The 46,324-nt window shown below is 56.0% G+C and carries 42 protein-coding genes, 2 tRNA genes and 2 pseudogenes (1 of these 46 running past the window's edge); 18 read left to right on the plus strand and 28 right to left on the minus strand.

Features of this window, described 5'->3' with window-relative positions:
* Positions 1–539, minus strand: partial view of an L-serine ammonia-lyase, iron-sulfur-dependent, subunit alpha gene (locus J3348_RS12235; protein WP_207699074.1) — the 5' portion only. 742 nt of this gene lie to the left of the window's left edge; only the first 539 of its 1,281 coding nucleotides appear in the window; its start codon is at positions 537–539; its stop codon lies beyond the left edge, outside the window.
* 175 nt (positions 540–714) lie between these two features.
* Here J3348_RS12235 and J3348_RS12240 point away from each other — a divergent pair, with 175 nt between their 5' ends.
* The 3 genes from J3348_RS12240 (at position 715) to J3348_RS12250 (ending at position 4,190) form a co-directional block, all read left to right on the plus strand.
* On the plus strand, positions 715–2,031 hold the full coding sequence (locus tag J3348_RS12240; protein ID WP_207699075.1) for a M18 family aminopeptidase: 1,317 nt from the start codon (positions 715–717) through the stop codon (positions 2,029–2,031).
* Positions 2,032–2,212: 181 nt separating this feature from the next.
* Positions 2,213–3,346 (plus strand): redox-regulated ATPase YchF, encoded by a 1,134-nt coding sequence (ychF, locus tag J3348_RS12245; protein WP_097774170.1) that lies wholly within the window; start codon positions 2,213–2,215, stop codon positions 3,344–3,346.
* Between the two features lie 160 nt (positions 3,347–3,506).
* Entirely contained in the window at positions 3,507–4,190 is a 684-nt protein-coding gene (locus J3348_RS12250; protein ID WP_005938270.1) for a 5'-methylthioadenosine/adenosylhomocysteine nucleosidase, read from the plus strand.
* A 92-nt stretch (positions 4,191–4,282) separates the two neighbouring features.
* Here J3348_RS12250 and J3348_RS12255 read toward each other — a convergent pair whose 3' ends face one another.
* The 3 genes from J3348_RS12255 to malQ all read right to left on the minus strand — a co-directional run bounded on the left by J3348_RS12255 (position 4,283) and on the right by malQ (position 7,392).
* Positions 4,283–4,723 (minus strand): hypothetical protein, encoded by a 441-nt coding sequence (locus J3348_RS12255; protein ID WP_044953312.1) that lies wholly within the window; start codon positions 4,721–4,723, stop codon positions 4,283–4,285.
* 59 nt (positions 4,724–4,782) lie between these two features.
* On the minus strand, positions 4,783–5,571 hold the full coding sequence (locus J3348_RS12260; protein ID WP_207699076.1) for a diguanylate cyclase: 789 nt from the start codon (positions 5,569–5,571) through the stop codon (positions 4,783–4,785).
* Positions 5,572–5,850: 279 nt separating this feature from the next.
* Positions 5,851–7,392: a 4-alpha-glucanotransferase gene (gene malQ / locus J3348_RS12265; protein ID WP_207699077.1), complete on the minus strand. Its 1,542-nt coding sequence runs from the start codon at positions 7,390–7,392 to the stop codon at positions 5,851–5,853.
* A gap of 531 nt (positions 7,393–7,923) precedes the next feature.
* Between malQ and J3348_RS12270 the strand changes: the two genes are divergently transcribed.
* The 5 genes from J3348_RS12270 (at position 7,924) to J3348_RS12290 (ending at position 13,886) form a co-directional block, all read left to right on the plus strand.
* Positions 7,924–9,111 (plus strand): alanyl-tRNA editing protein, encoded by a 1,188-nt coding sequence (locus tag J3348_RS12270; protein WP_207699078.1) that lies wholly within the window; start codon positions 7,924–7,926, stop codon positions 9,109–9,111.
* Positions 9,112–9,281: 170 nt separating this feature from the next.
* Entirely contained in the window at positions 9,282–10,058 is a 777-nt protein-coding gene (gene trmB / locus J3348_RS12275; RefSeq protein WP_097774175.1) for a tRNA (guanosine(46)-N7)-methyltransferase TrmB, read from the plus strand.
* Complete coding sequence (locus tag J3348_RS12280) at positions 10,051–10,230, plus strand: DUF6472 family protein (RefSeq protein ID WP_097777082.1); 180 nt, start codon at positions 10,051–10,053, stop codon at positions 10,228–10,230. Before trmB ends, J3348_RS12280 begins: the two co-directional genes overlap by 8 nt.
* Before the next feature lie 36 nt (positions 10,231–10,266).
* Positions 10,267–11,370 (plus strand): putative ABC transporter permease, encoded by a 1,104-nt coding sequence (locus J3348_RS12285; protein WP_207699079.1) that lies wholly within the window; start codon positions 10,267–10,269, stop codon positions 11,368–11,370.
* A 200-nt stretch (positions 11,371–11,570) separates the two neighbouring features.
* A complete protein-coding gene (locus tag J3348_RS12290; protein ID WP_207699080.1) occupies positions 11,571–13,886 on the plus strand; it encodes a GGDEF domain-containing protein in 2,316 nt (771 codons plus the stop codon).
* Between the two features lie 109 nt (positions 13,887–13,995).
* Here J3348_RS12290 and J3348_RS12295 read toward each other — a convergent pair whose 3' ends face one another.
* Positions 13,996–14,916 (minus strand): sugar phosphate nucleotidyltransferase, encoded by a 921-nt coding sequence (locus J3348_RS12295; RefSeq protein ID WP_005938365.1) that lies wholly within the window; start codon positions 14,914–14,916, stop codon positions 13,996–13,998.
* A gap of 560 nt (positions 14,917–15,476) precedes the next feature.
* Between J3348_RS12295 and J3348_RS12300 the strand changes: the two genes are divergently transcribed.
* Positions 15,477–15,998 (plus strand): hypothetical protein, encoded by a 522-nt coding sequence (locus J3348_RS12300; RefSeq protein ID WP_118528542.1) that lies wholly within the window; start codon positions 15,477–15,479, stop codon positions 15,996–15,998.
* Positions 15,999–16,505: 507 nt separating this feature from the next.
* On the opposite strand, the gene thrS is transcribed toward J3348_RS12300, so the two are convergent.
* The 12 genes from thrS to J3348_RS12360 all read right to left on the minus strand — a co-directional run bounded on the left by thrS (position 16,506) and on the right by J3348_RS12360 (position 28,078).
* Complete coding sequence (gene thrS, locus J3348_RS12305; protein ID WP_005938348.1) at positions 16,506–18,290, minus strand: threonine--tRNA ligase; 1,785 nt, start codon at positions 18,288–18,290, stop codon at positions 16,506–16,508.
* Positions 18,291–18,657: 367 nt separating this feature from the next.
* Positions 18,658–19,926 carry a chloride channel protein gene (locus J3348_RS12310; protein WP_207699081.1) on the minus strand — a complete coding sequence of 423 codons (1,269 nt, stop codon included), beginning with the start codon at positions 19,924–19,926 and terminating at the stop codon, positions 18,658–18,660.
* A gap of 207 nt (positions 19,927–20,133) precedes the next feature.
* On the minus strand, positions 20,134–21,879 hold the full coding sequence (locus tag J3348_RS12315) for an ammonium transporter (RefSeq protein WP_097774182.1): 1,746 nt from the start codon (positions 21,877–21,879) through the stop codon (positions 20,134–20,136).
* A 321-nt stretch (positions 21,880–22,200) separates the two neighbouring features.
* Entirely contained in the window at positions 22,201–22,608 is a 408-nt protein-coding gene (locus tag J3348_RS12320) for a DUF1622 domain-containing protein (protein ID WP_005938341.1), read from the minus strand.
* A 12-nt stretch (positions 22,609–22,620) separates the two neighbouring features.
* Positions 22,621–23,256, minus strand: a complete 636-nt coding sequence (locus J3348_RS12325) for an RpiB/LacA/LacB family sugar-phosphate isomerase (RefSeq protein ID WP_207699082.1) — start codon at positions 23,254–23,256, stop codon at positions 22,621–22,623.
* A 45-nt stretch (positions 23,257–23,301) separates the two neighbouring features.
* Positions 23,302–23,646: a cupin domain-containing protein gene (locus tag J3348_RS12330; protein ID WP_005938337.1), complete on the minus strand. Its 345-nt coding sequence runs from the start codon at positions 23,644–23,646 to the stop codon at positions 23,302–23,304.
* 103 nt (positions 23,647–23,749) lie between these two features.
* Positions 23,750–24,559, minus strand: coding sequence for a gluconate 5-dehydrogenase (locus tag J3348_RS12335; RefSeq protein ID WP_005938335.1), 810 nt, complete (start codon positions 24,557–24,559; stop codon positions 23,750–23,752).
* Between the two features lie 319 nt (positions 24,560–24,878).
* The gene (locus J3348_RS12340; RefSeq protein WP_207699083.1) at positions 24,879–25,640 is read right to left on the minus strand and encodes an SDR family oxidoreductase; all 762 of its coding nucleotides are present in this window, start codon (positions 25,638–25,640) and stop codon (positions 24,879–24,881) included.
* A 156-nt stretch (positions 25,641–25,796) separates the two neighbouring features.
* Positions 25,797–26,858 (minus strand): tryptophan--tRNA ligase, encoded by a 1,062-nt coding sequence (gene trpS / locus J3348_RS12345; RefSeq protein ID WP_120121009.1) that lies wholly within the window; start codon positions 26,856–26,858, stop codon positions 25,797–25,799.
* Between the two features lie 306 nt (positions 26,859–27,164).
* Positions 27,165–27,241: transfer RNA gene (locus tag J3348_RS12350), tRNA-Asn, on the minus strand.
* Between the two features lie 41 nt (positions 27,242–27,282).
* A tRNA-Glu gene (locus J3348_RS12355) sits at positions 27,283–27,357 on the minus strand.
* An 88-nt stretch (positions 27,358–27,445) separates the two neighbouring features.
* The gene (locus J3348_RS12360; protein ID WP_207699084.1) at positions 27,446–28,078 is read right to left on the minus strand and encodes a hypothetical protein; all 633 of its coding nucleotides are present in this window, start codon (positions 28,076–28,078) and stop codon (positions 27,446–27,448) included.
* Between J3348_RS12360 and J3348_RS12365 the strand changes: the two genes are divergently transcribed.
* From J3348_RS12365 to J3348_RS12375, 3 genes are all read left to right on the plus strand, one after another.
* Positions 28,068–28,373, plus strand: coding sequence for a hypothetical protein (locus tag J3348_RS12365; RefSeq protein WP_154256470.1), 306 nt, complete (start codon positions 28,068–28,070; stop codon positions 28,371–28,373). The genes J3348_RS12360 and J3348_RS12365 overlap by 11 nt on opposite strands.
* 216 nt (positions 28,374–28,589) lie before the next feature.
* The gene (pckA, locus tag J3348_RS12370) at positions 28,590–30,194 is read left to right on the plus strand and encodes a phosphoenolpyruvate carboxykinase (ATP) (RefSeq protein ID WP_097774186.1); all 1,605 of its coding nucleotides are present in this window, start codon (positions 28,590–28,592) and stop codon (positions 30,192–30,194) included.
* A 150-nt stretch (positions 30,195–30,344) separates the two neighbouring features.
* Positions 30,345–31,007, plus strand: a complete 663-nt coding sequence (locus J3348_RS12375; protein WP_154256472.1) for a helix-turn-helix transcriptional regulator — start codon at positions 30,345–30,347, stop codon at positions 31,005–31,007.
* Between the two features lie 135 nt (positions 31,008–31,142).
* On the opposite strand, the gene J3348_RS12380 is transcribed toward J3348_RS12375, so the two are convergent.
* A complete protein-coding gene (locus J3348_RS12380) occupies positions 31,143–32,660 on the minus strand; it encodes a sodium/proline symporter (RefSeq protein WP_207699085.1) in 1,518 nt (505 codons plus the stop codon).
* 280 nt (positions 32,661–32,940) lie between these two features.
* Positions 32,941–33,672 (minus strand): GntR family transcriptional regulator, encoded by a 732-nt coding sequence (locus J3348_RS12385; RefSeq protein ID WP_165852626.1) that lies wholly within the window; start codon positions 33,670–33,672, stop codon positions 32,941–32,943.
* A 141-nt stretch (positions 33,673–33,813) separates the two neighbouring features.
* Between J3348_RS12385 and J3348_RS14275 the strand changes: the two genes are divergently transcribed.
* Positions 33,814–34,065, plus strand: a complete 252-nt coding sequence (locus J3348_RS14275; protein ID WP_242702986.1) for a hypothetical protein — start codon at positions 33,814–33,816, stop codon at positions 34,063–34,065.
* Between the two features lie 62 nt (positions 34,066–34,127).
* On the opposite strand, the gene J3348_RS12395 is transcribed toward J3348_RS14275, so the two are convergent.
* Positions 34,128–34,679: a 4-alpha-glucanotransferase gene (locus J3348_RS12395; protein ID WP_343252081.1), complete on the minus strand. Its 552-nt coding sequence runs from the start codon at positions 34,677–34,679 to the stop codon at positions 34,128–34,130.
* A 148-nt stretch (positions 34,680–34,827) separates the two neighbouring features.
* Positions 34,828–35,685, minus strand: a complete 858-nt coding sequence (locus J3348_RS12400; RefSeq protein ID WP_118528562.1) for an AraC family transcriptional regulator — start codon at positions 35,683–35,685, stop codon at positions 34,828–34,830.
* A gap of 258 nt (positions 35,686–35,943) precedes the next feature.
* On the opposite strand from J3348_RS12400, the gene J3348_RS12405 reads away from it, so the two are divergent.
* From J3348_RS12405 to J3348_RS12415, 3 genes and pseudogenes are all read left to right on the plus strand, one after another.
* Complete coding sequence (locus J3348_RS12405; RefSeq protein WP_207699086.1) at positions 35,944–38,205, plus strand: glycogen/starch/alpha-glucan phosphorylase; 2,262 nt, start codon at positions 35,944–35,946, stop codon at positions 38,203–38,205.
* A gap of 430 nt (positions 38,206–38,635) precedes the next feature.
* Positions 38,636–38,959 (plus strand): annotated as a pseudogene (gene tnpA, locus J3348_RS12410) (IS200/IS605 family transposase); the annotation flags it as partial.
* A gap of 477 nt (positions 38,960–39,436) precedes the next feature.
* A complete protein-coding gene (locus tag J3348_RS12415) occupies positions 39,437–39,685 on the plus strand; it encodes a DUF6061 family protein (protein ID WP_097783241.1) in 249 nt (82 codons plus the stop codon).
* A gap of 79 nt (positions 39,686–39,764) precedes the next feature.
* Here J3348_RS12415 and J3348_RS12420 read toward each other — a convergent pair whose 3' ends face one another.
* The 7 genes and pseudogenes from J3348_RS12420 to J3348_RS12445 form a co-directional block, all read right to left on the minus strand.
* Entirely contained in the window at positions 39,765–40,304 is a 540-nt protein-coding gene (locus tag J3348_RS12420) for a hypothetical protein (RefSeq protein WP_097783240.1), read from the minus strand.
* A 65-nt stretch (positions 40,305–40,369) separates the two neighbouring features.
* Positions 40,370–40,708, minus strand: coding sequence for a hypothetical protein (locus J3348_RS12425; RefSeq protein ID WP_097783239.1), 339 nt, complete (start codon positions 40,706–40,708; stop codon positions 40,370–40,372).
* Positions 40,709–41,196: 488 nt separating this feature from the next.
* Positions 41,197–41,472: pseudogene (locus J3348_RS14280) on the minus strand (DUF4367 domain-containing protein); the annotation flags it as partial.
* 18 nt (positions 41,473–41,490) lie between these two features.
* Entirely contained in the window at positions 41,491–41,886 is a 396-nt protein-coding gene (locus tag J3348_RS14285; RefSeq protein ID WP_242702983.1) for a hypothetical protein, read from the minus strand.
* Positions 41,879–42,409: a sigma-70 family RNA polymerase sigma factor gene (locus J3348_RS12435; RefSeq protein WP_097783237.1), complete on the minus strand. Its 531-nt coding sequence runs from the start codon at positions 42,407–42,409 to the stop codon at positions 41,879–41,881. Before J3348_RS12435 ends, J3348_RS14285 begins: the two co-directional genes overlap by 8 nt.
* A gap of 64 nt (positions 42,410–42,473) precedes the next feature.
* Positions 42,474–43,139 carry a sigma-70 family RNA polymerase sigma factor gene (locus tag J3348_RS12440; RefSeq protein WP_097783236.1) on the minus strand — a complete coding sequence of 222 codons (666 nt, stop codon included), beginning with the start codon at positions 43,137–43,139 and terminating at the stop codon, positions 42,474–42,476.
* Positions 43,123–43,953, minus strand: coding sequence for a helix-turn-helix transcriptional regulator (locus tag J3348_RS12445; protein ID WP_097783235.1), 831 nt, complete (start codon positions 43,951–43,953; stop codon positions 43,123–43,125). The genes J3348_RS12440 and J3348_RS12445 overlap by 17 nt, the downstream gene beginning before the upstream one ends.
* 684 nt (positions 43,954–44,637) lie before the next feature.
* Here J3348_RS12445 and J3348_RS12450 point away from each other — a divergent pair.
* Positions 44,638–45,903, plus strand: coding sequence for a plasmid recombination protein (locus tag J3348_RS12450; protein WP_207699087.1), 1,266 nt, complete (start codon positions 44,638–44,640; stop codon positions 45,901–45,903).
* Between the two features lie 42 nt (positions 45,904–45,945).
* Positions 45,946–46,260, plus strand: coding sequence for a helix-turn-helix domain-containing protein (locus J3348_RS12455; protein WP_097783233.1), 315 nt, complete (start codon positions 45,946–45,948; stop codon positions 46,258–46,260).
* The last annotated feature ends 64 nt before the right edge of the window (positions 46,261–46,324 follow it).

The following is a 46,324-nucleotide window of genomic DNA, read 5'->3' on the forward strand; positions in this document are numbered from 1 at the left end:
AGGCTGCGGTCGGCCCGGCTGTCCCGCCGGGCCTCCTCGTTCAGCAGCGGCTTTTCGTAGAGCACCCGGCCATTCTTTTCGATCAGGCAGATGTTGGTGTGAAAATCCGCAATGCGCACCTTTGCGTAGGAATCCCCGCTGCGCTCGGTAACGATGATATCGAACACATGCCCCTGCTCGATGTGCTGGATGGAAATGGGCACCGTCTGCAGATAATCCCGGATGGCAGCCTTCTTGTCCTCGCTGACCTCGGAGATGACTTCCAGCTCTCTGTCTGCCGAACCGGCAATGATGCCCGCTGCCACAGCGGCTTCCATGCCTTTCAGGTGGCCGGTGTTGGGCACGATGACGCTCTTCACATTCTTAATAATGCTGCCGCTCACCTGCAGCTGCACGCTCTCGGGCAGTGCGCCCAGCACCTCGCGTGCCCGGGCCGCAGCATAAGCCAGTGCAATGGGCTCTGTGCAGCCCATTGCCGGGATGAGCTCCTCTTTTAATATTTCCACATACGCCTGATAGCGCGGATCGCTGCGTTCCATGACGGTTTCCTGCCTTTCCTGTCGATTCGATATTTACCAACAGGAATAGTATACTATAGAACCCGCGCAATGTAAAACAAATTCTTCCCCGCCCGCAGGGCCGGCTATTGCAAAGCGCAAACCGCAGAAGTAGAATAGGAGCATCCAAACCGATAAATCCATGGAGGGTCTTCCAATGATCGAAAAAGAAGTACAGGAGCTGCTGTCCTTCATTGACGGCAATCCTACCGCATACCACACCACTGCATCCGTCCGGAACATCCTGCTGAAGGAGGGCTTTTCCGAGCTGCTGGAGAGCCGCCGGTGGCAGCTGGAACCCGGCGGGAGCTATTTTGTCTGCCGCAACGGCTCCAGCATCCTTGCATTCCGCATGGGAGAACAGCTGGAAAACTACAGCTTCAACGTGGCTGCTGCCCACACGGATTCCCCCTGTTTCCGCATCAAGGAAAACGCCGAGATCCACATGGGCCGGAAGTACACCAAGCTGAACACCGAGGGCTACGGCGGCATGATCTGCTCCACATGGATGGACAGGCCGCTGTCGGTGGCAGGCCGCGTGCTGATAAAGGAGAACGATGCCATCACCTCCCGCCTGCTCACGCTGGACCGCGACCTGCTGATGATCCCCAGCGTGGCCATCCACATGAACCGCGAGGTCAACGACAAGGCTTCCTACAACAAGCAGGTGGATATGCTTCCCCTGCTGGGCGGTGCCGCCGAGGAAGGCGTGCTGAAAAAGCTGATCGCCGCCGAGCTGCAGGTCGCAGAAGACCAGATCCTTGGCAGCGACCTGTTCCTCTGCATCCGCGAAAAGGCCGCCGTCTGGGGCTGCAATGAGGAGTTCATCTCCTCCGGCCGTCTGGATGACCAGCAGTGTGTGTTCGGCATCCTGAAGGGTTTCCTGAAAGCACACAGCGCCCAGTCCATCAATGTTGCCGCCTTCTTCGACAACGAAGAAGTGGGTTCCGGCACCAAGCAGGGCGCAGCTTCCACCTTCCTGTACGATGTACTGCACCGCATCGCGCAGAACGTCTGCCCCGGCGATGAGGACTTCCACCGTGCGGTGGCTTCCAGCTTCATGTTCAGCGCCGACAACGCCCACGCCGTGCACCCCAACCACCCGGAATATACCGATGTGAACAACTGCACCTACATGAACGAGGGCGTTGTGGTCAAGGTCCACGCCGGCCAGAAGTATACCAGCGACGGCATGAGCATGGCCGTTGCCAAAGAGCTTGCCGCCCGCGCCGGTGTCCCGCTGCAGTATTTTGCCAACCGTTCCGATAAAGTCGGCGGCAGCACGCTGGGCAACCTTGCCATGGCACAGGTATCCATGAACTGCGTGGACATCGGCCTGCCCCAGCTGGCCATGCACTCCTGCTACGAGACCGCCGGTGCCCGGGACATCGTTTCTCTCATCCGGCTGATGGAGGAATTCTACGCCAGTCATTTTGAGGAGACCGCGTCCGGCACCCTTGCCATCTGCAAGTAAGACCCGTACAACCTGAATCATAAGGACTGCCTGTGGAAAAGCAGCACTGCTTTTCCACGGGCGGCTTTTCGTTTCCACTTAAGTGAGTATTGAGAAAAAACGTCCATTGTGCTACAATTATCCTGTTATAATATCGCTTTTTACCGCAGCGTAAAATCTTTTTCGCAAGGAGTATAATAAAATGAAATTAGGTATCGTCGGCCTGCCGAACGTCGGTAAGTCCACTCTGTTCAATGCCATCACCTCCACCAAGAACGCAGAAGCCGCAAACTATCCCTTCTGCACCATCGAGCCGAACAGCGGCATCGTAGCCGTGCCGGACAAGCGTCTGGACAAGCTGGCCGAGATCTGGCAGACCAATAAAAAGACCCCTGCCATCGTGGAGTTCGTGGATATCGCGGGCCTTGTGAAGGGTGCCAGCCAGGGTGCAGGCCTTGGCAACAAGTTCCTGGGCCACATCCGCGAGTGCGACGCCATTGTGCATGTAGTGCGCTGCTTTGACGATGACAACATCATCCATGTGGTGGAGGATGTTTCCAAGGCTGAGGCCGTGGACCCCATTGCCGACATCGATGCCATCGACTACGAGCTGATCCTGTCCGACCTCGAGGTGGTGCAGAACCGCGCAGGCCGCATGGCAAAGGCTGCCAAGAGCGGCAACAACAAGGGTGCTGCCGCCGAAGCCGCATGGCTGCAGCAGCTGGCCGACCACCTGAGCGCCGGCAAGCCTGCCCGCAGCTTCGATTTTGACGAGGGCGATGCCGAGCAGCAAGCTGTTCTGCATGAAATGGGCCTGCTCAGCGCTAAGCCGGTGCTGTACGCCTGCAACGTGGGTGAGGACGACCTGATGGAGGGCATCGAAAACAACAAGTATGTCCCGCTGGTGGCCGCACGCGCCAAGGAAGAGGGCGCACGCTACATTCCCATCTGCGCCAAGACCGAGGAGGATATCGCCGACTACTCCCCCGAGGAAAAGAAGGCTTTTCTGGCTGAAATGGGCATTGAAGCCAGTGGTCTGGACAACCTCATCACTGCCAGCTATGATCTGCTGGGCCTGATTTCCTTCCTGACCGACGGCAAGAAGGAGTGCCGCGCATGGACCATCCGCAAGGGCACCAAAGCACCGCAGGCTGCCGGCAAGATCCACAGCGATTTCGAGCGTGGCTTCATCCGTGCCAGCGTCATTGGCTACAGCGATCTGGAAGCCAACAACTTCGATTACGCCGCCGTCAAGGCCAAGGGTCTGCAGCGCACCGAGGGCAAGGAATACGTTGTCAACGATGGCGATGTGATCGAGTTCCTGTTCAACGTCTGATTTTCGGCAAAGATGTCACTTCCGGTTTCGCCCCTTCCCGTGAAAAAGTAAGTTCCAAAAGCCCGCAGGCTTTTGGAACTTACAAAATTAAAAATAAATTTCCGCTATATATGGCCAGAGCGCACGCGTCGGCCATTTAAAATCGTAAAAGAGGTTTCCTATGATTTTCGGTATTATGGGCGCAATGCCCGATGAAGTCGATCAGCTGTGTGCAAAGCTGGAAAACGTCACCGTGGAGCCCTACGGCGGCGTGGATTACCACAAGGGCACGCTGGCCGGCAGACAGGTGGTGGTGTGCTGTGCCGGCATGGGCAAGGCCAATGCCGCCGCCACCACGCAGGTGCTCATCACAAAATTCGGCGCGGAGAAGATCATCTTTTCCGGCATCGCAGGCAATATGACCTCGAAGATCGGCATTGGCGATGTGGTCATCGGCAAGACCGTGCTGTACCACGACGCACAGCTGGACATGATCTGCCAGAACCCGCCGTTCCTCAAGGAATACACCGGCGACCCGGAGCTGATCGCTGCCGCCGAAAAAGCCTGCGCCGAAGCGGGTGTGAAGGCTCTGGTGGGCAAGATCGCCACCGGCGACCTGTTTGTGGGCGACAGCGAGACCAAGGCTGCCATTGAAGCCAAATGCGCCCCCGACTGCGTGGAGATGGAAGGTGCCGCTGTGAGCCAGATTGCCGCCAAGAACGGTGTGCCCTGCGTCATCCTGCGCGCCATGAGCGACAACGCTGACGAGGACGGCCACGAGGTGCTGGTGGTGAAAAAGTTCAGCATTGCGGAATATGTAGCCACCGCCACCAAGATCGTGGCAGCAATGGTGGAAGCACTGTAAAAGGATGTGCCGCTTTTGCGGCAATGACCCCGCCCGTCAGGCAGCTGTACCTGACGGACGGGGTCGCTTTTTTCATGCGCCGCAGCGCAGCCTTATAAGAACTGTTCCAGCTTTACCCGGCTGTCCTCCTGAAACTCCTGCAGCCTTTGGGCAAGGCGCTTTGCGCCGGGCGCGGCATTGGGGTAATCCTTCTGGGCCTTTACGCAGTCCACCACCCCCATGCCGCTGCCCTGTGTGAGCATCTCGGCCAGATTGCGGGTGGACTTGTCCGTGAGGGTCTTCATACTGATGCCCATTTTCGTGTTCAGCTTTGCCATGGCGCTCTGCCCCTGCGCGGTGCCGCCGCAGGCCTCGATAGCGGTGTGTGCTTCCTGATTGAGCTGGTGGTACACATTGCGCTGGCGCAGCAGCTCGGCCTTGAACTGCACATCGTCGGTCATCGGCACGATCTGTTCCAAGGTGTTCTTGCCCATCTCGGTATTCTGCACCACGGCTTCCAGCAGGTTCAGGTTGTCGTTTTTCTGGTTTTCCATACAAAAAATCCCCCTTCTGGCCTTAGTCTGCGCCAAAAGGGGGATTTTATACGCTGGTTTTATTCTGCACGCATCTGATCGCCGCCGGCGTTCTGTGCCTCCCGCAGGCGTGCGTCGCACAGCTCATACAATGCCTGCCAGTTCTTTGCAGGGACATCCTCAAGGCTCGCCACGCCGCAGCTCAGGGTAAAGGGCACCCGGCGCATCATGCCGGTGGTGGTGATGCATTCCCGGGGCATCTGCTGATACAGGTTCTGCATTTCCTCTGCCAGCTGCTTGCCGTCGGCATCCAGACAGCCCACCGCAAAGATGCTGCCGGTCAGGCGGCAGACCACGCGGGCCGCAGGGGTATCAAAGCTCTTTTTCCACTGGTTGCCCACAAAGCAGTGCAGCTGGTCCATCACAGGCTGGCCGTAGGTATCCCGCAGCTTCTGGCCGTTGTCGATGCTCACCAGCGCCACAGCCGCCTTGCGGCCCTGCGCTGCACACTGTTCCAGCTTTTGGGCAAACACCGTTTCCAGATAGCGGCGGTTGTACACGCCGGTAAGGAAATCGTGGCTCATATCCTCGCGGCACAGCTCCCGCTCCCGGGGTGTCATGCGCTCTTCCGGCAGCACATTGCCTGCCAGCGGTGCGCACATTTCCAGCTCCCAGCATTTGCCGTCCGCTTCCACTCTGCGGTGCAGCACACAGTCCACACGGCCATTGCGCAGCTCGTAGTCCACCCGCAGGCCATCGTCCTGCCAGCCGTCACAAAGCGGTGCTTCGGTCAGGGTCACTGCCTCAAATACGGCCTGCGCTGAGCGCGCAAGTTCCCGTAGATCCTGCTCGGTACATTCTTTCTTCATGTAATTTTCCCCATCATCTGCGCACGCGGCGCTCCCGTATCCCGCGTGCAGTCACCTGTTCCCCATACGTTCAGGAACCATCTGCCGCATTATGCATCCCGCGCCCGCCCTGTTTCCGGAAATGCCGGGAACGCATCAGGCAAAGAAAAATGGCATAATGCTGCTTTAGCAACATTATACCATTCAGCTTCCGATTTTACCAGCAAAACGCACAATTTTCTGCCGGAGTTTTTATATTTTCGTCAAATTGCTAAGCTCCCGCCGCTCTGTGCCTTCTGTTTATACGCGGCAGTACACACTGCACTCGTCGTGGATGGTCTTGGCCAGTGCCTTGGCGGCAAAACCGTCAGCGGCGCGCCATGCCCAGTTTCCGCCCAGCTTGCCGGGGGTATTCAGGTGTGCTTCCGCGCCCAGACCCAGCCAGTCGTACATGGGGATGATGGCCCGGTCAGCCACCGACCCCAGCGCTGCGCGCAGCAGAGCGATGCGGACATCATCGGTCCGGATGGCCGCCAGCTCCTTTGCGGTGGGCTTTACGCCGGTCAGGTGCAGGTAAGCGGCAGCGGCAGCCTTTTCCTTTTCGGAAGCGCCGTTCTCCCACCAGTCGGTCAGGGTGGTGTTATCGTGGGTGCCGGGATACACCACGCTGTTCTTGACGTGGTTGTGGGGCAGATACTCGCTGTCCCCGCCGCTGAAGGCGAACTGCAGCACCTTCATGCCCGGGAAGGTGCTGTCGGCCAGCAGCTTTCGCACGCTGGGGAACAGTTCACCCAGATCCTCGGCAATGATGGGCAGCTTGCCAAGGGCAGCTTCCAGCGCATCGAACAGCTCCATGCCGGGGCCATTCTCCCACTTGCCGGTGCGGGCGGTGGTGCTGTCCGCCGGGATGGCCCAATAGGTATCGAAGCCGCGGAAGTGGTCGATGCGCAGCAGGTCGTAGATGCCCAGTGCGTGGCGCACCCGGCGCACCCACCACGCGTAGCCGGTCTTTTTGTGGTAGGCCCAGTTGTACAGCGGGTTGCCCCACAGCTGACCGTCGGCAGAGAAGTAATCCGGCGGGCAGCCCGCCACACGGGCAAAGCCGCCGTCGGCATCCAGCTCAAACAGCGCGCCGCCCACCCATGCATCCACCGAGTCGGCAGAGACATAGATGGGGATGTCGCCCAAAATCTGCACGTCCTTTTTGTTGGCGTAGGCCTTCACCGCCTGCCACTGGGCCGCAAACTTGTACTGCACGAACTTCCAGAAGCCGATCTCTTCCTCGTTTTCGGCGGCAAAGGCAGCAAGGGCCTTCTTGTCGCGCAGGCGGTAGGGCTTGTCCCACTCCACCCAGTTCTTCATGCTGTTGGCCACTTTCAGGGCCATGTACAGGGCGTAGTCGTCCAGCCATTCCTCATTGGCGAGGGTAAAGGCATAATAATCATCCGGGAAGTAATAGCTGCAGCCGTGCAGCCCGGCGCACTGCTTGCGCCATGCGGCGTAGGCGGTGCGCAGGACTTTAAAGCGGCTCACATACAAAGTGCCGTAGTCCACCTCTTTGGGGTCTGTGCCCCATTTTTCGGCCTTGAGCTGGGCGGCGGTGAGCAGGCCTTCTTCCTTCAAAGCGTCGAGGTCGATAAAATAGGGGTTGCCCGCAAAGGCCGAGCAGCTCTGATAGGGGCTGTCACCGTAGCCGGTGGGACTGAGCGGCAGGATCTGCCAGATCTTCTGGCCCGCTTGTGCCAGAAAATCCACAAACTTGAATGCTTCCTTGCCAAAGCAGCCAATACCGTAAGGGCCGGGCAGGCTGGACACCGGCATCAGGATTCCACTTTCACGCATGCTATTACCTTCCTCATTTTTAACATTTTATGGGAATATCGTTGTTTCTTATCATAACATATCCGCAGACTATTTTCCACAGGCAAAAAACGTGGTATACTTATTTTTAAACTGGGTGTGTATCCCTTTTTCGATTTTAAATAGCCTCCGCTTTCGCTCTGGCTATGTTCAGCGGAATCCAGATTTTTTATTTCGCGTTTGTCGCGGCCTGCGGAACTTGTCGGGGCAAGGCCCCTCCATCTGCTGACGCAGACCGCTCGCCGCTTAAAAGCCCCACCGGGGCTTTCATTGCTGCGCAAACGCGGGCCGCTCCAAACGCATTTTCACCAGAAGGGCCGAAACCGGCAGATGCAGTAAAATCTCTTTTGTTGTTGGCCTTTACGGCCCCTTGCGTGAAAAAGCAGAATTGGAACGACCGCAGTCGTTCCAATTCTGCAAAAATAAAAATAAATTTTCCGCTGAATATGGCCAGAGCCTGCGGCGGCCATTTTAAATCGTCAAACTGCACCCTGAACAGGAGGTACCCGCGCCATGCAGCGCACAGAAAAATACTTTGAACAGGACGCTTTCCGCACCCAGTGCGAGAGCACCATCCTTGCCGCAGAGCCGGACGAAAAGACCGGCGGCGGGCGCATTGCGCTGGACGGCACGGTGTTCTACCCGGAGGGCGGCGGTCAGCCTGCCGACCGGGGCACCCTGACCCTGCCGGACGGTGCCACGCTGAATGTGACCGATGTGCACGAGCATGACGGCATCCTCTGGCACAGCGTGGACGCTCTGCCGGAAAGCGCTGTTCCCGGCACTGCCGTTTCCGGCTGCATCGACTGGGAATGGCGGTTTGACAAAATGCAGCAGCACACCGGTGAGCACATTCTTTCCGGCATCCTGCACCAGATGTTCGGGGCCGAGAACGTGGGCTTCCACATCGGTTCCGAGGCTGTGCGCATGGACACCAGCGTGCCCATTTCTGCCGAGGGCCTGCAGGCAGCCGAGCTTGCCGCCAACCGCATCGTGTGGCAGGATGTGCCGGTGCTGGTCAGCTACCCCACCCGGGAGGAGCTTGCCGCCCTTGTCTACCGCTCCAAAAAGGAGATCGAAGGGCAGGTGCGCATCGTGACCATTCCCGGTGCGGATGTCTGCGCCTGCTGCGGCACCCACACCCGCACCACCGGACAGGTGGGACAGATCAAAATTCTGGCCAGCGAGAACTACAAGGGCGGCGTGCGGCTGAGCGTGGTGTGCGGCCAGCGGGCATTGCTTGCTGCACAGGCTATGCGCCAGCGGCAGGCAGAGATCGGGGCGCTGCTCTCGGCCAAGGCCGACCAGACCGCTGTGGCGGTGCATCGCATTTACGATGAGTATACTGCGCTCAAGTTTACACACTTTGGTGTATGTTCTCAGCTGTTCGATGCACTTGCCCAGCTGGCAAACCCCGGTGAGAATGCCATCCGCACAGTGCCCGGCCTTGACCCGGACGGCCTGCACCGGCTGGCGGTGCGCCTGACCGAAGCCACCACCGGTCTCTGCGCCGCCCTGACCCCCACCGAAAAGGGCACCGGCTACTGCATCGCGCAGGCAGACGGCGATGTGCGCGCCCTGACCAAAGCCCTGAACGCCGCCCTGAACGGACGCGGCGGCGGCAAGCCCGGCATCTGTCAGGGCAGCTGCGCCGCTGCACCGGAACAGGTGGAGGAATTTTTGCGGGAGCAAAACCGGTAAGCATCCTCGCCCTCTCCGTCTTTGCTTCGCAAAGCCACCTCTCCCAAAGGGAGAGGCTTTGGCAGTACGGAAAACCTTCCGGCTTTGCCAAGGGCTCCCCCCTTTGGGGGAGCTGGCGCGTCAGCGCCTGAGAGGGCGAGCCACGTTAATTTTAAGGAGAACAACAAACTATGAGAATGCGTTTCAAACCCTATGCCCACGACGAGCTGATGGCAGCCGACTTCCATGTGCACGAGCCGCTGATCTGGGGCGGCAGGTGGCACGCCCAGTACGCCCGCCCGGAGCAGCCCTTTGTGCTGGAACTGGGCTGCGGCAAGGGCGGCTTCATCTCCCAGCTGGCCTGCGCCCACCCGGAAAACAACTATCTGGGCATCGATATCACCGATAAGGTGCTCATCCTCGCCAAGCGCAAGATCGAAGCCGCCTATCAGGCTGCAGGCCGCCCCATCGACAACGTGAAGATCATGAGCACCGACATCGAGCGCATCAAGGGGGTCATTACCGCCGAGGATACGGTCAGCCGCATCTACATCAACTTCTGCAATCCGTGGAGCAAGAACGGCTCTTCCCACAAGCACCGCCTCACCTACCCGCGCCAGCTCATCAACTACCGTGAGTTCCTCAAGGACGGCGGCGAGATCTACTTCAAGACCGACGACGATGATCTGTTCCGCGACAGTCTGGAATACTTCCCCGCTTCCGGCTACGACATCGAGTGGATGACCTTTGACCTCCATGAGAACGAGCCGGAGTGGAACATCCGCACCGAACACGAGGGCATGTTCACCGAAATGGGCATCAAGATCAAGGCCCTGATCGCCCGCAAGGACCCGGACCCTGCCAGCGTGACCTGGATCGAGCCGAAGATCCTCAAGCGTCAGGCCCGCGAAGCGGCCGAGGCCGAGGCTGCTGCCAAGGCTGCACAGGAAGGCGAAGGCAATGAATGACCCCTGCGAGATCTGCCTGAACAATGTGCAGGACGAGTACGGCAGCTGGTACTGTGCTCAGGGCGGCTGTCTGGACGAGGACGAGATGGCCCGCTATCTTTCCCGCAGCACGGCCGCCTGCCCGTTCTTTGAGCCGGGCGATGAATACAAGATCGTACAAAAACAGAACTGACCTGCACAGCAGCATGATTCTCACAGGAGGTGTTTTATGCTCAACTTTCTCACGACCACCACAGTATGCGGCTTTTCGCTGTACCATGTGCTGGCCTTCTTCCTCATTTATTCCTGCACCGGCTGGTGTCTGGAGGTCATCTTTGCCGCCGCCACCACCGGTCAGCTGGTGAACCGCGGCTTTCTCAACGGCCCGGTGTGCCCCATTTACGGCTTCGGCATGATCATTGTGCTGTTCACCCTGACCCCTTTGCAGGACAGCGTCCTGCTGCTGTACATCGGCGGTGTCATCCTGCCCAGTGCGCTGGAACTGGTAGGCGGCTGGGCACTGTATAAGCTCTATCACACCCGCTGGTGGGACTACAGCGACTTTCCCTTCAACATTGGCGGCTACATCTGTCTGGAATTCAGCCTGCTGTGGGGCGTGGGCACGCTGGTGGTCATGCGCATCGTCCACCCGGTCGTCGCCGGTCTTGTGGATATGGTCCCGCCCTTTGTGGGCTTTGTCGTTATGTGTGTGCTCTATGCGGTCTACGCGGCAGACGTAGTCGTTACGGCCTTTGCCGCCTCCGGTCTGGCCAAGACGCTGGATGCCATGGAGCAGCTGGCTGACAGTATCCATGCCGTCAGCGATGCCATGACCCAGCTGCTGGGCACCACCACCCTGAACGCCGACCAGAAGCTGGACGAGCAGCGCCTGCAGCTCAAGCTTGCTGCCGCCGAGGCCCGCGAAGCCGCACCGAAAAAGCGCGCCCTGCGTGAAACGCTGGCCGCCGTCCGTGCCAAGACCGAAGAGGCCCGCGAGGCCGCAAAGCGTGCTTCCGAGATTGCCAAGCTCAACACGGCCGAAGCCGCCAAGGCTGCACAGCTGGCCGCCAAGGGCACGATGGAGCGCGCTGCCGAGCTGCTGCGTCTGGAACAGCTGGCCGAGGAGCTGCAGGCCCGCAGCGATGAAATGCAGGCCCAGCTGCTGCGCACCCCCCGCATCGTTGGCCCGCGCCGCATGCTGCGCGCCTTCCCCGGCCTGAAGCATGGCGTAAAAAAGACCACCCTCAAGGCCCTGCGCCTTGGTCTTGCCCGCCGGGAAAGCCCCGAAGAAGAACCGAAGAAAAACGGCTCCGACACCCGCAAGGATGCCTGAGACCGCTGCCCAAAAGACCGCTGCACAGGAATGCAGCGGTCTTTTTATGCCCCGCCTTCCGGACCCGTCCGGCGTTCCGTTCTTTTTTGCCGCAATGTCGCAATGTTTTAAATATCTATTTTCAAAGGTTTAAAATCGTGCTATACTGTTTTCTAAAATGCCATATTTTGTCGAAAACATCCAACAGCGAGGGATTTATCATGTCCGAAGAACTGAAGTCGAATGAAAATGTCGGCGCACTGCAACCCGATGCACTTGCACAGATCGCATCGGTAGACCCCAGCCCGGCCGTAGGCGGTATGCACCCCTTTACTCCGGCCATGCTCAGCCGTCTCAAGAAGCAGCGTCAGCTGCTGAGCGAGCTGGAGCACGCCCTGAAAAATCACGAGTTCTGCTTCTTTCTGCAGCCCAAGTGCAACAGCATGACCCGCGCCATCGTGGGCATGGAAGCACTGGTGCGCTGGAACCACCCCACCCGCGGCTGCGTGCCCCCGTCTGAGTTCATGCCCCTGCTGGAAAGCACCGGCCTTGTGACCCAGCTGGATCAGTATATCTGGGAGTCTGTCTGCAAGACCCTGCACAAGTGGCAGGAGAGCGGCAGCAATCTTGTGCCTGTATCTGTGAACGTTTCTGTGGTGGATATCGTCAATCTGGACGTGCCGCAGATCTTCTCCAACCTTGTGGAAAAGTATCAGCTGGAGCCCAAGCTCCTGCTGGCCGAGATCACCGAGACCATGCTGGCCGAAAACGCTTCTCTGGTGGAAAACACCATCCAGGGCCTGCACCGCAAAGGTTTCTCTGTGATGATGGACGACTTTGGCAGCGGCTATTCTTCGCTGAATATGCTCAAGGACACCAACGTGGATGCCATCAAGCTGGACATGAAGCTCATCGACATGAACCAGCAAAACCGCAGCAAGGGCGTGCAGATCGTGGAATCGGTGGTGGATATGGCCCACCGCCTGAATCTGCCCATCATCGCCGAAGGCGTGGAAACGCCGGAGCAGGTCTCCATGCTGCAGGCCGCCGACTGCCTGTATACGCAGGGCTATTATTTCTACAAGCCCATGCCGGTGGAGAACGCCGAGGCCCTGCTGGCCCAGCCCAACAGCGAGGATTACTGGGATATGCGCCGCGACCTGATGCGCCGCGACCTGATGCGCCATGACCGCCGGGTCCCCGTCTCCGACAGTGAGCAGACCGCACTGGCACTGCAGGCCTACCAGATCTTTGCGGATAATGTGCTGGAGCTTTCTCTGCTGAACCTTTCCACCGGCGAATACCGGGTCATCAAGCGGGATCCACGCCTGCCCGGTGCCGGTTCGGACACCGAGGAGGACTTTGCCGCTTACTGTGAGCGCATGGTGACGAACAAGGTGATTCACCCGGACGACGCGGAGATGTTCACCGACCAGACCGATCTGGAGACCCTGCGCTCCGCTGTATTCAGCACCCAGCAGCCGGAGGCCTACCGCTTCCGCAAAAACGTGTCCGGCCAGTTCGTGTGGATCACCATGGAATTTCTGCCCTGCCGCAACTGCTGCGCCCAGAACCCATGGGCCACCGTGGTGGTGCGTGAGGATGCACAGGCCGACCATCTCAGCGAGGAGCTGGACTTCTCCTACAGCCACGACACCCTGACTGGCCTGCTGAACCGCAGCCTCTTCGAGACCGATCTGCGGACGCTGCAGTCCAGCGAATACGACTCCATGGTGTGCACCTACATCGATGTGGTGGGCCTGCACGAGATCAACAACCATCTGGGCCACCGCAGCGGCGATGCCATGCTCTGCTTCATTGCCAATGCGGCCCGCAAGTTCTTTGTTTCCAGCCGCATCTACCGCATCGGCGGTGACGAATTCGTGATCTTCACCCCGAACCAGCCGCCCTACAGCGTGTGGGTGGCTGTGGACAAGATGCGTGCTTTCCTGCGCGCGAAGGAATATGAGATCTCGGTGGGCATCCAGAGCACCAACGACCTGCACCGGCTGGACGATGCCATGAATCAGGCCGAAGCTGCCATGCGGCAGGACAAGCAGGCCTATTATGCCCGCAACGGCCAGGAGCGCCAGCTGCGGGGCCTGAACGAGAAGCTGGAGCGGACCCTGACCGAAAAGCGGGATGCCGAGCACTTCCTGCGGGTCCTTGCCCCCAAGTTCAAGAGCGTGTTCGTTGTGGATCTGAAGACCGACCGTATGCGCGGCGTGATCGTCCCGGACTATTTCCAGAAAATTCTGGACACCTCCGGCGGCTCTTTCCTCGCCGTTCTGCAGCAGTACCGTGATACGCAGGTGCAGCCCGCCTACCGCGAGAGTCTGGCGGACCTGCTGGACTACAACTATATCCGCAGCAAGGTCCTGACCGGCGACATCGTGGAGCACACCTATAAAAAGACCGACGACACCGCCTTCCGCGTCAAGGTGACACCCTACTCCAGGAGTGGCTCTCATATCGATGAAACGCTCTGGATCTTCTCGGATGAAGGGGCATCCCTTACCCCTCCCCAGACAAAATAAGTGATTAAACGTTAAAAAAATCGGAAACGACTGTGGTCGTTTCCGATTTTTGTTTTTACAGAAAAGTTGTGCCGGGTGCCCAGAGCCAAGCGGAGGGCATTTTAAATGGTCAGGCCCACAGATTTTCCGGGTACTGGCCCTCTGCCGTTTTGCGGGCGATGGCTTCCACCACCAGCGGCTTATCCTCACGGTAGGTAACGCCGTACCATTTATCCGTGCTGCGCAGCACCTGAATTTTTGCCTTGCCCTCTTCGATCAGTTCCGTGACCACCAGCGGCAGGAAATACTCACACTTGAGCGGGTTTTTAGGCAGATTTTCGGTCAGCCAGCCCGCAAAGCGCTGCTCGGCTTCGTCCAGAAAGCTTTTGCCAAAGCCCCACAGGTTCATGCTCACCGGGGTATCGCCAGGCAGGTCGGTCCAGCTTGCGCCGCCGTCCTCGGTGAAGTGTACGCCGTTTTCGTACGTTTCAATGCGGGTGCGTTCGGTCACACTGTGCAGGGTGCCGTCGGGGTCGGTTACGCACACGCCGCGGGCCACGCTGCCGTTCTCGGAGACAGTGTTCCGGAGCAGATAGCTTACCATGCAGTAGTCGTAATAGCTGCCGTCCTCGTGGGTGGACAGGTAATCATACATCACCCGGAAGGCCTCCGGGCCGTAATAATCATCGGCATTGATGACCGCAAACGGGCCGTCGATGAGGTCCTTTGCCGCCAGAACGGCGTGGCAGGTGCCCCAGGGCTTGACACGGCCCTCCGGAACGGCAAAGCCTGCGGGCAGCTCATCCAGCTGCTGGAAGGCGTATTTCACGTTCATGGCCTTGGATACACGCTCGCCGATGGCTGCCTTGAAAGCATCCTCGATCTCATGCTTGATAACAAAGATCACCGTCTCAAAGCCTGCGCGGCGGGCATCGTAAAGGGAATAATCCACGATCACCTGACCGTTCGGCCCCACCGGGTCGATCTGCTTCATGCCGCCGTAACGGCTGCCCATGCCAGCCGCCATGACCACCAGTACCGGTTTGTTCATATAAGGTTCCTCCCGTATCTGAGCCGCAGCCGCGGCAGAATATTTATTGTCTCATTATACTCCATTTTGGACAGAAAAACAATTTGAAATGGCTCCGCCTCAGGGAAATCAATTTTTGCAGCTTGATCCGGATTAAAAGCGCCGTGCCAGCTCTCGGGTGACTGACCCTCTCAGTCATCTCGCTTTGCTCAATGCCAGCTCCCCCTTTCGGGGGAGCTGGCAAAACCGTCAGGTTTTGCCTGAGAGGGTTCCGCCAATCGCGGCTATCCGTTTGGGCCTCTGTGTGAAAATGAGTTTGTCGCGGCCCGCAGGCCGCGACAAACTCAAAAATATAAAATTCATTCCGCTGATAATGGCAGAGCGAAGCGGAGCCATTTTTCAATCGTCCCTTCGTTCCGCAAGTTAAAATTTCCAAAATATGCAATTTATTCTTGCAAAAGTATTGTTTTTGTCATGTAAATATTGTATAATGGCGGCATCAATGCAGGTTTTACCTGTCAAAAAGCGTCCTTTAGTGAAAGCAAAGCTTTCCAATACGATCAAGAAAGAGGTATTTTATCATGAATGAAGCCGTTACCAAGCGCTTTCTGCTGTATTTCCGCCTGATGCTGCTGGTGTGGATCCTGATCGCCAATGCCATCATCCATGTGACCGGCCTGGAGTACAGCTGGCTGATCTTTCTGAGCAATATCATGATGTTCACGCTGGAAGGCGATGTGAAGGATCGCTTCGTCACCGTTGAGCTGGGTGGTCTTGTGGGCCTGATCCTCACTGTGATCGCTCTGCTTTCCATCACGGCCCTGACCCCGGTGCTGGGCGGCTTCTTCGGCTTCCTCATCCCGCTGGCCGTGGTGCTGTTCATCCTCATCATCCTGCACCCCTACGCACCCAAGGTGCTGAACAACGTGGGCTTTGCCTACCTGACTGTGGCCTGCATCGACACCACCGCTCTGGCCACCCACCTGCCCCAGTTCTTCATCACCTTCATCGTGGGTTCGATCCTCTTCAACGGCGTGTGCGTGCTGCTGATGAAGCCCGCCAAGGCTCTGGCCGTCAAGAGCGTCCAGAAGGAAAACGCGTAACTCTCTTTACGGAGTATATAACATAAGCGAAGGCCCCGTTCCGATCGGAACAGGGCCTTCCCGTTTATGTGTTGTTATTTGCCGAAAATTGCACACTGTCGATTTTTGTGCTATACTGGTCGCGCTGCCCTTCCCATTCTGGCATCAGAAGGGGGTGAGGACCGATGAACTCAATTTTAGTCAACTTTCTCGTGGCTGTCGCAGCGCAGGTAACGGCAAACTATCTGTGCAAGTGGCTTGATAGTCACCGCAAGGGCAAGTAAGCACAAGAACCCCCTTGGAGCGGCAACTCCGAGGGGGTTCACTTTTGTGTGAGACCGATGCAATACTCAATCTCTATCAACTTTCTCTACCCTTATTATATGCATCCTTGCAAAAAAGTCAAGGCGGCGGTATTTTTTTCAGTTTGCGGCATCCATACGGATCCTTACATTCGTTGTTGCCATGCAAAAAAAGCGCCGCTCTCCCCTGCCGGGAAAGCGGCGCTTTGTGTTTTGCAGTGTCTGCTTACAGGCTGCGGTTGCGGATCTCGGCAGTCACCTTTGCGATGAATGCATCCAGCTCCATCGTGGTGGTCTCGCCCTTGCGGTCACGCACCGAGATGTTGCCTGCTTCGGCTTCCTTGGCACCCAGAACCAGCATATAAGGCACACGGTCCACCTGCTGTGCCTCGCGGATCTTGTAGCCGATCTTCTGGTTGTCGTCGTCCAGCACAACACGGACACCGGCTTCCACCAGCTTTTCGGTCACGCCCTCGGCGTAGTCCAGCGTCTTTTCGGAAACGGGCAGCACCTTGACCTGCGTGGGAGCCAGCCAGGTGGGGAACTTGCCCTTGGTCTCTTCGATCAGGTAAGCCATGAAGCGGTCCAGAGAGCCCAGGATGGCGCGGTGCAGCACCACGGGGGTCTTTTCGGTGCCGTCCTTGTCCACGTAGGTCAGGTGGAACTTTGCGGGCAGGCAGAAGTCCAGCTGGCAGGTGGACAGGGTGTACTCGGCACCCACGGCGGGCTTGACGTTCACGTCCAGCTTGGGGCCGTAGAAGGCAGCCTCGCCGATCTCCTCGGTGAAGTGGATGCCCAGCTCGGTCAGCACTTCGCGCAGGGCCTGCTCTGCATGGTTCCACATGGCATCATCGTCGTGGTACTTCTTCTTATCGGCAGGATCACGCAGGCTCAGCACGCAGCGGTAATCGGTAATGTTGAAGTCCTTGTACACCTCAAAGATCAGGTCGCACACGTTTGCGACCTCGCTCTTGATCTGCTCCGGGGTGCAGAACAGGTGAGCATCGTTCTGGCAGAAGTGACGGCCGCGCTCGATGCCCTTCAGGGTGCCGGAGGACTCGTAACGGAAATCGTGGGCGATCTCACCGATGCGCATGGGCAGGTCACGGTAAGAATGGGGACGATTTGCGTAGATCATCATGTGGTGGGGGCAGTTCATCGGGCGCAGAACATAGCTCTCGCCCTCCATCTCCATGGCGGGGAACATGTTCTCACGGTAGTGATCCCAGTGACCGGAGGTCTTATACAGGTTCACAGTGCCGATGCAGGGAGTCATAACGTGCAGGTAGCCGCGTGCACGCTCCTTCTCCTTGATATAGTTCTCCAGCTCCTGCCAGACGGTGTAGCCTGCGGGCAGGAACATGGGCAGGCCGCGGCCAACCAGATCGTCGGTCATGAACAGGCCCATTTCCTTGCCGATCTTGCGGTGATCGCGCTCACGGGCCTCCTGCTGCTCCTTCTCCCATGCATCCAGCTCTTCCTGATTGCGGAAGGCCACGCCATTGATGCGGGTGAGCATCTTGTTTTCCTTGTCGTTCTTCCAGTATGCGCCGGACTGCTGGGTGATCTTGAAGGCCTTCAGCGCCTTGGTGTAGGTCAGGTGGGGTCCGATGCACATATCCACGTACTCGCCCTGCTGGAAGAAGCTGAACTCGGTCTCATCGGCCAGATCAGCCATGTGCTCGATCTTGTAGTTCTCCTTGCGCTCTTCCATCAGCTTCACGGCCTCGGCGCGGGGCAGGATGAAGGGCTTGATGGGCAAATTCTCCTTGACGATCTTGCGCATCTCTTTTTCGATGTTTGCCAGATCCTCGTCGCTAAGCTTCTGGTCGCCCAGATCGACATCGTAGTAGAAGCCGTTCTCGGTAGCGGGGCCGAAGGCGAAGTCAGCCTGCGGATACAGGCGCTTGATGGCCTGCGCCATGATGTGGGCTGCGGTGTGGCGGATAACGTGCAGTTCCTGATCCTGCGGGCACTCGTCCACATGACCGTCCTTATAGATGATCTTCATAATGTTTGCTCCTTTGACTGATAAAGTAAAACAAAAAAGCGCTTCATCCCGCACACTTACTCACGGGATGAAGCGCCTGAAAAAATCAGAAACGTTCCACGGTTCCACCCGAATTGCGTGCTTTTCTGCACGCCACTCGCTGTGCTGTAACGGGCGCACCCGGCAGAGGTTCTCCTCTGCGCTCTGCGGTGGTAGAGCTCCGGCACATGACAGGCTGCTTGCAGCGCCCTTGCGGGGCAGCCCTCTCTGGGTCATGGAGAAACAGGAACTCAGTTTGTCCGCATCATCGCTTTTACAGGATGAAACTACGCTGATTGTAGCACGTCCCGCCGAAAAAATCAAGAGACGCAGCCATGAAATTTTTTCTTCATTTTTCTTCCTTCGGCTGCAGGAATTCCGAAAAAAGCTTGCTGGTGCGGAACCCCTGACTGGAATACAGGCTGTGATAGCCGGAGAACATATAACTCAGGCCGCAGGCCAGAGCCATCAGCTCAAACCCGGCCCCGCTGAACAGCTCAGCCGCCAGTACAATGGAAGCCACCAGCGTATTGGTCGCCCCGCAGAACACGCACACCAGACCCACTGCAGCAGAAAAGCCCGCCGGGAGCCCCAGCAGCGGCCCCACCACGCAGCCAAACGTTGCGCCGATGTAAAAACTCGGCACCACTTCGCCGCCCTTGAAGCCCACGCTCAGGGTCAGCACTGTAAGCACCATTTTGCACACAAAGTCCCACGGCAGAGCCTGCTCCAGCTCAACGGCATCCATAATGACATCCATGCCGGCACCGTTATAGCGGCCCACCCCCATCAGGTAGGACAGCGCCACCACAGCCGCACCGCCTGCAGCAGCCCGCACCCACGGATTCGGCAGCAGTTTGGGGATCTTATGCTCAAAAAAGTGCAGCATCTGGCAGAAAATCACCGCCACCACCGCGCAGCACATGGCCAGCACGGCGGTGCGCACCACCGTCCGGGCATCCAGCGGCGGCGCTTCCATCACAAACCGTGTGGGCGCAATGCCGGCCTTCAGCGAGATGCTGTATGCAATGAGCGCCGCCAGAAAGCCCGGCACGAAGGCCACGGTCAGCATCAGGCCCACATCCACCACCATCATCGCAAACAGGGTCGCGGTCAGCGGTGTACCGAACAGCGCCGAAAAAAATGCCGCCATGCCGCACACGGTAGCCGTGCGGCAGTCATGATTGTTGAAGTGCAGCACCCGGCCGATATTCCAGCCGATGCTGCCGCCCATCTGCAGCGCTGCGCCCTCGCGGCCGGCCGAGCCGCCGCACAGATGGGTGAGCACAGTGCCCAGAAAGATGGCCGGGACCAGCCACGGCGTCACCGAGCTGCCGTCCTGCACGGCCCGCAGCACATCGTTGGTGCCCTTGCCGACACAGCCTGTCGCCTTATACAGAGCCGTAATGGCAATGCCTGCCGCAGGCAGAAGCCATAGCAGCCAGACCTGCTCTGCGCGCTGCTCGGTCACCCATTCCACTGCCAGATGGAACAGCGTTCCGATACCGCCGCACAGCACGCCGGTGCACACAGCCAGAAGCGTCCACCGGAACAGTGCCAGAAGCGAGACCCGGATCGCTTCCTTATAATGCAGGAACCATTCCTTTATTTTCCACATGTTTCTTCCCCGCACCTCTCTTATTTTCGATCTGATTTTGTCTATATGCGCCAAAACATAACATGTTTTTCTATCAATGTCAACCAAAGAACGGCAAAGGATATTATACAACTTTTACATACCCGGTAAAACAAATGCCAAAAGCCCCGCTTCTTTGTGCGCAGAAGCGGGGCTTTTGATTTGGTTGCCATTAGAGATTTTGGAGTTTTACTCCACATCCTGCAGGGCGGCAAAGTCCTCTTCGCCGGTGCGGATCTTGACCACGCGGGTCACGTTGTACACAAAGATCTTGCCGTCGCCGATGTGTCCGGTGTACAGTGCCTTCTTGGCAGCCTCCACCACAGCGTCCACGCTGATCTTGGAGACGATCACCTCCACCTTGATCTTGGGCAGCAGGGTGGTATCCACAGGCACGCCGCGGTACTTTTCGGAAGTGCCCTTCTGGATGCCGCAGCCCATCACCTGCGTGACGGTCATGCCGGTAACGCCCAGATCGTTGAGGGCAGTCTTGAGCTGATCGAACTTGGAAAGCTTTGCAATGATGGACACCTTGTGCATACCGGTGTCGTACACGCCATCGTGAATCACGGGCGAAGGCTCGCGCACCACAGGAACGGCAGCGCTGATCTGCTTGTCGGTGGCCTTGGTCACATCGTCCTCGCCGAGGTCGGTGTTCTCGTTGGGCACCATGGCAGCAGAGTTTGCATCGGAGATGGAGAAACCAGCGTAAGCGGATGCCAGACCATGCTCGTGGATATCCAGACCGTCGATCTCCACCTCTGCGGGAACGCGCAGGCCGATGAACTTATCGATGAGCTTGAAGATAATGAACATCACAACGACAACGTAGATGTCAACGGTAACGAGGCCCAGCAGCTGGGTGCCCAGCTGTGCCAGACCGCCGCCGTAGAAGAGACCTGCGTGCTCGGTGTTGGCACCGGTGGAGAACAGGCCCACCGCAATGGTGCCCCACACGCCGTTTGCAAAGTGGACGGAAACTGCACCAACAGGGTCATCCACCTTGGCGATGTTATCGAAGAACTCAACGCTCAGAACAACGAGCAAGCCGGCCACAAAGCCGATGAAGAATGCGCCGAAGGGAGAAACGGTATCGCAGCCTGCAGTGATCGCCACCAGACCGGCCAGAGAACCGTTCAGGGTCATGGAGACATCGGGCTTTCCGTAGCGCAGCCAGGTGAAGATCATAGTCACACAGGTGGCAACGGCTGCGGCAAGGTTGGTGTTGAAGCAGACCAGACCGGTCATGGTCATGGCCTCGTCGGTGGCAAGGCTCAGAGAGGAGCCGCCGTTGAAGCCGAACCAGCAGAACCACAGGATGAACACGCCCAGAGCACCGGCGGTCAGGTTGTGGCCGGGAATGGCGTGAGGCTTGCCGTTCTTGTCGTACTTGCCGATGCGGGGACCCAGCATCCATGCGCCCAGCAGAGCGATGACACCGCCCACATTGTGGACTGCTGCAGAGCCTGCAAAATCATGGAAGCCCATGCTCTGCAGCCAGCCGCCGCCCCACATCCAGTGGCCGCAGATGGGGTAGACCACCAGCGAGATCGCAGCAGAATAAACGCAGTAAGCCTTGAAGTTGGTGCGCTCGGCCATGGAGCCGGAAACGATGGTGGCGGCCGTTGCGCAGAACACGGTCTGGAACACGATGTAGACCCACAGCGGGATATCCAGACCCAGATGGCTGTAATCGCCCTGAATGAACGGGTCGAAGCCGCCGATCAGTGCGCCGGTGCCGCCGAACATCAGGCCAAAGCCGATGATCCAGTAGCACGGGGTGCCGATGCAGAAGTCCATCATATTCTTCATCAGAATATTACCGGTGTTCTTGGCACGGGTGAAACCGGCTTCGCACAAGGCGAAGCCCGCCTGCATGAAGTAGACGAGGAACGCTCCCACGAGCGTCCAACAGGTGTTGACGGAGCTGAACATAACTTTCCATACCTCCCACGAATGTGATGCCGCAAGGCCACCAGAACCTTTTGGCGTGTGCGGTGTTCCCCGTGCCGATCGCACGCAGGAACGCTTCATTTGCACTCAGGAGACCCTCTATCCTCCCCCGAGCGGCAATATCCCCGAAAACACAAAAGGCGCTGGCGGAATCTCTTCCGTCAGCGCCTTTGCTTTCGATGGCAAGAGTATAGTCCCTTTGTGCAAAAGTGTCAAGGGCTCATGTCAAGGTTTTACGTTTTTCACAACGCAAAGAAAGTTATCACGGCAAAAGTTTGGCAAAACTCTGTTTTCAGCTGCGCACTAGTCATTCTTTTCCGTTTCTGTGTCGTTTTCTGCTTTTTTGCGGCCGGAGCGATGTCCGCCCTGCATTTCCCAGTGCAGCATCAGGCTCATCATGGCGCGCAGCGCAAAGGTGGCAGCCAGCGGCACCACCGACTCCAGATTCTGCAAAAGGAAGGTCTTTGCGATCTCCGCCGACATCAGGAATTCCAGCGCCGTGGTCAGGCCGCTGCTCATCTCGTGGTGGAAATCATGGTGGTCATGGAAGAAGGTCGCCCGCACATAGTGGTAGGTGGCCTTGATAAGACTGGTGACGATGATGAACAGACCGATCACTTCGGCAAGGCCCGCGATCATGGGCACTGCGGTCTCCAGAAAGCCTTCCAGTCCATGGGTAATGCCTGCGTTCAGATGATAAAGCCAGCCCATAGCAGCATCCTCTTACAGCAGCGTCTTGACGTATGCTGCCAGCTCCTCGTCCTTGCAGGAGGCGAAGAACAGCTCGCTGAACTTTGCACCGGCCACAGCGCCCTTCAGCAGGTCCTGATCGATGCTCTTCAGGCACTCGATCAGCGGCTTGAAGGTAGCGGCACGCACGCCGTCCAGGATCTTCTTGTTGCGCTGCTCAGGCTCCACGCGCTCCTTGGGGTAGCCCTGACCGTGGCCGAAGCCGAACAGTTTCTCGAAGCAGTACTCAAGGTTCAGCTCACCGCCCCAGCCGAAGCCCTTGGCAAACGGCATGGCAACGGCGTTGCCGTCGTTCACGTGGGCAAAGGTATAGGCATCCACAGGGTCCTCCACATGGCCGCAGATCACGCCGGGGAAGCTGTTCAGAGCCAGCATGGCACCCTCGCCGGTGCCGCAGCCGGTGATGACGTAATCGGCTGCGCCGCTGTTCAGCAGGATGGCAGCCAGAATGCCACACTGCACATAGGTCAGCTGGGCAGCATCGTCGGCAGCGTACATGCCGTAGTTGACCACCTCGTAGCCCATGGGCTCCACCACCTTTTTCAGGGCAGCTTCAATGATGCCATTCTTGGCGGCCTGACTGTTCTCGTTGATGAGTGCGATCTTCATAGTAGTTTCTTCTCCTTTTATGATCTTCTCCTGCAGGTGCAGGTGTTATACAAAGTCCTCGCGCATGGGGGTAAAGAAGTCCAGCATCACGCCGCCTTCCAGACACACACAGCCGTGCATCACGCCGTCCTGCTTGAGCAGGGTGTCGCCGGGGCCCACCTCGCGGGTCTCGTCGCCGATGGTAAAGCGGTAGCGGCCGGAGACGATGTAGGTGACCTGCGTGTGCGGGTGGCAGTGCATGGCACCCACACCGCCGGTCTCAAAGGTATTTTCCACGCACATGGCATCCTTGCTGTAGGCCAGAATGCGGCGCTTTACGCCCTTGCCGCACACCTCCGGCTCGATCTCGGCATGGGGCACCCATACTGCGTCTTTATGCTGTTTTTCCATTATAACATAACATCCTTTCCCATACAAACACAAAAAGCGGCAGCCAGCAGGCAAAGCCTGCCCGGCTGCCGCCGTGCTCAGTCCTTTGGGATATCCTCAGCCATTACTGAGGCTGCTTGCCGATGTAAGCCAGAATGCCGCCATCGACGTACAGGATCAGGCCATTGACAAAGTCAGAAGCCTCGGATGCCAGGAAGACAGCAGGTCCGCCCAGATCCTCTGCCTCGCCCCAGCGGCCTGCGGGGGTCTTAGCAACGATGAACTGGTCGAAGGGATGACGGCTGCCGTCGGGCTGGATCTCGCGCAGAGGTGCGGTCTGCGGGGTAGCGATGTAGCCGGGTCCAATGCCGTTGCACTGGATGTTGTATGCGCCGTACTCAGAAGCGATGTTCTTGGTGAGCATCTTCAGGCCGCCCTTGGCTGCAGCGTAGGCGGAGACGGTCTCACGGCCCAGCTCGCTCATCATGGAGCAGATGTTGATGATCTTGCCGCCGCCCTGTGCGATCATGTCGGGGATGATGGCCTTTGCCACGATGAAGGGAGCGTTCAGGTCAACATCGATGACCTGACGGAACTGAGCAGCGCTCATCTCGGTCATGGGGATGCGCTTGATGATACCGGCGTTGTTGACCAGAATGTTGATGTGGCCAACTTCCTCGGTGATCTTTGCCACCATGGCGTTGACGGCATCCTCATCGGTCACGTCGCAGACGTAGCCGTGAGCCTTGATGCCTGCTTCTGTGTAAGCAGCGATGCCCTTATCCACCAGCTCCTGCTTGATGTCGTTGAACACGATGGTAGCGCCATTGGCTGCCATTGCCTTTGCAATAGCCATGCCGATGCCGTAGGATGCGCCGGTGATCAGCGCGACCTTGCCGGTCAGATCAAAAGATTTGGGAGTGCACTGTGCCATAATAGAGTCCTCCAATCAAATTGTTCCTTTGCGGGGAAGCCCCGTTTTTGCTCTGCAGGACGCTCAAAAAGCCGAACTCTCGATTTCAGCATCCTTCTTGTATACAGGGTAACATTCTTTTTGGGCTCTGTCAAGGCATTTTCTTCTGCATTTTTGCTGTATTTTTAATTTTCCGGGAAATTTTTTCGTGAAAAGTCGTGCAAAGCTGCAAAAACCCGGGTTTTTCTTGTATACACGGTTTCAGCCATTAGCGGTGCGCACAATTTCGGCGGAAAAATTTGGGCTTGTTGACAAGAGCCATATTGAGCCATCCAGAATATCATCCCATCTTCTTTTTCTGCTGCCGTGCCACAATGGGCATCAGCAGGGAGGCAGGCAGCAGCTTCTGCGCCGTGGTGCATGCCCGCATAAAGGCCGAGGGCACGATGATGGTCCTGCGGTGCATCATGCCGTGCATGGCTTCCTGTACGCAGAACTCCGGCGTGATGCCCTTGAGGGCAAACACCACCCCTGCCCGGTCGTTGAACTCGGTATCCACCGGCCCCGGGCAGAGCGCACACACGTAGACCGGGCTGTGCAGCTCCTGCAGCTCCCGGGCAACGCCCCGGGTCAGGCTGACCACATAGGCCTTGCTGGCATAGTAGCCCGCCATATAGGGCCCGCCGGGCAGCAGCCCCGCCGAGGACGCCACGTTCAGGATGGTGCCGCCGCCTGCCGCGTGCATCCTGCGCACCGCAAAGCGGAACAGCCGCGCCATGGCTTCCACATTCACCCGGATCATTTCCTCTTCCCGGGCGTCGTCGGTCTCCAGATAGCTGCCGCACACGCCAAAGCCCGCGTTGTTGATAAAGATATCAATGGTCTCCCCCTCCAGCTCCTTGAAAAGGCGCTGGCAGTCCTCCTCCCGGGCAAGGTCTGCGGGCAGGATGCGGCAGGGCGTGCCCAGCTTTGCGGCCAGCGCTTCCAGCCGGTCGGTGCGGCGGGCGGTCAGGATAAGCCGGCAGCCCAGCTTTGCATAGCGGCGTGCAAACTCCTGCCCGATGCCGGAGCTTGCGCCAGTGATCCAGATGGTCTTTTGCATGGTGATTTTCCTTTTTTCTCTCGCCCCCAGAGCGGGGGCTTTCTGTACTTATTGCCCCTATTTTAACACAGTTTGACCGCATTTTCTATGCAATTTTCGTAAACTATAAAAAGAGTGTCCGGAACACCTGCGGCATCCCGGACACTCTCATAGATTTTATTTCAACAGGTTGTCATTCTCGAAGTAATCGATCCGCATGGACTTGCGCACCTCGGCCAGCGTGGCGGCGGCAGTCTTTTCGGCATAAGCGCTGCCCTCCTTCAGGATCTCCACCACCTCGGGCAGGCGCTGCTCCCACTCCTTGCGGCGGGTGCGGATGGGCTCCAGCTCGGCCTGCATGACGCTGTTCAGGAACTTTTTCACCTTCACATCGCCCAGGCCACCGCGCTGGTAGTGCGCCTTTACCTCGTCGAGGTTCTGGTATTCCGGCCAGAACTCGGCAAAGTGCTCCGGGCGGCAGAAGGCGTCCAGATAGATGAACACCGGGTTGCCCTCCACCTTGCCGGGGTCCTGCACCCGCAGGTGGTTGGGGTCAGTGTACATGGACATGACCTTCTTTTTGATGTCCTCCGGTTCCTCGGACAGGTAGATGCAGTTGCCAAGGCTCTTGCTCATCTTGGCCTTGCCGTCGGTGCCGGGCAGGCGCAGGCAGGCGGCGTTCTGGGGCAGCACGATCTCCGGCTCGGTCAGGGTGTCGCCGTAAACGGCGTTGAATTTGCGCACGATCTCGCAGCACTGCTCGATCATGGGCTTCTGGTCCTCACCGGCAGGCACGGTGGTGGCGTGGAAGGCGGTGATGTCCGCCGCCTGACTGATGGGGTAGCAGAAGAAGCCCACCGGGATGCTGGTCTCAAAGTTGCGCATATGGATCTCGCTCTTGACGGTGGGGTTGCGCTGCAGGCGGCTCACGGTGACGAGGTTCATATAGTAGAAGCTCAGCTCAGTCAATTCCGGCACCATGGACTGGATGAAAATATGGGTCTTGGCGGGGTCGATGCCGCAAGCCAGATAATCCAGCGCCACCTGCAGGATGTTCTGGCGCACCTTTTCCGGGTTGTCGGCGTTATCGGTCAGGGCCTGTGCATCGGCGATCATAACGTAGATCTCATCGTACTCGCCGGAGTTCTGCAGGCGCACCCGCTCCTTCAGGGAACCGACATAGTGGCCCACATGCAGGCGGCCGGTGGGACGGTCGCCGGTCAGAATGATTTTTTTCATGATGTTCTCCTTTATTTTGCCGGAAGGCGGCTCGCCCTCTCCGTCTTTGCTCCGCAAATCCACCTCTCCCAAAGGGAGAGGCCTTGGCATAACGGTATACTTCGTGTAGACTGCCAAAGGCTCCCACTTTGGGGGAGCTGGCGCGAATGCGCCTGAGAGGGCGAGGATGCTGCTCTTAAAAGCATCCGCCCACCAACAAATTTTCAATTCTAAAACATGCTTTAAGTATATCCCGCCTCGCATTTTCTGTCAACAAAAGCGGCCGGAGAAAAAGAAAAAAGCGATGGAAAACTTCCATCGCTTTGCTGGCGCCTCTTGCCTGACTCGAACAGGCGACACCCTGATTAACAGTCAGGTGCTCTAACCGACTGAGCTAAAGAGGCATCTATATAAAACGGCACATGACCGTTTTACTACTATAAAATGGTGACCCGTACCGGAATCGAACCGATGTTAAAGGCGTGAGAGGCCTCTGTCTTAACCGCTTGACCAACGGGCCATACGTCCATTTTGCATCGGGTGTTCGCTCCCGACTTGGCTATTTTAGCATAGCACGCCTGCTTTGTCAACACAAAAATTCAATTTTTTCAAAAAATCTTCCGCACCCGGGCCGCGCCGGTGTGGAACAGGCCCAGCGCCAGCCCCAGATATACGCCGATCACCGTATCGTTCTGGTCAAATTCCATCTGCTGGCGCTGCGGCAGGCCGGCCAGTGTACCCTTGTATACGCACCGCAGCTCTTCCAGCCGGGTGTAGTCGTTCGGGTGCATCAGGGTGCTGTGCTTGGGCAGCTCCATGGCACCGCTCTTTTCCAGCACCTCGCTGACGAACTGGGAGCAGAAATAGTGCCGGCGGCGCTTCCAGCGGATATGCATCCCGCAGAGCGCAAGACCGATAACGTTGAACTGGTAAAGGCTGCCGTGGGCCATCATGTGCTCGGCACGGCGGCGGGCACGGGTGTAGGCTTCATCGCTCACATCCAGCGCATACAGTGCGCAGGGCACGTTCTCCCGCAGACGGAACACACCCCGGTTCAGGTATTCCCTGCTGGGCCCTGCCGGGAACATGGTATAGCCGTTTTTGCGGGTAGAGCTGTACAGGCAGCTCAGGTCTTCGTCAAAAGCCAGCGAAGCGTGGGTATAATTTGCACCGGTAACAGCGTAAACAAGGTTTGAAAGCAGGGTACCCGACCGGGTGAGCAGGATGTAGATGGTCTTCATGATCTTTTTCCTTTTTATATGCAGCACACAGAAAAAGCGGGGCTGTCCTTTTGTCAGATACAGTATACCACAGGCAAAGCTTCTTTGTCATAAAAATCGTCAAAATCTCGTAAATTTTGCACAAATCGGGCTGTGGATCCTGTTCCGCTCTTCCCTGCCGCGCCGTTTTGCGGGAAGGGCCGTTTTTGTGCTCGGTTTTTCATGCATCCCAGCTCGTCAAAATTTTATCAAAAAATTGTTTTCCCGCCGTTCCACCTTATTTTTTCAGGTCTTGCCCCCTGCTTTTGTTTCCTGAAATTGTTTCAGGCAGTTAAATTTCTTAATGAAATTTGTTTCTTTTCTGCAAATAGCACGATTCGTTTATTGATTTCGGGATACTTTTATGTATAATGGTATACAGGAGAATTTGCATTTACAAACTGCAAGCCTTCTGCGCAGCGCCCGGCCCGCCGGGAAACGCTGTGCCCTATACAGGACGTATGGATCAAACGAAAGTAGAGGTATAGCGAATATGGCAAAGTTGGATCTTACCAAGTATGGCATTACCGGCACGACTGAGATCGTGTACAACCCCTCCTACGAGCAGCTGTTCGAGGAAGAGACCAAGCCCGGTCTGGAAGGCTACGAAAAGGGCCAGGTCAGCGAGCTGGGTGCTGTGAACGTTATGACCGGCATCTACACCGGCCGTTCTCCCAAGGACAAGTTCATCGTTATGGACGAGAACTCCAAGGACACCGTGTGGTGGACTTCCGACGAGTACAAGAACGACAACCACCCCGCTTCTCAGGAAGCATGGGCTGCTGTGAAGGCCATCGCTCAGAAGGAGCTGTCCAACAAGCGCCTGTACGTGGTGGATGCATTCTGCGGTGCCAACAAGGATACCCGCATGGCCATCCGCTTTGTCATGGAAGTTGCATGGCAGGCACACTTTGTCACCAACATGTTCATCAAGCCCACCGCTGAGGAGCTGGAGAACTTTGAGCCCGATTTCGTTGTCTACAACGCATCCAAGGCCAAGGTTGAGAACTACAAGGAGCTGGGCCTGAACTCTGAGACTGCTGTTGTGTTCAACATCACCAGCAAGGAGCAGGTCATCGTGAACACCTGGTACGGCGGCGAGATGAAGAAGGGCATGTTCTCCATGATGAACTACTTCCTGCCGCTGAAGGGCATGGCTTCCATGCACTGCTCTGCCAACACCGACCTGAACGGCGAGAACACCGCCATCTTCTTCGGTCTGTCCGGCACCGGCAAGACCACCCTGTCCACCGATCCCAAGCGTCTGCTGATCGGCGATGACGAGCACGGCTGGGACGACAACGGCGTGTTCAACTTCGAGGGCGGCTGCTACGCAAAGGTCATCAACCTGGATAAGGACTCCGAGCCCGATATCTACAACGCCATCAAGCGCAACGCTCTGCTGGAGAACGTCACTCTGGATGCCGAGGGCCACATCGATTTCGCCGATAAGAGCGTTACCGAGAACACCCGTGTGTCCTACCCCATCAACCACATCAAGAACATCGTCCGCCCCATTTCTTCTGCACCCGCTGCAAAGAACGTCATCTTCCTGTCTGCTGACGCATTCGGCGTTCTGCCCCCGGTCTCCATCCTGAGCCCCGAGCAGACCCAGTACTACTTCCTGTCCGGCTTCACTGCAAAGCTGGCAGGCACCGAGCGCGGCATCACCGAGCCCACCCCCACCTTCTCTGCATGCTTCGGCCAGGCCTTCCTGGAGCTGCACCCCACCAAGTATGCTGAGGAGCTGGTCAAGAAGATGCAGAAGAGCGGCGCTAAGGCTTATCTGGTCAACACCGGCTGGAACGGCACCGGCAAGCGCATCTCCATCAAGGATACCCGCGGCATCATCGACGCCATCCTGAACGGCGACATCAACAATGTGCCCACCAAGAAGATCCCCTACTTCGACTTCGAAGTTCCCACCGTGCTGAACGGCGTGGACACCGGCATTCTGGATCCTCGCGACACCTATGCTGACGCTTCCCAGTGGGAAGAGAAGGCCAAGGATCTGGCAAGCCGCTTCATCAAGAACTTCAAGAAGTACGAGGGCAACGAGCACGGCAAGGCTCTGGTCTCTGCCGGCCCCCAGCTGTAAGCTGATCTCCGCCTGATACTGAAGCGATAAAAAAGGACGTGTTCCCGCAAGGGAGCACGTCCTTTTTGTTCTGCAGACTGGCAGGTAAACGCTCCGTCGGTTGTATTTCCCACATTCCTGTGTTATCCTGTGGAAAAGGATGTGAGCAGAATGGATGCAAAAGAATTTGGTGCATTCCTTGCACAAGTGCGCCGGGAGCGGAACATGACGCAGGCCGAACTGGCTCAGCAGCTTCACGTTACGGATAAAGCCGTCAGCCGCTGGGAACGCGGCATCGGGCTGCCAGACATCAACACGCTGGAGCCGCTGGCCGATGTGCTGGGCCTGACCCTCGCTGACCTGATGCACTGTCATGACTCCCGTCAAAAAGATGACACTCCTCCCGTTCCTCTGGAAGATTTTTTCACCATGCTGCGCCGCCAGCACACTGTAGACTGGCATTCTGTGCGTACTGCTCTTCTTGCATTAAGCATTGCACTTGCCCTGTGGGGAATTTTTGCCTGTCCAGGCAGATTAGCTGTACACTGGCGGACTCTCAGCGATGGTTTGCTTCAGGCCGACGGCTGGATGTCCTCCCTGGTCATTTTTCCATTGTTTGCCGGATTTGAATTTCTATCTCTTGAACTCTGGAACAATTTTGAGCAAACCGGTTACTACCGGCGCTGGGGTGAGGCGAATCTTTTTATCATTCACGCCATGTCTCTCGGCACGCCGCTTACCCGTCTGATGCGGCTCGTGCTGGATCTTCTGTTCTTTTTCTGTTTTGGATTTCTGCTTCCATGCTGCGAAGCATGGCTGATCCTTTTGAATTAAATGCCGCTTTCCTCTGCGTCCCCACCCGTGAAAAAGCAAAAGAGCAAAGCCCGCCGGCTTTGCTCTTTTGCATAAGCATCAATCATTTTTCCGCTGCTATGCCCAGAGCGCAGCGGAGGGCATTTTAAATCGTTTTTACTTGGCAGCGTCGAACTCTGCCTCGATCTCTGCCGAGGGTGCCGGGGTGACAAGGCTCACCACAACACAGACCACCAGAGAGATCAGGAAGGCAGGCAGCAGCTCGTAGATGCCAAACACGCCGCCCAGCGGGCTGATGATGTACTTCCATACAAAGACCATCAGGCCGCCGGAGAGCATACCGGCCAGAGCGCCCTGCCAGTTGCAGCGCTTCCAGAACAGGGAGCACAGCACCACTGCGCCAAAGGAGCCGCCAAAGCCGGCCCATGCAAAGCTGACGATGCCGAACACGCTGGAGTTGGGGTCGCGGGCCAGCACCACGCCCACCACGCTGATGCAGATGATGGTCAGGCGGGCGGCGAACAGGCTCTGCTTCTCGGTCAGCTTCATGTGGCCGAACTCCTGCAGGATGTTCTGGGATACGCTGGAGGCCGCTGCCAGCATCTGGCTGTCGGCGGTGGACATAGTAGCGGCAAGGATGCCGGCAAGGATCAGACCTGCCAGAATGGCTGCCAGCACGCCGTGCTGAGCGATCAGGCTGGCCACGCGCACGATCAGGGTCTCGCTGGAAGAGCCGCTCAGGAACTCCAGCGCGCCCGCCTTGGTCATGCCCAGACCCACCATGCCGATGACGATGGAAGCGGTCATGGCAATGACCACCCACACGCTTGCAATGCGGCGGCTGAGCACCAGCTTCTTTTCGTCCTCAATGGCCATGAAGCGCAGCAGGATGTGGGGCATGCCGAAGTAGCCCAGACCCCATGCCAGCGTGGACGCGATGTCCAGCAGACTGTAAGAGGTGGCGGTGTTGTCTGCCGCATTGTGGCTTGCAGCCATGGTCAGGTAGCCGGGCAGGCTGCGGGCGTTGTCCAGAACCACGTCCCAGCCGCCTGCCACGTTGACGCCATACACCAGCACCGCGATCAGCGCCATGCTCATGACAATGGACTGGATCAGGTCGGTGGTAGACACAGCGCGGAAGCCGCCCATGATGGTGTAGCCCACGATGACCACAGCGGACAGAACCATGGCCGCCATGTAATCCACGCCAAACAGGCTGTTGAACAGCTTGCCGCAGGCGGCAAAGCCGGAAGCGGTGTACGGGATGAAGAACACGATGATGATGACCGCGCCCAGCGCGTTGAGCAGGTTGCGCTGGTCATGGAACCGCAGGGAAAGGAACTGCGGCACCGTGATGGCATCCAGATTGGCCGAGTAGCGGCGCAGGCGGCGGGCCACGATGAGCCAGTTGAGCCATGTGCCCACAGCAAGGCCGATGGCCGTCCAGCCCGGCGACGCGATGCCGGTGAGATATGCAAGGCCCGGCATACCCATCAGCAGCCAGCTGGACATATCGCTGGCTTCGGCGCTCATAGCCGTGACCAGCGGGCCCATCGTGCGGCCGCCGAGGTAGAAATCGCTGCTGTCCTCGTTGGATTTGCTGTAGACAAAGCCAACCAGCAGCATTCCCACCAGATAGATCACAATGGTGGCAATGATGCAGATATTGATCATTTGATTACCCCTCTCTTTCTTCCCCTCAACGGGAACATATCTTAAATATTACCACAAAAACCTGCATTCCTGCAAGCTTTTCGGGCAATTCAAGAGCACAAACTGCTGTTTTTCCGGGTTTTGAACAGAAAAAGCAGCATTTCTGGTGCAAAATCCATCAGAAACACTGCCGTCGTAAATTGATATCCGCAGCCCGGCGTAAAGCCGTATCCGTATTGAACCAAAAAAGCACCCCCCTGCCATGGCCTTGTAAGGGTCAGCAGCGGGTGCTCTTTTTGGTTTATGTCCGTACAAAGAAATCCGGGAACCGTTCCAATATCTTCTGGAAATTCTCGCGGTACATGCCAAGGTGATGCTCAAACAGGGCTTCTACGTCCACGTCCAGCGGCAGGCCGTCCCGCAGGTAGCCAAAGATCTGCTCGTGCTCTTTCTGCACCGAGGCAATATTTCCCCGGCAAAGGGCCGAGTCCAGATACCGCACACGGTCCATATGGGAAGTAACGTTGTGCATAGCCTCCCAGATGCGGTCGTAGCCGGAATCGTGGTACAAAAGCCTGTGGAAGTCGTTATCCAGCGAGATGAAGAAGTCATCTGCTGCATCCTGATCCAGATAAAGGTCTTCGTTCTGCCGGTTCAGCAGTTCCTGAAATTCGTTCAGCTGTTCCCTTGTCAGCTTTCCGGCCAGCCCGCGCAGCAGCGCCGGTTCCAGAATGCGGCGCATGGCAAAGCCTTCGTTCAGGTATGGAACGCTGATCTTGGACACAATGCTGCCGCGCTGCGGCAGAACATCCACAAGCCACTCACTTTTCAGCATCATCAGCGCTTCGTGTACCGGTGTGCGGCTCATGGCCAGCTGTTCGCACAGTTCGGCCTCGCTCAGCTGACAGCCCGGCTGCAGCTGCAAGGTCATAATATTTTTGCGCAGCATACGGTAGGCGTAAGCCCGGTTATTTTCGTCCATTCTGCGCACGTCCAGCAGCAGCGGCAATGCGCTGGCCTTTTCTTCTCTCATAGCAGTTCCCTTTTTTGCTTGCCGTAATTTTACCGCAGGGCGCACCGCCCCGCAGACATCTGAAATCAATCTTATTATAAAGCATCCCGCGGCACATGTCAAAAAGAAAAAGCACCAAGCATTGCTGCTTCGTGCTTTTTTGTGGTGCGCCTCGCGCACTCCTATCCGAACGGTGCGCCGCTGGTGGCCATTACCGGCCAAGTGGGCACCGACCGGCTGCACATCCCGGTGGTGAATACCATGATGGCAAAGGGCATCATCCCCATGGATGACAAGTACAGCCTGTGGACCATCGGCATCCCCCAGAATGACTATGTGAACCAGCTGTTCGACCGGGTCGATCCATATTCTGTACTTTTTTATTTGTTCTTTGTCGTTTTTATTTTTGAATAAGTATTACTTCTGCCGCTATTCTGCAATAAACTTTCCAAAATCAAGTCCAGAACACTATACTGTTACGCCCAGTTCATCCGGCCGTAGCGGGTGGTCAGCTGGCAGATCTCCTTTTGGAGCTTCTTTGTCAGCTGGGTCTTTTTCAGCCGCCAGCGCCAGTTCTGGCCCACGGTGGAGGGCTTGTTGATGCGGGCAGAGTTGTCCAGCCCCAGCCAGTCCTGCATGGGAACGATGCAGGTCGCCGCTGCGCTGCGCAGGATCAGTGCGATCATGCTTTTATAGAGCTGCTCCTCCGGGGTGGCATAGTCGTACAGATAGTCCCGCACCATGGCGCGCTCGGCATCGGTGACAGTCTGATACCACGATACCAGCGTCTCGTTGTCGTGGGTGCCGGTATAGGCCACGCTGTTCACCGGGTAGTTGTGGGGCAGATAGTCGCTGGCACTGCCGGTGTCGCGGGAGTCAAAGGCAAATTCCAGCACCTTCATGCCGGGGAAGCCGCTGTCCCGCACCAGCTGACGGACCGTCTCGCTCATATAACCAAGGTCCTCTGCAATGATCTCCCGCTTGCCCAATGCCTGCTCCACGGCACGGAACAGCTCGATCAACCACATCGAAAACCCGAATCTTCTGGCAACCAAGATCATCGTGCCGCATAAGCTCATCCAACGGGAGAGCTGCTGCCCGCCGCCGGAGGCCTGATGTGCAAAAAACGAGGCCGTTTCCTCTCTTTTCCAGAGAGGCAGAACGGCCTCGTTTTGCTTATTTTTTCCGGTACTCCCGGGGTGTCATGCCGAAGTGCGCCTTGAACGCCCGGTTAAAATAGGAGAGGTTCTCAAACCCGCACCGGGAAGCGATGGTCAGAACCGTCTCATCCGTGGCCTGCAGCGCTTCGGCGGCGGCGTTGAGCCGATACTCGTTCAGAAAGGCCACAAAGCTCTGCCCGGTCATCTGCCGGAACCACCGCATGAAGTGGCTGGCACTGAAGGAGCAGACCCCGGCGGCATCGGCGACCCGGAGTTCCTCGGTATAATGGGCCGAGAGCCATTGCAGGAGCGTTTTCAGCCGCTGGGTGTCGGCTGTCTCGGCGGCAAGCCGCTGCCGGCCCTGTGCAAGGAGCAGGGCAAGAAACCGCAGCAATGCCCCCTTGACCTGCAGCTCGTAGCCGGGGAGCTTGGCGCGGTTGGCATCCTCCACCTCCCGCAGGCAGGCGGCGGCCTGCAGATAGCACAAATCGTTCGGGGTCAGCCGCGCAGGCAGCGACAAGCGCCCGCTTTGCAGCGGAAGCAGATATTTCTCGGCACAAAGGTCCTCTGCGCCGCCCAGAAGCTCCAGCTCAAAAATGATATTTTCGTATTCCATGCACTGCCCCTCGGCCTGCCGCAGGGCATGGAGGGTGCCGGGCGTAAAAATAAAGATGTCCCCCATGCGGGCCGGGCAGCTCTCAGCGCCCACCTGCACCAGTCCTGTGCCCCGCTTGACAAAGACCAGCTCCATGCTCTCCTGCCAGTGGAGCGCCACCTGCGGAAAGTCCCCCGGAATGGTGCAGGGATACAGATTGAAGGGAAACCGCACGGCACCATGCTGCTTGGTCTCCTGCAAAGATGCCTGATTTTGCATTGTTTCACCTCCCGATGATAGGATTGTACCACAGTCTGCGCTTTTTAGGCAAGATTTTGATTGTTTTATGTGGTATATCTGGAAGTACAGATGTCAAACCTGTTTTCCGCAAGGTGTATTTGAAAACAAAGAAAATGACGAATATTTCGCAAGCACAAGCGGGATCCAAGGCTGTTTCACGCAAGATCCGGCTGTGCTTGTAGAAATAGACTAAATTTTCAACTTTTCAGATACACCCTAACAAAGGAGGATGCATTTATGAGCTTTACCGAAACGTTACAGGGTCTCACGGGCAAGCCGCTGGCAGACTGCACGAATCAGGAGCTGTATCTCGCGCTGCTGGAACTCGTCCGGCAGAAGAGCGCCGACCGTGTGCAGCCGGTCACCGGCCGCAAGCTGTACTATATCAGCGCCGAATTTCTCATCGGCAAGCTGCTGTCCAACAACCTCATCAATCTGGGACTGTACGATGAAGCCCGCGATGCACTGGCTGCCGTCGGCAAGAGCCTTTCCGATATCGAAGAGGTGGAGCCGGAACCTTCTCTGGGCAACGGCGGTCTGGGCCGTCTGGCTGCCTGCTTCCTCGACTCTCTGGCAACGCTGAACCTGCCCGGCGACGGCGTGGGCCTGCGGTATCACTTCGGCCTGTTCCACCAGTCCTTTGAGAACGGCGTGCAGAACGAAAAGCCCGACCCGTGGCTCACCGCCCACAGCTGGGCGGAAAAGACCGACATCACCTACCCGGTGGAGCTGGCGGGCAAGGAGTACACCGCCCGGCTGTACAAGCTGGCCGTCACCGGCTACGAGGGCCGCACCAACACCCTGAACCTGTTTGACCTTGACACCATTGATGAGAGCATCGTCCATGACGGCATTGCCTTCGATAAAACTGCCATCGACAAGAACCTGACCCTCTTCCTCTACCCGGACGATTCCGATGAGGCAGGCCGCCGCCTGCGGGTGTACCAGCAGTACCTGATGGTTTCTGCCGGTGCCCAGCTCATTCTGGCCGAGTGTGCCGCCCGGGGCTGCGATTACCATGATCTGGCCGACTACGCCGCCATCCAGATCAACGACACCCACCCCAGCATGGTCATCCCGGAGCTGATCCGGCTGCTGGGCGAAAAGGGCATCGAATTTGAGGAAGCCGTAAAGATCGTCACAAAGACCTGCGCCTACACCAACCACACCATTCTGGCCGAAGCGCTGGAAAAGTGGCCCCGCGCCTATCTGGATGCCGTGGTGCCCCAGCTGATGCCCATTATCGAAAAGCTGGACGCACTGGCCCGCACCCGCACCAAGGACGAGAGCCTTGCCATCATCGACAAAGACGACCGGGTGCACATGGCCCACATGGACATCCACTTCACCCACTCCACCAACGGCGTGGCGGCGCTGCACACCGAGATTTTGAAAAAATCCGAGCTGCACGGCTTCTACGAGCTGTACCCGGAAAAGTTCAACAATAAGACCAACGGCATCACCTTCCGCCGCTGGCTGCTGGAATGCGACCCCCGCCTGACCGCCGCGCTGGAACAGCACATCGGCTCCGGCTTCCGTAAGGATGCCGCCGAGCTGGAAAAGCTGATGGCTTTTGCTGACGACGAAGCTGTGCTGGAGCAGCTGACCGCTGTGAAAAAGGCCAACAAGGAAGCACTGGCAGACTGGCTGCTGCGCACCCAGAAGGTGAGCGTGAACACCGATGCTGTGTTCGATATCCAGTCCAAGCGCCTGCACGAGTATAAGCGCCAGCAGCTGAACCTGCTGTACCTCATCCATCAGTACTACGAGATCAAGGCCGGGCACCTGCCCGCTGCTCCGCTGGTGAGCATCTTCGGTGCCAAGGCAGCACCTGCCTACACCATTGCAAAGGACATCATCCATGCGCTGCTGACCCTGTCCAAGGTCATTGCCGCAGACCCGGAAGTGTCCAAGTGGCTGCAGGTGGTGTTCGTGGAGAACTACAACGTTACCGCCGCCGAAAAGCTGATCCCCGCCTGCGACCTGTCCGAGCAGATCAGCCTTGCCTCCAAGGAAGCTTCCGGCACCGGCAACATGAAGTTCATGCTGAACGGCGCGCTGACGCTGGGCACCATGGACGGTGCCAATGTGGAGATCAGCCAGCAGGTGGGCGAGGAGAACATCTATATCTTCGGCCAGACCTCCGATCAGGTCATCCACCGCTACGCCGTGGGCGACTACGACCCCGCCCAGTGGGTGGAGGGCGATGTCAACATCCGCCGCGCCATCAACTTCCTCACCGGCCCGGAGATGCTGGCCGCCGGTCACGCCGAAAACCTGACCCGCCTGCACAACGAGCTGATCCATAAAGACTGGTTCCAGACCCTGCCGGACTTCAACGCCTACGTTGTGCGCAAGGGGCAGGCCCTCAGTGATTACGCCTGCGACCCGAAAGGCTGGCGGCGCAAGTGTCTGGTGAACATTGCCAAAGCGGGCATGTTCTCCTCCGACCGCACCATTGCCGAGTACAACCGCGACATCTGGCATCTGGGCGAATAGTTTATTATCGCAATTTTATTGATCTTCTGCCGCAGGACGAGATCTATCTAACCATGGGCACCGCCTACGATTTGCGGCATCAAAGAAGATTTCCAAAATCTACTGTACGCAAAATTTCTATCGGCACAAACTCTATGCTGCCAGAATTTCTGCGCGACCCGCCTGGATGAGGTGGTTGCCGCCATCCGGAAGCACCCCTATCTGGAGCTGCTCTATAAGCCGGGCGCAGATGAACACAAATAAAAGACGGGGTGCTGTGCATTTGTGCAGCACCCCGTCTTTTACTTATTAAGAACTTGAGTGAAGAAAAACCACCAGCTAAGCTGGCGGAATAAAAACGGCTTTAGCCCTAGACAAAGAGAAACCTCTCTGTAGAATAGAGTGTGGGTTTGCCAACCACATTCTAGGAACAGAGAGGTTTATCTTTGAAATGAAAAATAACAAAGACGTAGATAGTTTAAGCCATACGACATGGAGATGTCAATACCATGTAGTGTTTGCACCGAAATATCGGAGAATGGTGATATATGGCCAAATCAAAAAAGATATTGGTCAGATACTTCGCAAACTATGCGAGCAAAAGGATATTGAAATAATTGAAGCAGAAGCCTGCCCGGACCATATCCATATGCTGATAAGTTTTTCGCCGAAGTACAGCATTTCTTACGTTATGGGATATCTCAAGGGAAAGAGCAGCCTCATGATTTTCGACAGACACGCGAATTTAAAGTACAAGTATGGAAATCGGCATTTCTGAGCCAGAGGATATTTTGTGGATGCAAAGGAAAGCAGGCTGTGCAAACCTTGCGCAGAAACGCCGTTGATTCGGGCAAATGTGCAAACGGTGTGCAGAAAGTGTGCAGTCGCTTTCCTACACAAAAAAGAACGTCAAATCTTACGATTTGACGTTCAATATCTGGTGCACCTCCAGGGACTCGAACCCTGGGCCCACTGATTAAGAGAGCAAGCCGCCGGTTCGTCTCAATTTCTGGAAATTTCGAGTCATCGTTATTTTTAATCAAAGCGACGTGATTTTTCACCCGATAATTTCTGCACTCTTTGTCGGATTTTGCAGCGAAAAGCACCCTTTGCACGTTTTGAAACCGTGCAAAATCCGTGCAGAAACCGTGCACCTACTCTCCGACAAACAAAATCGCTCTATCCCCCCACCGGCTTGACGGCATTGGTTTGAGTGGCCGCACATCAAAATCAAGTCTAGGAGGATACTACTATGATGAAACTGCTTTTCTGCCGCTACAACATGGACACCAACCGGATGGAAGCCCGGTTCGAGGATGGCACCACCGTTGCCATTGACTGCATCGCCATCGAGGACGAATACGGCAACACCCCGGCACAGCGGGCAGAGCTGGATTGGCTGCTCTACAATAAGCCATTGGAGTACGCCCAGCTTGTGCTGAGTGGTGAGATTGAACACTACCTTTCACTTGGCTGCGACCATGGCAGACTGGAAGATTGACCTTTAATTAAAATATCCAAGGCAAAACAACAGCCCTCTACTTGCAGTCGTTGCAAATAGAGGGCTCTTAGTTAGTAGTTCAACCTATTATGGTAACCATCTGAAAATACTGATATTGATATTCGTCTTCTAATACCGCCTGCATTTCTTCCATGTATAACGGGTCTTTCAACAATTTGGGATGAAATGCTCGCTCTCTCCAGAGTCGGACTCCAATTTGGGGAAAAATATATTCCGTTCCAAGTTGCAAGTCCTTTTCGTTGCAAATAACGTTGTCCTTTTTCATTAAGCTATCAACAATACACTCGGCGGTTGTATTAAACATATCCAGCCCGAACAATTTTATTGATGCCACTTTAGACAAATCACGCTGGATGCCGATTTCAGCAGCTTTTCCGTTCCGATACTGCACAAGAAAGAACGAATCATTATCCATATATCGTCCGGTTATCAAATTAGGGTCATCGGTTTCCGCACAACATTCCATTTGCATTGCTTCATCAGAAGAATTCGACCACTGTTTCTTCATTTGTAGAAGAGCATTTTCTAGTTCATCTGATGTCATGCCTAATTTTAATTGTCCAATTCCAATATGTGGTTCAATAATTATCTCTTTCATAATAATATCTTCATATTCTCAAAAGCATCTATATTCATTTCATTGTTTAGGGCATGAAAATAGGATTATGGTAATCGAATACTGTATATCGTATCAAACTGATAGGGGTCAGATAATAAAACCTTTCCATTGGAAACTACCGCAATCTTTTCGCCTTCTTCAATTTGCGATAGCTGAATATTTCCTTTTAAGTATTCCGAAGCACCCTGAATGAGATAGCAATTATCTGTGCCATACAGTTGATTGGGAGCGGTTGCATAGATAGAATTATTACTTAAATCTACCTTTGTTACAGTAAGTTCCGATTTTGTCCTCCCCCACGTATGCAACAGGAAACCGCCTATAAGAATCGCTACGACCAATGCCATACCAATGATCGCCAATCTCTTATTTGGCTTTGCCATTTTACGCACCCTTTTCGTAATCATCTGGAACTTCACCCAATTCTTTTGTTATTGGCCTGCCCAATATTATAATTAGTAGCACCGCTATTACCGCAAAAATTAACACAATTTTTCTTACTCTCATCCGAAACGCTCCTTTTTAGATTTATTTCTCATTGCGGGACTTTTTAATTTTGCAATTCACAATCCGACTTGCAAGATAAATTATCCAAAAAGTAAGGATGTAATTGTTAGTTATAAACTTTGTAAAGGTCGCTTGTTCCCCTAATCTTATTTCAACAAAGTAAAATATCAAATACTGCACAATTAGCATACTACCAACGTCTACTACCAGTTTTTTCACTATCTTCGGCTCCTCTCTATAAACCCTTTTATCCAGATAACGCAGCAAATCACTGGTTTGTTGCAAGATTTTCTGTTTTTGTCTATCTTAACAAAAAATCGCTCAGGTGTTTGTGCTTCTTCACAAATATTCAAGCAATTTTCTGTTAAGAAATACTTTCTGCGATTTTGAAAACTTCATCCATCGGAATATTTCCCATTATCATATGCGCTATACCATCTTGCTCCCAGTTGAGAATATAAACAGAGATTCCACTTTCTACAGTACTCGTTCCCAAAGATGCGTCCACGTCACCAATTTTTACAATTTTATAGGTCGTATGCTCATTATCAAACAACGCTTGGTTCCCCGGCTGGATAACTGAGCATTGAACTGTATACCCTATACTGCTTTTTTTCGATGAGTAAACATGCAAAAAGGCTTGTGCATCATCATACCCTTATTCATAATCTCGTTCAAATCCATCCGGCACATAATGGTCGCTGTATCCATTCGGAATTTGCTCCAACGGTTCTCCATCCACCTGATATGTCAGCTGCATCTCAATGGGCAGGAACTTCTGAATCATCGTGTAGACTGCCTTGCGGAAGTCTGCGCTTACTGCAAGTGCGCCGAGAGTTAAAATTACCAGCGTCATGGCTGCAACAAGCACTCGTTTCAGCACAGGGCGGTGTTTATGCAACGCCGCTTGCAGGCGAGCATCCCATCGGGACGTGTCCGGGTAGCGTTCCTTAAGCTGGGCCGGACTTGGCAGCTCATCCAGCTCTTTTTGTGCATCTGCACGGAGTGCCATCATCAATGCAGCATCAAAAGAAACTTCTGCTCTCTCACTCATGGCTGTTCAACTCCTTCCACAATAGTTTTCTTCCACGGAAAAGCCGCATCCGAACCACTTCATCCGTCAGTCCAAGCGATTCGGCAATCTCCCGGTTGGTGTAGCCCATTGCCAAAAGACGTAGTGGGGCACGATACATTGGTTTCATCTGTCCGATCAGTTCTGTCAGGTGTTGGATGTTATCGGTGCTGACTACTGCATCATCCGGCACCGGGGCATCATCTGGCACGTCTGGGATTTCTTCTAATGGTTCTTCTCGCTGCTTGCGAAGCATATCGTATGCACGGCTTCTACTACAACTAACGAGATAAGCGGCGAGTTCGTGACAGTTTTCTCGATGAATTTTAGAAAAATTTTTGGCAACGTACAAAAAAACCTCTTGCAGCACATCTTCTGCCAGATATGAATCGCCCATAATTTTGTAAGCGGTATGGTAGACCAGCCGCTTGTAGGTATTATATACATCTATAAATTGTTCTTCGCTGCTCCGGTCATCCAGAACTGCCAGATACATTGCCAGCATTTTCGCTCACATCCCTCTTATCGGGAGGAATTATGTCAATTTGACACAATTCCTCTCTGCCCATTCAGATAAACCACCACGGCAGTTCCAGCCACAGGTTATCCATGGCCTGTTCCTCGGTCTTTTGGGCGCGGCCTTTTGTCAGGTGGAAGTATATCGCCGTACCGATCAAAGGATGTTCCTCACCATCGGTGAAGCCATAGCGGTACAGCAGATAGGTCTGCTCCCGTTGGGTCAGCCGTTTCAGGCCATCGTACAGTTCCCGGCGCGATTCCTGCTCTTCCATAATACTCTGCGGCTGCATGGCATAAGGGTCGGCTATGGCTTCGATGCGCCGCAGCTGCTCTTCTCTCGGCAGAACATCGTTCAGCGAAACGCGCTGGTAGCAGATACCGTCCTTGTCCTCCGTTACCATCCGCTGCTCAAAAGCGGCAAAGGCATCCCGCACCATGTCCATCATGGCGTTGCGGATGGCAGGAGCCGCATAGGTCAGGAACTTCATGCCGCGCGCTGCATCGAACTTCGGCACAGCTTTCCAGAAGCCCAGATTGCCCGCCTGTTTCAAATCGTCCGTGTCAAGGTTCAGGCCGGACTGTGCCAGATTCATGCTGCGGAAAAGGTCATTTGCCACCTTGCCAATAAAGGACTTGTTGTTTTCGATCAGGCTGTCCAGTGCGGTGGCGTCCCCTTTCTGTGCCAGCGCACAAAGCCGTTCATTCGTCTGCTTCATGGGCGTTTTCCTGCTCTGCGGCAGACTGCAAGATTCCCAGCAGGCCGTTCCGCAACTGTTCCAGTGCCTCCGGCGTGGCTCCTTCCATGCCCGAAACACTGTCCAACATTGCATCCGTCAACTGCTCTGCCGTAATCGTTGGGTGCTGCACATCCTGCCCTTTGGTCAATTCGGTGAACATCTTCTCTGCCACTTTCTTGCTCATGGCTTCCTGTTCGGCGTAATGGCTCCCGATCCCCTTTTTGATTTCCTTGACCGCCGCCATGAAGTACATTTCAATGTCATCAAGATCGCCTTGATACACCGGCTTTCTCCGAAGGCTGATGTCCTTTGCGGCTTTGGCTGCCTCCGGGGTCTTGACCTTTGTGCGCAGCAGGGTGCTCAATGTCGTGAGCATGGCGTTCTGTGCTGCGATGCCGGAAGCAAAGGTATCATCAAAATACTGCGATATGCGGTAAGTAAGCTCTGCGAAGCGAGCGTTTTCCAGCAGCAGGTTGACCACCTCTGTATTGACACGTCCTGTGTAGAGGTTCTTTGCAGCTTCTACGGACAAGCCTAACTCGGCAATGTCGTAGTTCTTGCGGTCGGGAATGTTGGTTTCTCCCAGCAGAAAATCCGTGGACACGTTGAACAGCCTTGCAATTTTCAGCACCTGCTCATGGGTCAGGGTTCCCTTTGCACCGCTGATAAAGCGGCTGATGGTGCTTTTGGAGCAGCCGATTTCCTTAGCAAGCTCCGGTTGGCTGATATTGTGCTCTTTCATCAAGTCCGCAAGACGGACGTTGGACGGTGCGGGCAGATATTCCTGTGCCATGTGGTCGGCCCTCCTTTTTGAGCTTTTTCCTCATTATAATACGCTCTGCCGTTTTGTTCAATATACGGTCACCTCTCCACCCTTGCTGTTGCAGCCCTGCAACCAGTGAGGGCATTTTTCTTTTTCCGTTGCAGTTCTGCCGCTTTTTCGCCTTTCCTGCAAAATTTCCCGTATATTCAGGCATGAAGCAAAAACACCAGAGTTCCCACTTTGGGGTCTCTGGTGCAGTACATAACATCGCCCTGCCCGGTGGCCGCAGGGTGCGGGGTTTCGTGGGCATTGAGCCGCTTGTCCACCCCTGTCCGTAAAAAGTGCATTTTTTCACGGAAGAAGTTCGCACAACCTGTACGGTCTGTACTTATACGCACCCGTACGGCGAATCGAAGCAAATTAAAACGTGTTATCGTTTTTATTTTAGATTTCCGTACGCCGTACAGACCGTACAGGTTATTTGAAGTCCGTACGCAATTTTTTCAGATGCGTACGGAGCGATCAAGTTCGCATTGTGCGAACTTGATCGTAGCTCTCCCGCAGGAGACGTTCCCCCTCGGAGAGTCCTCAAAGAGCCCACTACACTTTGCAGCCCATAGGGATGAAAGTGTTATAGTGGGTTATTACACTTCCGCAGAAGTGCATCTCCGTTCCCCGTCACCTCTCGATGAACCTTGAAAGGAGGGATGCCCTTTGGCAAGAAATGATGGCATTGACCGCACCAGTGTTCGAAATCTCGCCGTTTCGGACAAGGCCGTTGGCAACACTCAGCAGCACAACGAGCGCGAAAAGGACAGCTACCGGAACCCCGACATCATCCCCCAGCGCACTGCATGGAACATCCACTTCAAAAAGCCAACCGCCAGCTACACCGACCTGTTCTCCCAACTGGAAACCGCTGGCACGATTTCAACGCGCGGCTTGAAGCCGGATGCCACCCATTACTGCGAGCTTGTCTTTGATGTCAACTCGGCCTACTTTGACAACCACGGCGGCTACGAGTTCGCCAAGCAGTTCTATGAGGATGCCTACCAAGCTGCCGTTCAAATCGTGGGCGGTGAGCAGTATATCCTCTCGGCAGTCATGCACGCCGATGAGATCAACCGTGCCATGACCGAAGCATTAGGCCGTGAAGTCTACCACTATCATCTCCATGTGGTCTATGTGCCTGTGGTGGAAAAGCAGATCCTCTGGTCGAAACGCTGCAAGGACAAGGCACTGGTCGGCACAGTCAAGGAGACCGTCATGCAGGTCAGCCGAAGCAAGAAGTGGGCTTCCAAGCCCCTGCTGGACGATGCCGGAAAGCCTGTCCTGCAAAAGAGCGGCAAGCCAGTCCTGAAGAAGTCGTACAGTGTCCTGCAAGACGATTTCTTCCACTATATGCGCAACGCCGGGTATACGGATGTAGAGCGCGGTGAGCGTGGCAGCACTGAAGAACACCTGACCGTCACCCAGTTCAAAGTCCAGCGGGAGCAGGAGCGACTGGACACTCTGACCGCCCAGATTGACCAGAAAGAGCAGCACCTCACCCAAACCAACAAAACCCTCTCCAAGACCGAAAAGGAACTTGCCGCTGTGCAGAAAAAGGTCACGCTCACAAAAGAAGCCCTCATTCATGCGCGCGATCTGGATTATATTGGTAAGCGCACCTTTCTCGGCAACTATTCGCTGACCGAAGAAGAGTTTTCCAAGCTGAAAAAGCGAGCCGACCACGGCTATATGATGGATGTGGAGAACCGCCGCCTGAAAGAAGAACTTTCCACCGCCAAGAAAGAAGCCGTTCGTTGGAGCAACAAGTACCACGACCTGTGGTACGACGTGAAACCCTATCTGGATGCTCTCCGCCGTGCGCCCGAACTGGTGCGCGGCTTTCTGGAAAAGATTCTTGCCCCCAAGCAGGAGCACACCATGAATGTGCCGCAGCAAAACCGTAAGCGTGGGCAAGATGTAGAACTTTAAGCTGAATTTTTAGATGATATGACAATATAAGGAGCAATGCTTATGGATTTTGACCGTAATTCTATGACCGTCCCTGTGCAATCTTCCGATTATACGAAAAAGTTCTTGCAAAAGGACTCGAATCCCACTACAATGGAAGTGGTCACTCAAACCAATGCCGTCAAGTCTCCGACTGACAGCCCGGCAACCACGAAGCTGGTGTACACGGTGGAAGAGATCGCACGAATGCTGGCCATCAGTCTGCGCTCTGCTTACAACCTGTGCAACAGCACCACCGAATTCCGTGTCCTGCGGGTAGGCGGAAGCATCCGTGTGCCGAAGGACAGCTTCGATGCGTGGCTCTACCGGGCAGCTTGATAAGGAGGCAAACAGTATGGCATATATTACGAAGCGCGGCAACTCTTACAGCGTCCGCTACACC

This window comes from Faecalibacterium sp. Marseille-Q4896 (genome assembly GCF_017377615.1).
GTDB classification, from domain to species: Bacteria; Bacillota; Clostridia; order Oscillospirales; family Ruminococcaceae; genus Faecalibacterium; species Faecalibacterium taiwanense.

Excerpts from the sequence above, each read along its gene's own strand:
- J3348_RS12290 (WP_207699080.1), top strand. The coding sequence starts at position 11,571 with ATGTCCGAAGAACTGAAGTCGAATGAAAATGTCGGCGCACTGCAACCC.
- J3348_RS12325 (WP_207699082.1), bottom strand. The coding sequence starts at position 23,256 with ATGAAGATCGCACTCATCAACGAGAACAGTCAGGCCGCCAAGAATGGC.
- J3348_RS12395 (WP_343252081.1), bottom strand. The coding sequence starts at position 34,679 with ATGTGGTTGATCGAGCTGTTCCGTGCCGTGGAGCAGGCATTGGGCAAG.
- trmB (WP_097774175.1), top strand. The coding sequence starts at position 9,282 with ATGAGAATGCGTTTCAAACCCTATGCCCACGACGAGCTGATGGCAGCC.
- malQ (WP_207699077.1), bottom strand. The coding sequence starts at position 7,392 with ATGCGTGAAAGTGGAATCCTGATGCCGGTGTCCAGCCTGCCCGGCCCT.
- J3348_RS12280 (WP_097777082.1), top strand. The coding sequence starts at position 10,051 with ATGAATGACCCCTGCGAGATCTGCCTGAACAATGTGCAGGACGAGTAC.
- J3348_RS12380 (WP_207699085.1), bottom strand. The coding sequence starts at position 32,660 with ATGATCAATATCTGCATCATTGCCACCATTGTGATCTATCTGGTGGGA.
- thrS (WP_005938348.1), bottom strand. The coding sequence starts at position 18,290 with ATGAAGATCATCTATAAGGACGGTCATGTGGACGAGTGCCCGCAGGAT.
- J3348_RS12250 (WP_005938270.1), top strand. The coding sequence starts at position 3,507 with ATGATTTTCGGTATTATGGGCGCAATGCCCGATGAAGTCGATCAGCTG.
- J3348_RS12285 (WP_207699079.1), top strand. The coding sequence starts at position 10,267 with ATGCTCAACTTTCTCACGACCACCACAGTATGCGGCTTTTCGCTGTAC.
- J3348_RS12300 (WP_118528542.1), top strand. The coding sequence starts at position 15,477 with ATGAATGAAGCCGTTACCAAGCGCTTTCTGCTGTATTTCCGCCTGATG.
- J3348_RS12340 (WP_207699083.1), bottom strand. The coding sequence starts at position 25,640 with ATGCAAAAGACCATCTGGATCACTGGCGCAAGCTCCGGCATCGGGCAG.
- J3348_RS12455 (WP_097783233.1), top strand. The coding sequence starts at position 45,946 with ATGGATTTTGACCGTAATTCTATGACCGTCCCTGTGCAATCTTCCGAT.
- J3348_RS12255 (WP_044953312.1), bottom strand. The coding sequence starts at position 4,723 with ATGGAAAACCAGAAAAACGACAACCTGAACCTGCTGGAAGCCGTGGTG.
- J3348_RS12335 (WP_005938335.1), bottom strand. The coding sequence starts at position 24,559 with ATGGCACAGTGCACTCCCAAATCTTTTGATCTGACCGGCAAGGTCGCG.
- J3348_RS12330 (WP_005938337.1), bottom strand. The coding sequence starts at position 23,646 with ATGGAAAAACAGCATAAAGACGCAGTATGGGTGCCCCATGCCGAGATC.
- J3348_RS14285 (WP_242702983.1), bottom strand. The coding sequence starts at position 41,886 with ATGAGTGAGAGAGCAGAAGTTTCTTTTGATGCTGCATTGATGATGGCA.
- J3348_RS12320 (WP_005938341.1), bottom strand. The coding sequence starts at position 22,608 with ATGGGCTGGCTTTATCATCTGAACGCAGGCATTACCCATGGACTGGAA.
- pckA (WP_097774186.1), top strand. The coding sequence starts at position 28,590 with ATGGCAAAGTTGGATCTTACCAAGTATGGCATTACCGGCACGACTGAG.
- J3348_RS12420 (WP_097783240.1), bottom strand. The coding sequence starts at position 40,304 with ATGAAAGAGATAATTATTGAACCACATATTGGAATTGGACAATTAAAA.
- J3348_RS12385 (WP_165852626.1), bottom strand. The coding sequence starts at position 33,672 with ATGAGAGAAGAAAAGGCCAGCGCATTGCCGCTGCTGCTGGACGTGCGC.
- trpS (WP_120121009.1), bottom strand. The coding sequence starts at position 26,858 with ATGAAAAAAATCATTCTGACCGGCGACCGTCCCACCGGCCGCCTGCAT.
- J3348_RS12295 (WP_005938365.1), bottom strand. The coding sequence starts at position 14,916 with ATGAACAAACCGGTACTGGTGGTCATGGCGGCTGGCATGGGCAGCCGT.
- J3348_RS12415 (WP_097783241.1), top strand. The coding sequence starts at position 39,437 with ATGATGAAACTGCTTTTCTGCCGCTACAACATGGACACCAACCGGATG.
- ychF (WP_097774170.1), top strand. The coding sequence starts at position 2,213 with ATGAAATTAGGTATCGTCGGCCTGCCGAACGTCGGTAAGTCCACTCTG.
- J3348_RS12360 (WP_207699084.1), bottom strand. The coding sequence starts at position 28,078 with ATGAAGACCATCTACATCCTGCTCACCCGGTCGGGTACCCTGCTTTCA.
- J3348_RS12445 (WP_097783235.1), bottom strand. The coding sequence starts at position 43,953 with ATGGCACAGGAATATCTGCCCGCACCGTCCAACGTCCGTCTTGCGGAC.
- J3348_RS12315 (WP_097774182.1), bottom strand. The coding sequence starts at position 21,879 with ATGTTCAGCTCCGTCAACACCTGTTGGACGCTCGTGGGAGCGTTCCTC.
- J3348_RS12435 (WP_097783237.1), bottom strand. The coding sequence starts at position 42,409 with ATGCTGGCAATGTATCTGGCAGTTCTGGATGACCGGAGCAGCGAAGAA.
- J3348_RS12310 (WP_207699081.1), bottom strand. The coding sequence starts at position 19,926 with ATGTGGAAAATAAAGGAATGGTTCCTGCATTATAAGGAAGCGATCCGG.
- J3348_RS12405 (WP_207699086.1), top strand. The coding sequence starts at position 35,944 with ATGAGCTTTACCGAAACGTTACAGGGTCTCACGGGCAAGCCGCTGGCA.
- J3348_RS12270 (WP_207699078.1), top strand. The coding sequence starts at position 7,924 with ATGCAGCGCACAGAAAAATACTTTGAACAGGACGCTTTCCGCACCCAG.
- J3348_RS12365 (WP_154256470.1), top strand. The coding sequence starts at position 28,068 with ATGGTCTTCATGATCTTTTTCCTTTTTATATGCAGCACACAGAAAAAG.
- J3348_RS12440 (WP_097783236.1), bottom strand. The coding sequence starts at position 43,139 with ATGAAGCAGACGAATGAACGGCTTTGTGCGCTGGCACAGAAAGGGGAC.
- J3348_RS12400 (WP_118528562.1), bottom strand. The coding sequence starts at position 35,685 with ATGCAAAATCAGGCATCTTTGCAGGAGACCAAGCAGCATGGTGCCGTG.
- J3348_RS12240 (WP_207699075.1), top strand. The coding sequence starts at position 715 with ATGATCGAAAAAGAAGTACAGGAGCTGCTGTCCTTCATTGACGGCAAT.
- J3348_RS12375 (WP_154256472.1), top strand. The coding sequence starts at position 30,345 with ATGGATGCAAAAGAATTTGGTGCATTCCTTGCACAAGTGCGCCGGGAG.
- J3348_RS12260 (WP_207699076.1), bottom strand. The coding sequence starts at position 5,571 with ATGAAGAAAGAATGTACCGAGCAGGATCTACGGGAACTTGCGCGCTCA.
- J3348_RS12425 (WP_097783239.1), bottom strand. The coding sequence starts at position 40,708 with ATGGCAAAGCCAAATAAGAGATTGGCGATCATTGGTATGGCATTGGTC.